At 40.1% G+C, this 57,671-nt stretch carries 55 protein-coding genes and 1 tRNA gene (1 of these 56 running past the window's edge); 39 read left to right on the top strand and 17 right to left on the bottom strand.

The features are described from left to right. The 9 genes from rsgA to rlmN form a co-directional block, all read left to right on the top strand. Positions 1–155, top strand: partial view of a ribosome small subunit-dependent GTPase A gene (rsgA, locus tag DWA30_RS04265; protein ID WP_114491303.1) — the final stretch only. Its footprint begins 796 nt before the window's first position; the window shows 155 of its 951 coding nt (coding positions 797–951); its start codon lies off the left edge, out of view; the stop codon is at positions 153–155. Continuing rightward, complete coding sequence (gene dtd, locus DWA30_RS04260; RefSeq protein WP_114491302.1) at positions 152–604, top strand: D-aminoacyl-tRNA deacylase; 453 nt, start codon at positions 152–154, stop codon at positions 602–604. The genes rsgA and dtd overlap by 4 nt, the downstream gene beginning before the upstream one ends. 51 nt (positions 605–655) lie before the next feature. Then, positions 656–2,554, top strand: a complete 1,899-nt coding sequence (locus tag DWA30_RS04255; protein WP_114491301.1) for a DUF3858 domain-containing protein — start codon at positions 656–658, stop codon at positions 2,552–2,554. After that, entirely contained in the window at positions 2,551–4,578 is a 2,028-nt protein-coding gene (locus DWA30_RS04250; RefSeq protein ID WP_114491300.1) for a DUF3858 domain-containing protein, read from the top strand. The genes DWA30_RS04255 and DWA30_RS04250 overlap by 4 nt, the downstream gene beginning before the upstream one ends. 4 nt (positions 4,579–4,582) lie before the next feature. Then, a complete protein-coding gene (locus DWA30_RS04245) occupies positions 4,583–4,909 on the top strand; it encodes a nucleotide pyrophosphohydrolase (RefSeq protein ID WP_114491299.1) in 327 nt (108 codons plus the stop codon). A 238-nt stretch (positions 4,910–5,147) separates the two neighbouring features. Continuing rightward, positions 5,148–6,380 carry a 3-phosphoshikimate 1-carboxyvinyltransferase gene (locus tag DWA30_RS04235; RefSeq protein ID WP_114491297.1) on the top strand — a complete coding sequence of 411 codons (1,233 nt, stop codon included), beginning with the start codon at positions 5,148–5,150 and terminating at the stop codon, positions 6,378–6,380. An 82-nt stretch (positions 6,381–6,462) separates the two neighbouring features. Further along, entirely contained in the window at positions 6,463–7,512 is a 1,050-nt protein-coding gene (queA, locus tag DWA30_RS04230) for a tRNA preQ1(34) S-adenosylmethionine ribosyltransferase-isomerase QueA (protein ID WP_114491312.1), read from the top strand. Between the two features lie 131 nt (positions 7,513–7,643). Beyond that, positions 7,644–9,311, top strand: coding sequence for a T9SS type A sorting domain-containing protein (locus DWA30_RS04225; protein ID WP_114491296.1), 1,668 nt, complete (start codon positions 7,644–7,646; stop codon positions 9,309–9,311). Between the two features lie 116 nt (positions 9,312–9,427). Continuing rightward, positions 9,428–10,468, top strand: coding sequence for a dual-specificity RNA methyltransferase RlmN (rlmN, locus tag DWA30_RS04220; protein WP_114491295.1), 1,041 nt, complete (start codon positions 9,428–9,430; stop codon positions 10,466–10,468). 50 nt (positions 10,469–10,518) lie between these two features. Here rlmN and DWA30_RS04215 read toward each other — a convergent pair whose 3' ends face one another. Next, complete coding sequence (locus DWA30_RS04215; RefSeq protein WP_114491294.1) at positions 10,519–11,334, bottom strand: T9SS type A sorting domain-containing protein; 816 nt, start codon at positions 11,332–11,334, stop codon at positions 10,519–10,521. Between the two features lie 97 nt (positions 11,335–11,431). Here DWA30_RS04215 and DWA30_RS13265 point away from each other — a divergent pair, with 97 nt between their 5' ends. From DWA30_RS13265 to dnaG, 7 genes are all read left to right on the top strand, one after another. After that, a complete protein-coding gene (locus tag DWA30_RS13265; protein ID WP_168421730.1) occupies positions 11,432–11,587 on the top strand; it encodes a hypothetical protein in 156 nt (51 codons plus the stop codon). Beyond that, positions 11,574–14,126, top strand: coding sequence for an alkaline phosphatase family protein (locus DWA30_RS04210; protein WP_114491293.1), 2,553 nt, complete (start codon positions 11,574–11,576; stop codon positions 14,124–14,126). The genes DWA30_RS13265 and DWA30_RS04210 overlap by 14 nt, the downstream gene beginning before the upstream one ends. A gap of 92 nt (positions 14,127–14,218) precedes the next feature. Continuing rightward, entirely contained in the window at positions 14,219–15,196 is a 978-nt protein-coding gene (locus DWA30_RS04205; protein WP_114491292.1) for a polyprenyl synthetase family protein, read from the top strand. 183 nt (positions 15,197–15,379) lie between these two features. After that, entirely contained in the window at positions 15,380–15,943 is a 564-nt protein-coding gene (locus DWA30_RS04200) for an RNA polymerase sigma factor (RefSeq protein WP_114491291.1), read from the top strand. Beyond that, on the top strand, positions 15,930–16,694 hold the full coding sequence (locus tag DWA30_RS04195) for a hypothetical protein (protein WP_114491290.1): 765 nt from the start codon (positions 15,930–15,932) through the stop codon (positions 16,692–16,694). Before DWA30_RS04200 ends, DWA30_RS04195 begins: the two co-directional genes overlap by 14 nt. Positions 16,695–16,747: 53 nt before the next feature. Next, positions 16,748–17,806 (top strand): hypothetical protein, encoded by a 1,059-nt coding sequence (locus tag DWA30_RS04190; protein WP_114491289.1) that lies wholly within the window; start codon positions 16,748–16,750, stop codon positions 17,804–17,806. 120 nt (positions 17,807–17,926) lie between these two features. Next, positions 17,927–19,888, top strand: coding sequence for a DNA primase (dnaG, locus tag DWA30_RS04185; RefSeq protein ID WP_114491288.1), 1,962 nt, complete (start codon positions 17,927–17,929; stop codon positions 19,886–19,888). A gap of 1 nt (position 19,889) precedes the next feature. Here the strand turns inward: dnaG and DWA30_RS04180 are convergent, their stop codons facing one another. Both DWA30_RS04180 and nadE read right to left on the bottom strand, forming a co-directional pair. Further along, a complete protein-coding gene (locus DWA30_RS04180) occupies positions 19,890–20,522 on the bottom strand; it encodes a response regulator (protein ID WP_114491287.1) in 633 nt (210 codons plus the stop codon). Positions 20,523–20,683: 161 nt separating this feature from the next. Further along, the gene (gene nadE, locus DWA30_RS04175; protein ID WP_114491286.1) at positions 20,684–21,472 is read right to left on the bottom strand and encodes an NAD(+) synthase; all 789 of its coding nucleotides are present in this window, start codon (positions 21,470–21,472) and stop codon (positions 20,684–20,686) included. 108 nt (positions 21,473–21,580) lie between these two features. Between nadE and gldB the strand changes: the two genes are divergently transcribed. The 3 genes from gldB to DWA30_RS04160 are packed head-to-tail and all read left to right on the top strand — an operon-like array spanning position 21,581 to position 23,237. Continuing rightward, positions 21,581–22,537: a gliding motility lipoprotein GldB gene (gene gldB, locus DWA30_RS04170; RefSeq protein WP_114491285.1), complete on the top strand. Its 957-nt coding sequence runs from the start codon at positions 21,581–21,583 to the stop codon at positions 22,535–22,537. Further along, entirely contained in the window at positions 22,534–22,872 is a 339-nt protein-coding gene (gene gldC / locus DWA30_RS04165; RefSeq protein WP_114491284.1) for a gliding motility protein GldC, read from the top strand. The genes gldB and gldC overlap by 4 nt, the downstream gene beginning before the upstream one ends. Continuing rightward, positions 22,872–23,237 (top strand): GTPase, encoded by a 366-nt coding sequence (locus DWA30_RS04160; RefSeq protein WP_114491283.1) that lies wholly within the window; start codon positions 22,872–22,874, stop codon positions 23,235–23,237. The genes gldC and DWA30_RS04160 overlap by 1 nt, the downstream gene beginning before the upstream one ends. Here the strand turns inward: DWA30_RS04160 and yihA are convergent. Together yihA and DWA30_RS04150 are read right to left on the bottom strand one after the other, a co-directional pair. After that, a complete protein-coding gene (gene yihA / locus DWA30_RS04155; RefSeq protein WP_114491282.1) occupies positions 23,212–23,817 on the bottom strand; it encodes a ribosome biogenesis GTP-binding protein YihA/YsxC in 606 nt (201 codons plus the stop codon). The two genes, DWA30_RS04160 and yihA, sit on opposite strands and share 26 nt — an antisense overlap. Before the next feature lie 9 nt (positions 23,818–23,826). Continuing rightward, positions 23,827–24,591: an alpha/beta fold hydrolase gene (locus tag DWA30_RS04150; protein WP_114491281.1), complete on the bottom strand. Its 765-nt coding sequence runs from the start codon at positions 24,589–24,591 to the stop codon at positions 23,827–23,829. Positions 24,592–24,792: 201 nt separating this feature from the next. On the opposite strand from DWA30_RS04150, the gene mraZ reads away from it, so the two are divergent. The 15 genes from mraZ to DWA30_RS04075 all read left to right on the top strand — a co-directional run bounded on the left by mraZ (position 24,793) and on the right by DWA30_RS04075 (position 41,088). Then, on the top strand, positions 24,793–25,263 hold the full coding sequence (mraZ, locus tag DWA30_RS04145; RefSeq protein ID WP_114491280.1) for a division/cell wall cluster transcriptional repressor MraZ: 471 nt from the start codon (positions 24,793–24,795) through the stop codon (positions 25,261–25,263). After that, positions 25,250–26,146, top strand: a complete 897-nt coding sequence (gene rsmH, locus DWA30_RS04140; RefSeq protein WP_114491311.1) for a 16S rRNA (cytosine(1402)-N(4))-methyltransferase RsmH — start codon at positions 25,250–25,252, stop codon at positions 26,144–26,146. Before mraZ ends, rsmH begins: the two co-directional genes overlap by 14 nt. 84 nt (positions 26,147–26,230) lie before the next feature. Beyond that, the gene (locus DWA30_RS04135; protein WP_114491279.1) at positions 26,231–26,548 is read left to right on the top strand and encodes an FtsL-like putative cell division protein; all 318 of its coding nucleotides are present in this window, start codon (positions 26,231–26,233) and stop codon (positions 26,546–26,548) included. A 4-nt stretch (positions 26,549–26,552) separates the two neighbouring features. Beyond that, entirely contained in the window at positions 26,553–28,553 is a 2,001-nt protein-coding gene (locus DWA30_RS04130; protein WP_114491278.1) for a PASTA domain-containing penicillin-binding protein, read from the top strand. Then, a complete protein-coding gene (locus tag DWA30_RS04125) occupies positions 28,550–30,013 on the top strand; it encodes a UDP-N-acetylmuramoyl-L-alanyl-D-glutamate--2,6-diaminopimelate ligase (RefSeq protein ID WP_114491277.1) in 1,464 nt (487 codons plus the stop codon). The genes DWA30_RS04130 and DWA30_RS04125 overlap by 4 nt, the downstream gene beginning before the upstream one ends. Before the next feature lies 1 nt (position 30,014). After that, a complete protein-coding gene (mraY, locus tag DWA30_RS04120) occupies positions 30,015–31,247 on the top strand; it encodes a phospho-N-acetylmuramoyl-pentapeptide-transferase (RefSeq protein WP_114491276.1) in 1,233 nt (410 codons plus the stop codon). Between the two features lies 1 nt (position 31,248). Further along, complete coding sequence (gene murD, locus DWA30_RS04115; protein WP_114491275.1) at positions 31,249–32,586, top strand: UDP-N-acetylmuramoyl-L-alanine--D-glutamate ligase; 1,338 nt, start codon at positions 31,249–31,251, stop codon at positions 32,584–32,586. A gap of 9 nt (positions 32,587–32,595) precedes the next feature. Further along, positions 32,596–33,786: an FtsW/RodA/SpoVE family cell cycle protein gene (locus DWA30_RS04110; RefSeq protein ID WP_114491274.1), complete on the top strand. Its 1,191-nt coding sequence runs from the start codon at positions 32,596–32,598 to the stop codon at positions 33,784–33,786. Continuing rightward, positions 33,773–34,867 (top strand): undecaprenyldiphospho-muramoylpentapeptide beta-N-acetylglucosaminyltransferase, encoded by a 1,095-nt coding sequence (gene murG / locus DWA30_RS04105; protein ID WP_114491273.1) that lies wholly within the window; start codon positions 33,773–33,775, stop codon positions 34,865–34,867. Before DWA30_RS04110 ends, murG begins: the two co-directional genes overlap by 14 nt. A gap of 22 nt (positions 34,868–34,889) precedes the next feature. Continuing rightward, entirely contained in the window at positions 34,890–36,242 is a 1,353-nt protein-coding gene (gene murC / locus DWA30_RS04100; RefSeq protein ID WP_168421732.1) for a UDP-N-acetylmuramate--L-alanine ligase, read from the top strand. Beyond that, a complete protein-coding gene (locus tag DWA30_RS04095) occupies positions 36,232–36,948 on the top strand; it encodes a cell division protein FtsQ/DivIB (RefSeq protein WP_114491271.1) in 717 nt (238 codons plus the stop codon). Before murC ends, DWA30_RS04095 begins: the two co-directional genes overlap by 11 nt. Before the next feature lie 4 nt (positions 36,949–36,952). Beyond that, a complete protein-coding gene (ftsA, locus tag DWA30_RS04090) occupies positions 36,953–38,281 on the top strand; it encodes a cell division protein FtsA (RefSeq protein WP_114491270.1) in 1,329 nt (442 codons plus the stop codon). Between the two features lie 94 nt (positions 38,282–38,375). Continuing rightward, the gene (ftsZ, locus tag DWA30_RS04085) at positions 38,376–40,403 is read left to right on the top strand and encodes a cell division protein FtsZ (RefSeq protein ID WP_114491269.1); all 2,028 of its coding nucleotides are present in this window, start codon (positions 38,376–38,378) and stop codon (positions 40,401–40,403) included. Between the two features lie 151 nt (positions 40,404–40,554). Continuing rightward, positions 40,555–41,007: a GatB/YqeY domain-containing protein gene (locus tag DWA30_RS04080; RefSeq protein WP_114491268.1), complete on the top strand. Its 453-nt coding sequence runs from the start codon at positions 40,555–40,557 to the stop codon at positions 41,005–41,007. A gap of 7 nt (positions 41,008–41,014) precedes the next feature. Next, positions 41,015–41,088, top strand: a tRNA-Arg gene (locus DWA30_RS04075). 254 nt (positions 41,089–41,342) lie between these two features. Here the strand turns inward: DWA30_RS04075 and DWA30_RS04070 are convergent. Next, positions 41,343–42,143, bottom strand: a complete 801-nt coding sequence (locus DWA30_RS04070) for a sulfite exporter TauE/SafE family protein (RefSeq protein WP_114491267.1) — start codon at positions 42,141–42,143, stop codon at positions 41,343–41,345. A gap of 253 nt (positions 42,144–42,396) precedes the next feature. Here DWA30_RS04070 and DWA30_RS04065 point away from each other — a divergent pair, with 253 nt between their 5' ends. Together DWA30_RS04065 and DWA30_RS04060 are read left to right on the top strand one after the other, a co-directional pair. After that, entirely contained in the window at positions 42,397–42,858 is a 462-nt protein-coding gene (locus DWA30_RS04065) for a Na(+)-translocating NADH-quinone reductase subunit F (protein WP_114491266.1), read from the top strand. A gap of 399 nt (positions 42,859–43,257) precedes the next feature. Next, entirely contained in the window at positions 43,258–43,431 is a 174-nt protein-coding gene (locus DWA30_RS04060; protein WP_114491265.1) for a lmo0937 family membrane protein, read from the top strand. A gap of 130 nt (positions 43,432–43,561) precedes the next feature. Here DWA30_RS04060 and DWA30_RS04055 read toward each other — a convergent pair whose 3' ends face one another. After that, complete coding sequence (locus tag DWA30_RS04055; RefSeq protein WP_114491264.1) at positions 43,562–44,611, bottom strand: helix-turn-helix domain-containing protein; 1,050 nt, start codon at positions 44,609–44,611, stop codon at positions 43,562–43,564. Positions 44,612–44,788: 177 nt separating this feature from the next. Between DWA30_RS04055 and DWA30_RS04050 the strand changes: the two genes are divergently transcribed. The 3 genes from DWA30_RS04050 (at position 44,789) to DWA30_RS04040 (ending at position 47,015) form a co-directional block, all read left to right on the top strand. Then, on the top strand, positions 44,789–45,322 hold the full coding sequence (locus DWA30_RS04050) for a DUF8685 domain-containing protein (protein ID WP_114491263.1): 534 nt from the start codon (positions 44,789–44,791) through the stop codon (positions 45,320–45,322). Between the two features lie 39 nt (positions 45,323–45,361). Continuing rightward, entirely contained in the window at positions 45,362–46,066 is a 705-nt protein-coding gene (locus tag DWA30_RS04045) for a Bax inhibitor-1/YccA family protein (protein ID WP_114491262.1), read from the top strand. 112 nt (positions 46,067–46,178) lie between these two features. Continuing rightward, positions 46,179–47,015 carry a zinc-dependent peptidase gene (locus DWA30_RS04040; RefSeq protein ID WP_114491261.1) on the top strand — a complete coding sequence of 279 codons (837 nt, stop codon included), beginning with the start codon at positions 46,179–46,181 and terminating at the stop codon, positions 47,013–47,015. Here the strand turns inward: DWA30_RS04040 and DWA30_RS04035 are convergent. The 10 genes from DWA30_RS04035 to DWA30_RS03990 all read right to left on the bottom strand — a co-directional run. Next, positions 47,012–47,977, bottom strand: coding sequence for a YpdA family putative bacillithiol disulfide reductase (locus tag DWA30_RS04035; RefSeq protein ID WP_168421731.1), 966 nt, complete (start codon positions 47,975–47,977; stop codon positions 47,012–47,014). The two genes, DWA30_RS04040 and DWA30_RS04035, sit on opposite strands and share 4 nt — an antisense overlap. 105 nt (positions 47,978–48,082) lie before the next feature. After that, positions 48,083–50,368, bottom strand: a complete 2,286-nt coding sequence (locus tag DWA30_RS04030) for a T9SS type A sorting domain-containing protein (RefSeq protein WP_114491259.1) — start codon at positions 50,366–50,368, stop codon at positions 48,083–48,085. A 210-nt stretch (positions 50,369–50,578) separates the two neighbouring features. Beyond that, on the bottom strand, positions 50,579–51,691 hold the full coding sequence (locus DWA30_RS04025) for a T9SS type A sorting domain-containing protein (RefSeq protein ID WP_114491258.1): 1,113 nt from the start codon (positions 51,689–51,691) through the stop codon (positions 50,579–50,581). 91 nt (positions 51,692–51,782) lie between these two features. Continuing rightward, positions 51,783–52,865: an AraC family transcriptional regulator gene (locus tag DWA30_RS04020; protein ID WP_114491257.1), complete on the bottom strand. Its 1,083-nt coding sequence runs from the start codon at positions 52,863–52,865 to the stop codon at positions 51,783–51,785. A gap of 78 nt (positions 52,866–52,943) precedes the next feature. Further along, the gene (gene rpe / locus DWA30_RS04015; RefSeq protein WP_114491256.1) at positions 52,944–53,606 is read right to left on the bottom strand and encodes a ribulose-phosphate 3-epimerase; all 663 of its coding nucleotides are present in this window, start codon (positions 53,604–53,606) and stop codon (positions 52,944–52,946) included. Positions 53,607–53,609: 3 nt separating this feature from the next. Then, on the bottom strand, positions 53,610–54,008 hold the full coding sequence (locus tag DWA30_RS04010; RefSeq protein WP_114491255.1) for a BLUF domain-containing protein: 399 nt from the start codon (positions 54,006–54,008) through the stop codon (positions 53,610–53,612). A gap of 114 nt (positions 54,009–54,122) precedes the next feature. After that, the gene (locus DWA30_RS04005) at positions 54,123–54,986 is read right to left on the bottom strand and encodes a sigma-70 family RNA polymerase sigma factor (protein ID WP_034261238.1); all 864 of its coding nucleotides are present in this window, start codon (positions 54,984–54,986) and stop codon (positions 54,123–54,125) included. Between the two features lie 87 nt (positions 54,987–55,073). Beyond that, a complete protein-coding gene (locus DWA30_RS04000; protein ID WP_114491254.1) occupies positions 55,074–56,552 on the bottom strand; it encodes an outer membrane beta-barrel protein in 1,479 nt (492 codons plus the stop codon). Beyond that, the gene (locus DWA30_RS03995; RefSeq protein WP_114491253.1) at positions 56,542–57,099 is read right to left on the bottom strand and encodes an RNA polymerase sigma factor; all 558 of its coding nucleotides are present in this window, start codon (positions 57,097–57,099) and stop codon (positions 56,542–56,544) included. Before DWA30_RS03995 ends, DWA30_RS04000 begins: the two co-directional genes overlap by 11 nt. A 22-nt stretch (positions 57,100–57,121) precedes the next feature. Continuing rightward, the coding region (locus DWA30_RS03990; RefSeq protein WP_136073151.1) for an Lcl C-terminal domain-containing protein at positions 57,122–57,671 on the bottom strand (550 nt) is incomplete at its 5' end.

The raw sequence follows: 57,671 nt of genomic DNA, 5'->3' as shown, positions 1-57,671 counted from the left end.
AATTTAATAATTGTTTACATTTAGAAGAACCGCAGTGTGCTGTAAAAGAAGCGTTGGAAGCCGATGAGATTGCGTGGTCTCGTTACAAAAGTTATCTTCAGATCTTGGAAGGAGAAGAAGAAAATTATAGAAAAGACATTTATTCAAGTTCATGAGAGTATTATTACAACGTGTTAAGGAAGCTTCAGTACGTGTGGAATCAAAGAAAGTAGCAGCGATTCAACACGGATTTCTTATACTGCTGGGGATTGAACATGAGGATAGTCAAGAAGACATTGATTGGTTATGCGGAAAAATTGCTCGCATACGGGTTTTTTCCGACGAACATCAGGCAATGAACAATTCGATCATCGATGTTAATGGTGATTGTATCGTGGTAAGTCAGTTTACCTTGCATGCTTCTACAAAAAAAGGGAATCGACCGTCATTTATTAAAGCGGCCAGACCCGAAATTGCCATTCCATTGTATGAGTCATTTGTGAAACAGCTTGAAAGTGAATTAGATAGAAAGGTGGGTACAGGGGTTTTTGGTGCAATGATGGATGTACACTTGGTTAACGACGGACCCGTTACTATTCAAATGGATTCAAAAAATAGAGAATAAAATTTTTTATTCTTCCATTTGAATTTTTATATTGCCTCGGGAGAATACTTTATGATTAGACTTTTTTTTCTACTTTTTTTTAGTAGTATTTCGGTAGTAGGGCAAACAGATTATTCTATACGATCGATACCGCCCGAACTTTTAAAAAATGTAAACAGCGTCTTGGTCGACGAGGAGGTTTTAATAGATCTCACCAAAGACGATCGCAAGATTTTTACAACCAAAACTGCAATTGCGGTCCTAAACGCTAATGGCGATTCTAGAGCACAACCCGTTGCTTACTACAACAATAATAAACGGATAAAACATATTGAAGCTACTGTTTACGATGCAGCAGGTAAAGAAATAGAACGTTTTAAAAAACGTGATTTTAACGATGTAAGTGCGACCGACGGAACCTTATATAGCGATTTTCGTGCGGTCTATCTGGATTATACCCCGACCACCTACCCGTACACAATGGTATTTGAATGTGAGACCGAAAGTGCCGATACCGCTTTTATTGAAGCTTGGTATCCTGTTGGAGGCTATGTAACTTCAACCTTAAAAAGTGAATTTACGGTAGCTTATAATCCTTTAAATAAGCCAAAATATCTTACTCAACAATTAGACGGTTATAACATTAGTATTACCGAAACACCAACCGAGATCGTATGTGTGGCCGAAAACATTGCAGGGATCAAATATGAAGAGCATGCGCCGCCTTTTCAAGCGTTGGCGCCAAAAGTATCTTTTGCATTAAATAAGTTCTATTTAAAAGGTACTAAAGGCTTCGGAAAGGATTGGAACGAATTTGGTCGTTGGATGAACTCACAATTATTAACAGGTGTAAGTGAATTGCCACCTGCGACCATCGCAGAAGTGAAAGGCTTGGTTCAAAACGAAACGACGAATGAAGGAAAAGCTCGCAAGATATATCAATACCTGCAAGATAAGGTGCGATACATTAGCGTTCAAATTGGAATTGGTGGTTGGAAGCCAATGCCCGCATCTGATGTCGATAAATTGAGCTACGGCGATTGTAAGGCTTTGACCAATTATACAAAAGCACTATTAGACGTGGTAGGGGTGCCTTCTTACTATACGGTCTTGTACTCCGGGTCGGATGAGGAAGATATTATTGAAGACTTCACTTCCATGCAGGGCAATCATGCTATTTTAGGAGTTCCAAATGGTGATGACATTACATGGTTAGAATGTACAAGTCAGGATTTGCCTTTTGGGTTTATAGGTAGTTCTAACGATGATCGCGATGTGCTAATTATCACACCCGAAGGAGGAAAGATCGTGCAGACCACTGCCTATGATGTAGAAGAGAACTTGCAACACACAACGGCTGAAGTAAACTTAAACAATGATGGGGGGTTAACAGCTAATTTTAATAGCGTTTCTGAAGGATTGCAATACGGTTGGAAATATGCTATAGAAAATAAGACAGCGCGCGAGCAAGAAAAATATTACAAGAATCGATGGGATTACATCAATGGCATTTCCTTTACTATTCGAGGCTTAGAGAATGATCGACTTGCTATAAAATTTACTGAAAAACTAGATATTGAGATCCCGAACTACGCTTCAAAAGTAGGAGAGGAGCTGCTGGTGCAATTAAACGTTTTTAATCAGTCGCAATACATTCCGCCAAGAATTAGCGATAGAAAACAGCAAGTCCATATTGATGAATCATATAAAGATGTGGATGTATATACCATAAACTTACCTTCAGAATATACCCTCGACGGCCTTCCCGAAGATAAGGTTGTAGAATCCGATTTTGGAACCTACCAAATAACCTTCAGAAAAGAAAATGAAGATACCATAATATATACGCGCGATATTCAAATAAATAAAGGGGTGTATCCGGCCGAAGCCTATAAAAAATACAGGTCGTTTAGACGAAGCATCGCCAAACTCGATAAAACAAAAATTCTATTAAAACCACAAGCTAAATGAAAATAGCCATACAACCATCGAAAGTAATTTTAGTGCTAACAGCCTTATTTATGGCTCAGTATTCTTTTTCACAGGATTATCGATTTGGAAAAGTTTCAAAAGAAGAAGTGCAACAAAAGGTGCATCCAACAGATTCAAGTGCAAATGCTGCAATCTTATATCGCGAGATGATTACCGAGTTTGATTACAATCAAACCGAGGGCTTCTATATTACCACCGAAGTTTTTGAACGTGTAAAGATCTACAATAAGGAAGGCTTCGATTGGGCTACGAAAAATGTGAATTTGTATCAAGGAAGTGGTGGCGCTAAGGAAGAGATCTCCAATCTAAAAGGGTATACCTACTATTTAGAGGATGGAAAAGTAAAGGACCAACGCTTAAAGAACGACGGTATCTTTGAAGAGGAGATGAGTAAGTTCTATGAGCAAACACGCTTTACCATGCCAAATCTTTCCGAAGGCTGTGTTATCGAATATCGCTATATGATAAAGTCTCCGTATGTGAGTAATATCGATGCGTATCGTTTTCAAGAAAGAATTCCTATCGAAAAGGTAAGTTTAAAGTTTACTGCCCCGGAGTACCTAAACTATAAAACGCATCAAAAAGGGTGGATCCCGTTTTCTATTGCAACCGATGGGAACGAACGTAGAATGAGTTTTAGAACGACACGGCAACCAAGAAGAGGTGAAGCCATTCCGGTTTCAGAAACGGCAGAGGTGACCTATAGACAAAATATTTACAAAGTAGATATTGAAGATGTACCGGCACTTAAACAAGAAGCGTTCGCAGGAAATATTGATAATTATGCTTCCTCGTTAAAATTTGAATTGGCCTACACAGACTATCCGGGTTCTACCATCACTACCTATTCAACGACTTGGGATGCAGTTTCTAAATCTATATACGATTCACAAGGCTTTGGTGCAGAGCTGGACAGGTCCAATTACTTCGATAAAGATATTGATGCGTTGCTTGCCGGTGTGACCAATGAGGACGAAAAGATGTTCCGTATCTTCGATTATGTAAAGAAAAAGATGAATTGGAACGGTTTCTTTGGTTATTATGCAGACGAAGGAACCAAAGACGCATATAAGAGTGGTGCCGGTAATATTGCCGATATTAATTTAATGCTTGTCGCTATGTTGCGATACGCCGGATTAAATGCAAATCCGATCTTGGTGAGTTCCAAATCGAATGGTATTCCGCTGTTTCCAACCAGAAATGGTTTTAATTATGTAATTGCAGGTGTCGAAAAGAATAATACTGTAATATTATTAGATGCTACCAATAAAAAAGGAAATATAAATATACTTGAGCCGGAGATCTTGAATTGGCAAGGACGTATGGTTCGCCCTAATGGAAGTTCGACATGGGTGTCTTTGTACCCGTCGGTACACGCCACGGAAAGCGCCATGATCAACGTCGACCTACACGATGACCTTAGTGCAAATGGTACCTTTAAAAGTAGGTATACCGGGCATTATGCCTTATCTTTCAGAAATAAGTTTACTGATGTTAATAAAGAGGAAACGCAAAAACTTTTAGAGAAGGACAAAGCTGAAGTAGAAATTAGTGCGATCGAATTCGAAAATCTAAAGAACGATTACGAACCGCTTAAGTTAACCTACGATTTCGAATCCTTTGATGCAGTTGAGGAAGTAGGAGGAAAGTTGTATTTTTCACCAATGATGTTTTTGGCGATTCAAGAGAATCCGTTTAAATTAGAACAGCGACAGTATCCTATCGATTTTAGTTTCCCTTTAAAAGATCGATATTTGATCTCGATCACTATCCCGGAAGGGTATCAAGTAGAGTCACTTCCCGAGGATATTGCCTTTGGTCTAGGACAAGATGCCGGAGAATTTAGATATGTGATTTCAAATACCGGAAATAAAATTCAACTTTCAGTAGAATTTGCGATAAATCAGCCGTTTCTGTCGGCAGAATTCTATCCAAACCTTAAAAAATTCTACCAATTATTGATCGAAAAAGAAACAGAGAAAGTAGTACTCACAAAAGCTTAGCACGATGGATTTAAAAGACGCACAATTAGCAGTAGATAACTGGATCAAGGAACACGGAGTGCGTTATTTTAATGAGCTAACCAATATGGCGCAGCTAACAGAGGAAGTTGGTGAGGTCGCACGTATAATTGCTCGCCGTTATGGTGAACAAAGTGAGAAAGAAAGTGATAAGCACAAAGACCTTGGCGAAGAACTAGCCGATGTGGTCTTTGTCGTTCTCTGCCTGGCCAATCAAACCAATGTCGACCTGCAAAAAGCTTTTAATGACAAACTAGCGACAAAGACCAAACGAGATCACGACCGGCATCACAGCAACCAAAAACTTAAATAATGTTTAAACGTGTTGTAAATCATAAAGGGTTTTGGCGCTCGGTACTAGTTTTGTCTGTAGGCTATGTTATCATCTTATTGCTTGTGCAATGGGTAGGTGCCAATTTTTCGGCAGACTTTATCTATCACTATTCTGCGTCCACCGTTCTAATGTTAATCGGCGCAGCATTTTTTTGTGGTTTTATGGTTAGCTACGGAAAGTTTTGGGGAAAACTTAAAAGTGAAGACTACAAGGGCAAATGATAGCGTCACTTTCATATGTCCCAAAAGGAACACGATCGGTACCACTGAAAATATCCGGTTCAAAGAGTGAGTCTAACCGACTGCTTATTTTGCAAGCATATTACCCTACCATCTCCATCGACAACTTGTCTGGCAGTGACGATACGCAATATTTGAAAAAAGCACTGCGATCTAAGGCATCCACAATAGATATTCATCATGCAGGTACTGCAATGCGCTTTTTAACAGCCTATTTTGCAGCCATGCCGGAAAGGCACGTTCTATTAACAGGCAGTGAACGTATGCAACAACGCCCCATTAAAATTTTGGTCGATGCATTGCGTGATCTAGGTGCCGTTATAGAATACACGAACAAAGATGGGTACCCGCCCTTACAAATTAAAGGTACGACATTGCTAAAGGACAAGGTGCGACTATCTGCCACGGTTAGTAGTCAGTATATTTCGGCATTACTCCTAATAGCACCTTCTTTGCCCAATGGACTAACCATTGTATTAGACGGGACCATCACTTCTGCACCTTATTTAAAAATGACCCTTTCGCTTTTAGAAGAAATTGGTGCGCAGTATACATTCTTAGAGAACACCATTACTGTGCGACCCCTAAAAGCTGCTATCGCTAAAAAACATGTGGTAGAGTCGGATTGGAGCTCGGCTTCTTATTTCTACAGTTTGGTCGCATTAGATGAACAATTAACCGTAACCCTTCAGAGTTATCGAAAAAATAGTCTGCAAGGTGATATGGCATTAGCGACTATCTACCGGCAGTTGGGCGTAAAGACCACCTTTAACCCTTCCGAAGACAGCATTACACTTACGCATCAATCGATTCCGCATGGTAGCACTCTTGAACTTAATTTGTCGGATACGCCGGATATAGCACAAACGATAGCGGTAAGCTGTTTTGCAAAGCAGCTTGGGTGTAAATTAACGGGGCTACATACCTTGAAGATTAAAGAAACCGATCGACTTCTGGCATTAAAGGTCGAGTTAGAGAAATTAGGAGCCAAAGTAACGATTACCGATAATTCACTTACGATGGAAGCTTCCGAAGCAATTAATAAAGACATACAGATCGCCACCTATAACGATCATCGAATGGCCATGGCTTTTGCACCCTTAGCGAGTAAGGTTCCAATTACGATTCAAGATGCGAAAGTGGTGACAAAATCCTATCCCGATTTCTGGAAAGACCTTGAAAGGGTAGGGATTTCGGTACAATTAAAATAATAAATAGGCATTTACTTGACAACCGCTATGTTGAGGTTGTATATTTGCCACTTTTTAAAGTAAATACGCGCGTACTATGGGAATGAAACTTTCAAATTTCAATTTTGACTTACCAGAAGAATTACTAGCAGACTATCCGGCTGTAAACAGAGATGAGGCTCGATTAATGGTCTTAAATCGAAAAGAGAAGACCTTTGAGCATAAAATGTTTAAAGATTTGATCGATTATTTCGATGAAGACGATGTGCTGGTGTTAAATAACACTAAGGTTTTTCCGGCTCGTTTGTTTGGAAACAAAGAGAAGACAGGTGCGCGAATTGAAGTATTCTTATTGCGTGAGCTAAATCCGGAAACAAGACTTTGGGACGTACTCGTAGATCCTGCTAGAAAAATTAGAATTGGAAACAAACTGTATTTTGGAGAAGATGAATCTCTAGTAGCCGAAGTGATCGATAATACGACCTCTAGAGGTAGAACGTTACGATTCCTTTTCGACGGATCTTACGAAGAATTTAGAGCAAAATTAACCGAATTGGGTGAAACACCTCTTCCTAAATATATTAAGCGTGATGTAGAACCTGAAGATGCCGAGCGCTACCAAACTATCTTTGCGAAACAAGAAGGTGCCGTAGCGGCTCCAACTGCAGGACTGCACTTCTCTAAGCATTTGCTAAAGCGGTTAGAGATCAAAGGAATTAATTTTGCCGAGGTTACCTTGCACGTAGGACTTGGGACCTTTAGTCCGGTAGAGGTAGAGGATCTGTCCAAACACAAGATGGATTCTGAAGAAATGATCATCAACGAACAAGCAGCTCGTACAATTAATAAGGGATTAAAAGACAAGCGCAGAATTTGTGCCGTTGGAACTACCGCCATGCGAGCGCTCGAAAGTTCTGTTTCATCGAACAGCACGTTGAACGCCTATTCCGGATGGACGAATAAATTTATTTTTCCACCCTACGATTTTAGTATCGCAAATGCAATGGTTACAAATTTTCATACACCAAAATCTACGCTGTTAATGATGGTGTCGGCTTTTGCAGGACATGAGTTTATAAAAGAGGCCTACGCCGAAGCAGTTAAAGAAAAGTATCGTTTTTATACCTATGGCGATGCCATGTTGATCATTTAATTTGTCAACATTCGATATACATTAAAATCCTGATCTCCGATCAGGATTTTTTTTTGTAACCTTTTGGTTTTCAATTGTGAGAATAATAATGTATTTTAGTAAGTCATTAGGTGTACAATTGTATAAGGCGAATGAAAAGAACACTACGTTTACTATTCTTACTTTTGTTTTTTGTCTCAATTTCTGAAGCTCAAGAAAATGAAGATATGCTATTGCCTTTTAGCTGGACGCATTCTGTAGAAATGCGAACACCACCTATCGAGCTTCCTCCAATAAACATTGAAGCCTTACAAGCAGAAGATCAAATCAACGACCGCGATAAAAGCCTTCCTTGGCGCTACGGAGTAAAACGCGAATTACAAATAGATCTGTTAGAAAATGCAATTTGGACGATCTTGCCAAATGGAGATAGATTATTGCAGGTAGCGATCTATTCGCCTAATGCCGTAAATCTAAGTCTTAATTTCGATAACTTTTTTATCCCTAAAGGGGGACGAATGCATCTTTTTAACGAAACGCAAACCGATGTGTCTCGCGCTTTTACCAACGATCAGAACAGATCAAGTAATGTGCTGGGGTCATGGTTTATTACCGGTGAAGTGATTATCGTTGAATATTATGAGCCTGCCTATGTAAGCGATGAAGTGAGATTGTCGATAGAGAGTGTTATTCATGGCTACCGAATGGGTGCAGTAGAACGATATGCCGAGGGCATGATGCGTGGATTGAACGATTCCGGTTCCTGCAATTACGATGTAAACTGTTCCGTTGGTGAAGATTTCGACACAAAGAAAGATATTTTGAAAAAATCGGTTGCTCTGTTGAATTTAGGTAATGGATATTTATGCTCTGCATCATTATTAAATAATTCGGTTGGAGACAAAACGCCTTATTTGTTAAGTGGTAATCACTGTTTAGACAATAGTGACCCTGCCTTGTGGTCGGTTCGTTTCAACTGGATGAGCCCGAATCCCGTATGCGCCACAGAAGAGGAGAGCGATGATCTGCAAACCAATTTTACCATGAGCGGGACCGTGCTAAGAGCAAACAACGAACTAAGCGATTTTGCACTAGTAGAACTGGTAAATCCAATACCCGATTCGTGGGATATAACCTTTGCCGGTTGGGATAGGACCGATACCGATCCAGAATATCAAGTGGGTATCCATCATCCAAATGGCGATATCATGAAGATCTGTCGAGATGATGATCCTGCCGTTAAGGAGAACGCCGGAGGCACCGAAGTTTGGCTTATTGGAGGCGTTTCGGCAGGAAATGGTGATGGTTGGGACCTAGGAACCACCGAAAGCGGGTCCTCCGGATCCCCATTGTTCGATCAAAACGGACGCATCATAGGGCAGTTATACGCCGGACAAGCATTCTGTGACGGTTTAGATGATAACGACGAGTATGATATTTATGGTAGATTTGCTGTGTCTTGGGATAGTGGGACAACGCCGGAATCACGTCTAAAAGATTGGCTTGATCCTAACAATTCTGGTATGGCAGTGACAGAAGCACTTCAGAATATATTAAGTACGCCCGATATAAATTATATTGGAAATTTAGAGATTTACCCGAATCCGGCGACCACAGAGATCTTTATAACAAATAATCGCTATCCGAATCTTAGCTATCGATTCTTTAATGTGATGGGGCAAGAATTAAAAGCCGGCTCTTTGTCGAACACGTATAATAGTATCTCGCTGGAAACTTTTGTTAAAGGAGTGTATTTTCTTCAGCTAACTGATGAGGACAGTGATGAGCACATTACTAAGAAGATATTGGTGAATAGGTAATCGTAGCGCCCAATTCTATTCCTTACACTATATTCCCGATACTTTGAATTGCTTCGGAAGCATTCTGCTTACCATTCTGCTGTATACCAAATCCTTTTACCTATTTTTGCAGTCTGATGCAAACACAGAAAAAAGACATACGAGCCCTTTCGAAAGAAGAACTGCGAGAGTTCTTTGTTAATATAGGTGATAAGGCCTTTCGTGGCGATCAAGTGTACGAATGGCTCTGGAAAAAAGGGATACATGATTTTGAAGGAATGACCAACCTTTCAAAGGAAACTCGTGCACAATTAGAATCACATTTTGTGATAAACCACATTCAAGTTGATAGTTTGCAAAAAAGCAATGATGGTACGATCAAAAATGCGGTCAAGTTACATGACGGTCTCATTGTAGAATCGGTGTTGATCCCAACTAAGAGCCGAACCACAGCCTGCGTGTCTTCTCAAGTAGGATGTAGTTTAGATTGCAAATTTTGTGCAACTGCCCGGCTAAAACGAATGCGAAACTTAAACCCTGATGAGATCTACGATCAAGTAGTTGCTATCGATAAAGAAAGCAGGCTCTATCATGACCGCCCATTATCAAATATCGTTTTTATGGGTATGGGAGAACCGTTAATGAATTACAAGAATGTGTTAGCATCTATCGATAAGATTACTAATGAAGAAGGGTTGGGGATGTCGCCCAAACGAATCACTGTATCGACCTCGGGCGTTCCCAAAATGATAAAAAAAATGGCTGACGATGAAGTTAAGTTTAAGTTGGCTGTTTCATTACATTCTGCGATTCAAGAGACACGTGAAACCATAATGCCATTCGCTAAGAATTTTACATTGCCTGCGCTACGAGAGTCATTAGAATATTGGTATGCCAAAACCAAAAGCAAGATCACCTATGAATACGTGGTTTGGAAGGGCATTAACGATAGAAAAGAAGATATTGAAGCCTTGGTGCAATTCTGCAAATATGTGCCTTGTAAGGTCAATTTAATTGAATACAATCCTATCGATGATGGAGATTTTCAACAAGCCGAAGATGATGCGGTCGATAATTATATAAGCCGCTTAGAAGCGAATAGGATCCCGGTCACGGTACGAAGAAGTCGAGGCAAGGATATTGATGCTGCCTGTGGGCAGCTCGCAAATAAGCAATAAAAAAAAGCGACTCGATAGAGTCGCTTTTTGCTTTTAGAAATAAGCTATTTTTATTTCTTTACGATTTTGAATGACTTTGCAGTCCCTTCAATAGCAACAGTAGCGATATACACGCCCGACTTTAAGCTAGAAAGGTCAAGACTTTCATTTGTATTAGATAATTTCTGAGAAATTACTTGTTGTCCTAATACATTATGCATAACGATTTTTTCCATTGCTACGGGAGCAGATAGGTTCAATCTGTTAGCGTTGTCCACAAAGTATTCGAATCCTTCAAATACTTGATCGTCTACACCTAATTGTCCATCACCGGCAGCGATAGCAGTATCTGGAGTAGCGTCAAATGCAAAATCTTTAACAGTAATTAAGTTCGATCCGTTAACATCTGTGTCCATACGAACCCAACCGTAGTGAGTGTTTCCGTTAAACTGGAAAGTAACTCCTAGGTAACCGTCTACAACAGTATTACACCACTGGCTATTAGAGTATGCACATCCGTAGTAGTTCAAGTCACCACGTTCTCCAACTGAAGTATATCCAGCACCTGCATCGATCACATCACCGGCTGCTAAAAGTGAAGGGTATTGGAATCCACCTGATGCAAATCCAACAAAGGCTCCTCCTGAACTTGGAAATACGATAGCTGCATTTCCACCAGCAAGACCATCAGGGTTACTAATAGTAAATTCTGTACCCATTGCTGTAAAGTCAACAATAAATTCATCACCTACATTCAGTACCTGGTCTGGATCAACATCTGTATAAACGACTTGACCGCTTGCATCGGCAACGCCTAGTGCTGCAGCAGAAAGTGCGCCATACTGTACTAGTCTTTTAGATAATTTTTTAGAAGTAATTTTTTTCATAATGAATAGGATTTAATGCAAAACTTTCGCAGTTTTACCGTGTTATTAGCTGTAAATATAAAAAACTATTCTAATAATTAAGGAAAAAAAGTTAATTATGAGTGAGAATAAAATTGAAAGAGAGCGTTTTGATCCCGATAAAGTGCCAGTTTTAGGGTCTCTAGGCGTATTGGCCTTAGGAGACATTGGGTTCGAGGCATGGAGAGCAGTAAAAAAGAAGAACAATATAAATTCAGTAGATGAAAAAGAATAAACTGTTATTAATAGGATGGGATGCTGCAGATTGGGATATTATTTGGCCGTTAATTGCTCAAGGCAAAATGCCAGCCTTAAAAAAAGTAATTGAAAATGGAGTGTATGGAAACATGAGTACGATGAATCCACCGTACTCCCCAATGCTTTGGACTACCGTTGCTACTGGAAAAACACCCGACAAACATGGAATTCTTGGGTTTATTGAAGTAACTCCCGATGCAAAGAACGTAAGGCCCGTAACCACGACCTCACGAAAAACAAGAGCCTTATGGAATATTTTTCATAATCAAGGAATGAAAAGTAATCTGGTTGGTTGGTGGCCAAGCTTTCCTGCTGAACCAATAAATGGTACGGTGATCTCAGACCGCTTTCAGAAGACACATAGAGATCCGAAAAAACAAACCCCAATGAGTGAATTTTCAATTCATCCTTGGGAAAAAAAGGACGACTTCAAGAATTTACGAATGTTTCCGTTCGAAATTACCGAAGCTCATTTATATCCGTTCGTTCCTCGAGCGCATGATGTAGATCAAGAAAATCATAAAGGGCTCACTGCAATTGCAAAAATTGTTTCTGAAAATACCTCACTACACAACGCTGCAACTCGTTTACTACGTACATCCGATTGGGATTTTATGGCGGTATATTACGACCTTATAGATCATTTCTGCCATAGTTTTATGAAATACCATCCGCCCAAATTACCGTCTGTGAATCAAGATAATTTCGACATCTTCAAGCATGCGGTCACCGGGGCCTATATATTTCAAGATATGATGTTAGAGCGAAAATTGAAATTGATCGATGACGATACTACTGTAATTATCATGTCGGACCATGGCTTTGAATCGGGAAATAAACGAATACTTGAAATGCCCAAGGTTCAAGCTGCGCCATCATTAGAACATCGGCAGTTTGGTATGTTCGTCGCATCAGGTCCAAACATCAAGAAAAATCAGAAGGTCTTCGGAATGGGATTAATAGATGTGGCACCTACTATCTTGCACCATTATGGTCTACCAATAGGAAAAGACATGGATGGTAAAGTAATCCTGGATATTTTTGAAGATCCTGGAACTCCTAAATACATTGAAAGTTGGGAAAATGAAAGGGGAGATTTTGCCGAATTAGACAGCAATCAAAAATCTGATGTACTGTCCGATGAAGAAACTATGCAACAGCTTATAGATTTAGGTTATGTTGAGAAATTAGACGAAAAATTTGAAGTAGCGATTAAAAAAACCCGAGTTGACCTAAAACATAACTTAGCTCGAGTGTATATGGGTAAAAAAGATTTTTCTCCTGCGAAGAAGTTATTGTTAGAGTTGTTGGAAGAGGAACCGCCTAACAAAGAGGAAGATCCGTTTGATCTGGCTCCATTTTACATGGATTTAATAACGATCGCGCTACAAGAAAAGGAATTTAAACTGGCTAAACAGTATTTAGACAAAGTTAGGGCTTCAAATACTGAAGTTAAATATAATTTAGATCTTGCCGAATCTCAAATCTTGTCGGAAATGGATAGGCCACGTGAAGCACTTGCGCTATTAGAAAAGTATCGAAAGAAAGAAGAAACTGGACAGGTTTTGTATCAAATAGGTAGGTTGAAATATCGTTTAGGTGACTTTGAAGAGGCTCGGGATTTGATTGACCTCGCAATTGAAAAAGAACCACAGAAAGCAAACTTTCATGCTACCATGGCCGAAACCCTTATTCAACTAAACGAATATGAAGAAGCTGCCGATTATGCCTTGACTAGTATCGAACTCGTAAAGTATTTTCCAAAAGCTCACTTTTTATTAGGGCAGGCACTAGAAGCTTTGGGGGATCTCGAAAACGCAAAATTGGCATTCGAAATGGCAACACGTTTAAAGCCGAAAGAATTTCATCAAGCTGAACACTCGCTAGAAAACGTAAAAGAAAAGATTGAATTAGAAATAGACCTGAAGGATAAAGCCAGCAACACATATCGCAAGAATCAAATTACGGTGGTTTCCGGTTTACCGCGATCAGGGACATCTTTAATGATGCAGATGTTAGATAAAGGTGGTGTGGATATTTTACAAGATGATAAAAGGGAGGCCGATATCTCGAATCCAAAAGGATATTATGAATACGAGCCGGTAATGTCGTTATATAAAGATAATTCTTGGTTGAAAAAAGGTCAAGACAAAGCTGTAAAGATCGTAGCACCGTTACTAAAATATTTAGATGCTAAACATCGCTACAAGATCATTTTTATGAAACGCGATCTAAACGAAGTAATTCAGTCGCAACAAAAAATGCTGGGCAAAAATGAAGAGGAATTTCCGGTAAAACTTTACAATCAGTTTCAAAAACTGTTAGCAAATGTTGGTGTCTGGAATAAAAAAGAGCCTGGGGTAGAAATCTTGTATGTAGATTATACAGAAGTCCTTGATGATCCCGAATCTCAATTAGATAGAATTGAAAAATTCTTAGGCGTTTCACTCGACAAAGAAAAAATGAAGGGCTGTATAGATAAATCACTTTATCGAAACAGAGCTACGGTTAAATAAGCTGTACCTACTTGTAAAGGAAGAAGCAAATGCATATTCATTTTGCTTCTTTCTTTATTTATAAAGGGTTTTAATTTATTTTTGAAACACCTATGAAGATCGTCTCGCAAATAAAAGAACCTATCGAGTTCGAAATGGATCTCTTTGAACGAAAGTTCTTGGTCTCGATGTCTTCCAAAGTCTCCTTACTCAATAGAATTACCCATTATGTAGTAAACCGAAAAGGAAAACAAATGCGCCCCATGTTTGTATTCCTTATCGCCAAAATGACGAACAATGGTGAAGTGAACGATCGCACCTATCGCGGTGCTTCAGTGATCGAGCTCATACATACGGCTACGCTGGTTCATGACGATGTCGTAGACGATAGCAATCGACGACGTGGTTTTTTTAGCATTAATGCCCTTTGGAAAAATAAGATCGCGGTGCTGGTAGGGGATTATCTGCTTTCAAAAGGCTTGCTACTCTCTATAGATAATAACGACTTCGATCTGTTAAAGATCATATCAGTGGCGGTACGTGAAATGAGCGAAGGCGAATTGCTTCAAATTGAAAAGGCGAGAAAACTCGATATAACCGAAGAAGTCTATTTTCAAATCATTCGTCAAAAAACAGCCACACTTATTGCCGCTTGTTGCGCAATGGGCGCTCAATCGGTCAATGCGCCTTCTAAAGAAGTACAGCACATGCGCGAATTTGGAGAACTCATCGGGATCGCTTTTCAAATTAAAGATGACCTGTTCGATTATGGCGAAGATAAAATTGGGAAACCAACCGGCATCGATATCAAAGAACAGAAGATGACCTTGCCACTTATTTACGCCTTGAATACTGCTTCAGAAAAAGAAAAACGCTGGTTGATCAATTCAGTAAAGAATCACAATCGCGATAAAACACGTGTACGAGAAGTGATCGCCTTTGTAAAAGATATTGGAGGCCTCGAATATGCTGTTTCTAAAATGAAAGAATACCAATCCAAAGCACTAGCCATCTTACAACAGTATCCCGAATCGCCATATAAAAGGTCTTTAGAACAAATGGTGAATTATGTGATCGATCGAAAAAAATAGGTAGCTCTGCTATTAACTCCAATTTTTTTTATCCTCAGGCAACTATTTTACTTTAGGTTGCGTCTATATATATAGAAGCCCTTGCGAAGCAATTGTTGTCGTAAGAAACTTTTAAAATCAAAGCGTAAAAATGCGAATCTCTAAGTATCTAAATTACTGTTGTGCTAAATCCATTTATGTAAAATGAAATTAGTTTCACTGCATAAGAATTATAAAAGCCTTATCGTTAAAGCAAATAAGGGCAATAGAAAAGCACAACATGAGCTTTTTGAAATGTTTGCTGCTAAGATGATGAGTGTATGCAGACAGTATATGAAGAATTCGCAGCTGGCCGAAGAAGTAATGTTAAGTGGTTTTCTAAAAGTTTTTACTCACCTAAGCACTTTTACAGCCGAAGGGAGCTTCGAAGGCTGGATACGACGCATTATGGTTAATGAATCTATTTCTAGGCTTCGGAAAGAGAAGAAGTTGGTGTTCACGAACGAAACTGAACTTGAAAATTCTCTCGAACATGTGGCTTATATAGAAACGGCATTAGCGGTAGATGAGATACAACAACTTATAGATGCTATGCCCGATGGCTATAGAACGGTCTTTGTACTGTACGCGGTAGAAGGTTATAAGCATAGCGAAATTGCCGAGCTGTTACATATTAGTGAAAGCACTTCTAAGTCGCAGCTGTACAAGGCGCGTAAATTATTACAATCAAAAATTAAGAAAAACAACATTCATTATGGCACCCATTAAATTAGAAGAAAATATTAGGGAACAGCTTCAAGAGCGCGAAATACAGCCTTCCGCTAATGCCTGGAATGACTTGGAAGCAAAACTGTCCAAACAAGACGAGAGAAGACCTTCCTACCTTTGGTGGGGAGTTGCCGCCAGCATCGCTGCTGTTTTAATAGTTGGAAGTTTGCTCTTTACTGCTTCGGAAAATCCTTCGAATGAACTCATAGTAGAAGAATCCATTCCCAAGAACAGCGAAGTAGAGCAAAATATCCAAGACATGCCAGTACAACGAACCGCGCAAGAATTAGCAAGCGAAGAAACTGTTTCCGAAGCACCACAAAAAGAACTTATAGCTGTGGATACACCAACACGGGAAATAGCAAAAAACAACGAACAGAAGGGTGACACCACTAAGTCAGGCTCTAATGCTATACAAAAACTGCCTAAGAAAGAAGCACGGGTTGCTGCGATTGACAAAAATAGAAATGCTGAAGATGCTAAAGTAGCAGAGGTGGTAGCACAGGTAAAGGCGCTTCAAGAATCAAACAGGATTGTTTCGGCCGAAGAGGTCGATATGTTATTGGCAACAGCACAAAAAGAACTTCAAACGGCTCGTATTCTAGACGAAAATACACAGAAAGTAGATGCTACGGCGTTATTGCAAGAGGTCGAATTTTCACTCGAGCGTAGTTTTAGGGATAAGGTCTTTGATGCGCTGGGCAACGGATTTGAAAAAATACGCACCGCAGTGGCCGAACGAAATAATTAATACCAATTTATTCATCAATCACGCTTTTAAGAAAGCACAAAATTTCGAACATTATGAAAACCATTATTTTTTATGCCGCATTAGCGGTATGCATCCTAGCCATGTCTAGTTTGTATGGACAGGAGAACAACAACGCTACTATAACGCTATTAAAACAGTCTAGGGAACAGGTGATAGCTGAAGAGAAAGAGGCCTTGACCAAAGAGGTCGAAACGGTCAATCAGCGATTAATGAACAACGAGATCTCGCAAGAAGAGGCCGATACGCTAAAACAAGAGGCTGCCGAAAAGCGAGCGTTGAATATCGAGAATCGGTTGGCGATCATCGATAATAAAATTGCCTTGTTAGAACGCAATGCCTCCCAAACCGGCGAGGACGAAGATTCGGGCTTTGTATTTAGTATTGGTAGAGCCGGAGAAGACGGCCGATCCACTTTTTACATCGGGCCAAAAAATAAACCCGTACAATATGATCGTCGCACCTACAGTGATCTCGTATTTGCAGTGGGACTAAACAATGTTATCACCGAAGGGGAATCACTCGACGATTCCGATTTTAAAATTGGAAGCAGTCGATTCGCAGAATTAGGATGGGCTTGGAAAACCCGTGTATTTAAAGAGAGCAATTGGCTGCGAATAAAATACGGATTCTCGTTTCAGTTCAACGGATTAAAGCCTACAGATAATCGATATTTTGTGGATACCGGAGATCAAACCGAGTTGCAAGAATTTCCGATGGATCTGGATAAATCAAAATTTAGAATGGACAACCTCGTGTTCCCGGTGCATTTTGAAATTGGACCTTCTAAAAAGATCGAGAAAGAGAATTATTTTCGTTATGATACTCACAATCAAATAAAATTAGGACTGGGCGGATATGCCGGTTTTAATCTTGGGACTCGGCAAAAGCTCAAATTCGAAGATGACGGTGAGGATGTAAAACAAAAGCTAAAAGGAAATTACAACACCAATAATTTTGTATACGGTCTTAGTGCTTATCTGGGTTGGAGAGATACTGCCCTCTACATTAAATACGACCTCAATACGATCTTTAAGGATAACCCTTTAGAACAGCGAAATGTCTCACTTGGTTTACGCTTCGATATGGATTAGTCACCCGAAACCTTGTAATTTGAAAAAGGCTTCTACGAAACTAGAAGCCTTTTTTATTGAAATTACTTGATCGCTTGGCCTGTTTTTTCTGAATAAATTCACATCTTTGAAACAGTAAATATGATTGCAAAAACCACCATAGATAGTGTTTTCGAAGCTGCTCGCGTAGAGGAGGTGATCGGCGATTTTGTACATTTAAAGAAGTCGGGTAGCAACTTCAAGGGATTAAGTCCGTTTAGCGATGAGCGCACTCCAAGTTTTATGGTATCCCCTGTAAAACAAATTTGGAAAGATTTTTCGAGTGGTAAAGGTGGAAATGTGGTTGCATTTTTAATGGAACACGAACATTTTACGTATCCTGAAGCCATCAAGTACCTCGCAAAAAAGTACGGGATCGAAATAGAGGAGACCCAACAATCCAGTGAGCAAAAAGCACAGGCGAACGAGCGTGAAAGCTTGTATCTAGTAAGCGAATTTGCAAAGAAATATTTTCATGCCACCCTTTTAAAATCGGAAGAAGGCAAGGCCATTGGGTTATCGTACTTTAAAGAACGCGGCTTTACACAGGAGACTATTGAAACCTTCGAGTTGGGATATTCGCCCGATTCGTGGGACGCTTTTACAAGTCATGCCCTAAAAAAGGGGTATAAATTAGAATATCTTGAAAAGACAGGTTTAACGATCGTAAAGGAGGAAAAACAGTTTGACCGTTTTAAAGGCCGAGTGCTATTTCCGATTTTAAGTATGAGCGGTCGGACACTCGGGTTCGGAGGGCGTATTCTTCGGAATGATAAAAAAGCTGCAAAATATCTGAATTCACCCGAAAGCGACATTTATCACAAAAGTAAGGTCTTGTACGGTATATATCACGCCAAGCAAAGCATTGCTAAAGAGGATCGATGTTACCTGGTTGAAGGATACACCGATGTCATTCAATTTTACCAGCGTGGAATAAAGAATGTGGTGTCTTCATCGGGTACCGCACTTACCCCGGAACAAATTAGATTGATCAATAGGCTCACCCAAAACATTACAGTGCTGTTTGATGGCGATGCTGCGGGACTTCGAGCATCCCTTCGAGGGGTAGATCTTATCTTGGAACAGGGAATGAATGTCAAGATCTGTACCTTCCCGGAAGGAGAAGACCCCGATAGTTTTGCAAGATCAAATTCGCTCGAAGAGCTTACTTTGTTCCTAGAGGAAAATTCGAGGGATTTCATCAATTTTAAAGCGTCTTTGTTGGCTTCGGAAGCCAAAGATGATCCCATTAAAAAGGCCGATACCATACGAGATATGGTGGTAAGTATTGCGAAGATTCCCGATGTTATAAAACGAGAGGTTTATATTAAAGAATGCTCTCGTATTATGGACATTAGTGAAGCGGTTTTGTTCGATACCCTAGCGCAATTACTTCAGAAGGAAAAAAGAGATGCAGCTAAAAAGCAGAAGAAAGACTATAAACCAATGGGTGTGGTTCCTGCTGATAAGAAACCCGTAAAAAAGGTCGATGTACAGTATGAACTCGAACGAAAGATCATTGAGATCTTATTGCTGTACGGTAATAGTGAAGAAGAGTTCGAAGACTTGATCCTTGAAGCGGATGAAGCAGGCAATATTACCTTTAAACCCGAAACGGTTACCGCTCGAGTTTTTGAAAAGATCTATTTAGATCTTCAAGACGATGAGATCGAATTTGCGAATGAAGATTTTAAATCATTGTACTTTGAGATCATCAATCGTTTAAATCAGGAGCAGCAACTTCAGGTAGATGCGTTTGTAAATGAATTGCAACCTGAAAAAGCATCGGCCATTACCGATATTTTGATGGAAGAAGAAAAGTATCAATTGCATCAGTGGGAGACCAAAGAGATCTATGTAAAACAAAAGCAACATTCGATTTCACAAATGGTTAGCGAAACGATCTTGAACTTACGAAGAGAGTTGTTGGCACAAAAAATAAGTGAACTTTCCGAAGCAATGAAAGAAGGAGCGAGCGAAAACACTCAAGATCATCTACAGGATATCGTTGATTATATATCCCTTAAAAAAGTACTTTCCGAAAAATTGAGGAGGGTGCTATAAATTACCCAAACTGGAACATACGCGACTGGTGGATCAAATCTGCCAAATTATCCACCTTTAATTTTTTAAGTAAGCGAGTTTTATAAGTGCTTACCGTTTTTTCATTGATGTTAAGTGCATTGGCGATGTCCTTGTTGCGTTTTCCGCTTGACAGTAAATTAAGTACTTCGATCTCACGTGAGGACAATTTCTTGTATCTGCTAATGGCACTGGTTTCGCCAACATTTCGACTTGTAAAGGTAGAAGTAAGTTCTTCGTTAAGAAAGATACCGCCTTTGGCAATCTGTTTTAATGCTTTAAGAAATACCTTGGTCGAAGCGGTCTTAGGTACGTATCCGGCTGCACCCGATTTGATTGAACGCAGCGCGTAAATTTCTTCGGGATGGGTTGAGAATATCAATACACGCATGTTAGGGAATTCATTCTTGATTCCGCGCAACGCATTAATGCCGTTAATTTGTGGCATGTCTATTTCCATAACCAGAATATCTGGTTGGTGTTCGTGAAGGCTTTTGTATAGTTCAGATCCGTTATTGGCTTTTGCTACGATAGAAAAATCGTTGTTCTTCTTAAGCATGCAGCTAATGCCTTTTCTTGTTACCGGATGATGATCTGCAATGATTATTTTTTTCATCTTTTGTGCTTGGTCTTAGTATTAAAAACTTAAAACGCGAGGGGATGTTTTAAGCGAGAGGTTTTTTGTAATACTTATACTACAAATCAAAACTAAAAAAAAGATAAAAGAGTACGTCGTAAATTCGTTCAACTTCAAGAAAACTCGTTGAAAAACGAATATTATTTTAAAATTAACGGGATTTCGCAGACAGGTATCGGTTTCATCTTATGTTGATTGGCAGAATTGAGTCGTTTGTAGATCTCAAAAACGGTTTTTTCCCTACCGGAAAAGTCATCAATTTGTTTACCTTCATCCATCATTTTCATCGCCCATTCGAGTTCATCGTAGCTTGCGCCAATTTGATCCTCATCGGTACGGCTGTCTCCAAATAATCCGTCGGTGGGTGCTGCTTTAATGATCGAACTTGGCACTTCCAAGGCACGCCCAATTTCGTACACTTCACTTTTAAGAAGATCGGCTATTGGACTAAGATCTACCCCGCCGTCTCCGTATTTTGTAAAGAATCCAACACCAAAATCTTCCACCTTATTCCCTGTGCCCGCAACCAAATAGCGATGTAGTCCAGCAAAATAATACAATGTCGTCATGCGTAGTCTTGCACGAGTATTTGCTAAACTTAGATCGAGATAAGCGTCGTTCTGGCTAGCCGGGAGCTGCGATTTAAAACCTTCAAAAACAGGAGTTAGATCTACCCGCACATCGCTTACATTAGCGAACCGCTTTTTTAATTGTGAAATATGCTCTTGAGCACGAGTAACCTGACTTGGTGCTTGGTGTATGGGCATTTCTACGCAAAGGGTGCGCAATCCTGTTTTAGCACAAAGAGAGGAGGTGACCGCCGAATCGATCCCGCCGCTAATGCCCAATACAAATCCTTCCATTTTTGCGTTAGTAGCATATTCTTTTAGCCAATTTACAATGTGATCTATAACTTTTTCGGTCTGCATTTAATGGGTTTTTGTGCTTTATAATAATACCTTTGCACAACAAAAATAAGCCAAAAGTAAAATTTATAAAAGCGAATGACGTTAAACACTTGCCAAATAAAAGCAACTATGAAATATTTCTCCTTACTGCTTACAATACTGCTTCTTTTTGCATGTGATTCGAAAAGTAAGGTCGAACAAGAGATCGAAGAGATTCCTGTCGAATTCGATATTATGCGATTCGATAAAGAATTCGATGCGACCACTCCGGAGACACTTGCTTCTATTAAGCAGAAATATCCGGTGTTCTTTCCAAGACAATTCCACGATAGTGTTTGGATAGCTCGTATAAACGATACCTTACAACAGCAACTAAACGATGAGGTACAGGCTATATTTCCTTCCGAAGAAAAACTAGAAGACGTCTTACATCCTTTGTTCCAACATATTAAGTACTACATACCTCAATTTGAAGTGCCCACAGTGGTCACTACCACCTCCGATGTCGATTACCAGAACAAGGTGATTGTGGCCGATACCTTATTGGTTCTCGGGCTAGATACATATTTAGGGTCAGAGCATCCATTTTATGTGGATATAAACCGCTACATCGCAAAGAATTTAAAAGAGGAGCAGCTAGGACCCGATGTTGCTTCTGCCTATGCGCGTCAACTAATAGCAAAACCCAGACAGCGATCTTTCTTGGCGCAAATTATTTACTTCGGAAAAGAACTTTACTTAAAAGATCTTTGGTTGCCGGAGGCCACCGATGCAGCCAAGATTGGCTATAATGAAGAAGAAATGCAATGGGCACAGGACAATGAGACCGAGATTTGGCGTAATTTTGTTGAAAACGAAATTCTTTACAGTACGAACCCCAAATTAGGGGCGCGATTTATAGCGCCGGCTCCGTTCTCAAAATTTTATTTGGAGATCGACAACGAATCACCCGGAATGATAGGTCGATTCGTAGGTTGGCAGATCGTACGCGCCTATATGGAGAATAACGATACTTCGGTAGAAGAATTATTGCGAACTCCGGCCGATGTAATCTTTAAACAGTCAAAATATAAACCCAAACGATAATGGCAGCACATACTTCAGAAATTAAAATTAAAGTAGCTCTAGACGAGAATAAAGTTCCTGAAAAACTACATTGGACCGCTCCCGATGGTGGTGTAAATAATGAAGAAGCAAAGGCGATATTCCTTTCGGTTTGGGACCATAAAACACAAGAGTCGCTCCGTATCGACCTTTGGACAAAAGACATGCCTTTAGACGAGATGAAAGTGTTTTTTCATCAAACCTTAAGTGCCATGGCAGACACCTTTCAACGAGCTACAAACGATGAGAAGATGAGTGCAACAATGCGGGATTTTTGCGATTATTTTGCAGAAAAACTAGAATTAAAGCGCGAATAATGCGCCTTATATTCGTGTACAATGCGACTTCGGGCAAACACAACGCTGTGTTAGACTCACTTCGGAAAATTGCCAATCCAACGAATTACGATTGTTCCTTATGCACACTTACCTATGGTGTTTTTTCAGAAAAGAAAACGTGGAAGCGCTTTCGAAAGCGTTTCGATCTTGAAATGGAATTTTTACACAAGGATGAGTTTTTGAAACAATTTAGGTCTAAATGGTTGCCGAAATATACATTTTCCGTGGTGCTTTCAGAAAAGAATAATGAATTACAACTCTTTATTTCTTCGGAAGAGTTAACAACTTTTGAAGATGTTTCAGAATTAATTGAAACAATTAAATTGAGGGCAGGTCAGTATTAATTTGATCGATATACTGAAGCAGTTCGTCACGTCCCATAGCACTACTCGAAGAAGTGATAAAATAGGGCGGCATTATTTCCCAGCTTTCTAACATTTTTTGTTCGTATGCCTTGATGTTTCGTTCAAGTGCTTTTGGTTTTAGCTTATCGGCTTTGGTAAAGACAATGCTAAACGGAATCTGATTCTCGCCCAAATACTGCATAAACTCCAAATCGATAGGTTGTGGCTCATGACGGCAGTCTACTAACACAAAGGCGAGTACTAATTGTTGCCTTTTTTCAAAGTATTGGGTTATAAATTTTTGAAAGGTCTTTTTTGCCTTTTTAGACACGCGTGCGTACCCATACCCCGGCAGATCGACCAAGTACCACTGTTTGTTGATGATAAAGTGGTTAATGAGTTGTGTCTTTCCCGGGCGTCCCGAGGTCTTTGCCAAGCTCTTGCGTTGCATGAGCATATTGATGAGTGAAGATTTCCCCACATTCGACCGACCAATAAAGGCGTATTCGGGCAAACGGTCTTTAGGACATTTAGCAACATCACTGTTGCTCATAACGAATTCGGCTGATTTGATCTGCATATCGTGCGCTTAATACCCTCGTTCTTCTAACCAAGCATAAAGCAGCTTGTTAAAAGTGTGTGGGTGTTCCATCATGGCAGCATGACCACATTTGTCGATCCAGAACAGAGAGGAATCGGGAAGAAGCTCATGAAATTCATCGGCTACTTGGGGTGGTGTAACATTGTCGTTCTTTCCCCAAATAATGCACGTTGGTGTCTCCATATTAGGAAGGTCCTTTGCCATGTTGTGACGAATGGCACTCTTTGCGATAGCAAGCGTTCTAATAAGCTTGTTGCGGTCGTTTACAGTTTCGTACACATCGTCAACGATCTCTTTAGTTGCCACTTTTGGATCGTAAAAAACATTTTCTGCCTTCTTTTGAATATAGTCACGGTCACCCCTTTTTGGATAACTTTCTCCCATGGCACTTTCGTATAGGCCGGAGCTCCCGGTGATGACCAAGGCTTTAATTTTCTCGGGATAGAGTTTTGTGCATAAAAGTCCAATATGTCCTCCAAGGGAATTTCCTAACAAGATCACCTCGTTATAACCCTTGTGGTCGATAAAATCTTTTACATACTTGGCGAAGTTCTTCACATTCGTCTTAAGTACCGACATTTTGTAAATAGGTAGTTCCGGAATGAGCACCTTGTATCCTTTTGCGGGGAAAAAATCGGTAACACCATCAAAATTACTAAGCCCGCCCATAAGACCGTGGAGTATAATTATTGGGGTGCCTTCGCCTACTTCTAAGTAATTAAATTTTCCTTCTTTCTTGAGTTGATTAGCCATTGAGTTAACTGCAATTAACAAAAGCAAAAGTACACAAATTTATTTCATGGTTCTAAAATGATTTAGAGTCCTTGCTTAATTCAAAACCTCAGAATGAGTCGTACGGTGGTAAAACTTATCAACAATGTGGTAAAAAGTGGGAAAAAGTGGTAAAACTTATTTATATTTGGTTTTATAATTTTTGGAATCGGCAAATTCATAATGCTCAATTTAATAGGTACATACGAGTGTAAGGCAGACGCAAAAGGGCGTGTTATGGTGCCTGCTCCGCTTAAAAAACAACTCACTCCGGTAATGACCGACGGATTTGTAATTAAGCGCGCAGTGTTCCAGCCTTGCTTAGAGGTCTACCCAATGCAAGAATGGAATTCGTTAATGCAAAAGATGGGGCAATTAAACCGATTCAATAGAAAGAACAACGACTTTATCCGTCGTTTTACTGCAGGTGTGCGAACTGTAGAATTAGATGCTACCGGCCGCATCAACATACCTAAGGACCTGGCTTCCTTTGCCGGAATAACAAAAGAAATTGTGATCTCTTCTGCGATTAATATCGTAGAGATTTGGGATAAAGATAAATATGAACAAGCCATTAATGACGCTGCCAACGATTTTGCAGATCTGGCTGAAGATGTAATGGGAGATGCGAATGATACTAATGGAATATCATAATCCGGTATTATTAAACGAAACAGTTGACGGACTCAACATTAAACCCGACGGTGTATATGTAGATGTTACGTTTGGCGGTGGCGGCCACTCCCGAGAAATACTTGAACGTCTTGGTGACGATGGAAAGCTTATCGCTTTCGATCAAGACAAGGATGCGCTTGAGAATGCTATCGATGACCCTAGATTTTTGTTGCTTCACGAAAATTTTAGGTTTCTCAAGCGCTTCTTACGTTTTAATGGCTATAAAGAAGTTGATGGGGTTTTGGGCGACTTCGGGGTTTCTTCACATCAATTCGACGAGGCAGATCGAGGCTTTTCAACTCGATTTGAAGCCGATCTCGACATGCGTATGAACCAAGGCAGCAGTTTTTCTGCCTACGATGTTGTTAATAAGTACGAGGAGTCCAAATTGCGATCGGTATTATTTCAGTATGGCGAATTGCGAGCTGCAGCCGGAATGGCACGTGTTATAACCGAAGCGCGCCAACAAAATGAAATTAAGTCGAGCGCACAACTCAAGAAAGCACTGGGACGATTTTTACCCAAACATCGAGAAAATAAAATACTGGCGCAGGTATATCAGGCAATTCGCATTGAAGTTAATCAGGAATTGGATGCCCTTAAAGAATTTTTGATGCAAACCCAAGAAGTTATTAAGCCTGGTGGACGCCTAAGTCTTATAAGCTACCATTCGTTGGAAGACCGATTGGTAAAACGATATATGCGTAACGGACTGTTTGAAGGAGAGCCCGAAAAGGATGTCTTCGGAAGAGTAGAAGTTCCCTTTAAGCCGGTTGGAAAATTCATTATTCCTTCCGAAGAAGAAATAGAACAAAACAATAGAGCGCGCAGTGCAAAATTGCGAATTGCTCAAAAATTATAAGTAAAATCCTTCCGGAAGCGATCGAATAAACGGGAGGTAGATAACTTGAAGCGTTAGTGCTTTCAAATATCAAAGTGTATCGAAATGAAGAAGAATATTTACAACATCATTAAAGGTAAGTTTCTGGTTAGCGACGATGCGCTAAAGAATTGGAGGTTCATCATTTTTCTTTCGCTTTTGGCTTTAGTCATGATTGCAAGTTCGCATACAGCCGATCGAAAGGTGCATCGTATAGCCAAGTTGAGTAACGATGTGAAGGAATTAAAAAGTGAATATCTAGATGTGAGGAAGCGACTCATGCAAAGCAAAATGGAAAGCAAGATAACGGCAGCCATGGCAAAAAGAGGATTAGCGCCTTCAGTCACGCCGCCGCAAATTATAAAGATTAAAACAAAAAAGTGATACGGTGCCAATAGAAGAAAAGAACATATTAAACCGTTTGTACTTTATCGCCGGATGTATGTTCATCTTCGCGATCCTCATTGCATTGAAATTGGGCGATATTCAATTTATACAGGGGGAGGACTACCGCGCTCTTGCCGAAAAGAACACCACTAAGAACTTTACCATACCTGCCAACCGTGGCAATGTGTATGCCGATGACGGCAGTCTTATTGCCAGTTCGGTCCCAAAATACGACATACGTTTTGACGCAGTTACAGTGGCAGCTAGCGATTTCAAAGAACAGTTAGTGCCATTGTCGAACGAATTATCCAAGTTATTTGGAAAGCCATCTTCGTATTATCAAAATGTGTTTAGAAAAGCACGGGCTAATAAGAATAGGTACTTGCTAGTGGCAAAGAACTTAGGATACTCAGATTATATTCGAGTAAAAAAGATGCCTTTGTTCAATAAAGGACCTTACAAAGGAGGGATCATCGTAGAACAACGTACCGTTCGAGAGCATCCTATGGGTAAAATTGGCGAACGCTTGGTGGGGAATGAAGACCGAAACAATCCGGGGTACTACGCTGTAGGATTAGAAGGGGCATTTCATAAATATTTAAGCGGTAAAGAAGGAAAGCGTTTAAAACAAAAGATCGCAAAAGGGCAGTGGAAGCCAGTTTACGATGAGAACGAAGTGGAACCACAGGACGGTTATGACGTGATCTCCACCATCAATGTCAACATACAAGATATCGCACATCACGCTTTATTAAAACAGCTGGAATACTACGAGGCCGATCACGGTTGTGTAATTGTGATGGATGTAGCTACTGGAGCGATCAAGGCAGTGTCTAACTTGGGGAAAAGTAGAAATGGGAATTACTACGAACGCTTTAACTACGCTATTTGGGAATCTATTGAACCCGGATCCACTTTTAAGACCGTTGCTATGACCGTGGCTTTAGAAGATAAGGTAATAGATACGGCGACAGTGGTCGATACCAAAACCGGGCGTGACCGTTTTTACGGTCGGTATATTTCAGATTCGAAGCGTGGTGGCTTCGGAAAGATCTCGGCAGCGAGAGCGTTAGAGGTCTCGTCAAACATTGGGCTAGCAAGATTGATCGACGATGCCTATAAGGACAATCCGAAGCGATTTACCGATAAGATAAAATCTTGGAATTTACACAAGCCAATAGGGATTCCTATTAAAGGCGAGGGACATCCTGTTATTCCCGAACAAGGGGATGCTCGTTGGAGCAGAAATGCGTTGCCTTCTATGGCCTATGGCTATAACTTGCAAATGACGCCGCTTCAAATATTGACATTCTATAATGCCATAGCCAACGACGGCCGAATGGTCAAACCGCAATTCATAAAAGAAATACGTGCCTGGAACAAGCAAATAGAATCCTTCGACACCGAAGTGATCCATGAACAGATCGCTTCCGAAGAAACCATTAAGAAGATACAGGCCATCTTAGAGAACATTGTAAAGCGGGGTACAGGAAAGACGTTGTATTCAGAATATTTTTCAATGGCAGGGAAAACAGGAACGGCAAGAACCGAATATGCCGAAGCCGATTGGGAAGAAAACCCGCGTTATGTGTCGTCGTTCGCAGGTTATTTTCCGGCAAATAACCCAAAATATTCTTGTATTGTAGTCATACATAAGCCAAGTACAAAGAAAGGGTATTACGGTGCCGACGTGACCGGTCCGGTATTTAAGCGTATAGCACAAAAGATCTTTACCGATTCGCCACGTATTGCAGAGATCGATGAAGTAAATGCGGCCGATCCAACCATTGAAAAAGACTACGAAACCTATTTCAAAAAAGCACAGACGCGATATCAAAAGATTCCTGATGTAATCGGAATGGCAGGCATGGATGCTGTGTCTATACTCGAGAATTTAGGCTTACGCGTAAAAATAGTTGGAAACGGCACAGTAGATAGTCAGTCGATCCCTTCTGGCGCCAAGATAGAACAAGGAACACAGATCGTACTAAATTTATCATGATCGTATTAAAAGACATATTGTACAAGGTAACCCTCGAAAAAGTTGTGGGGAACACCTCTGTGGCGATTCGGAATATTGAGTTCGATTCACGAAAGGTTGGATTGAACGATGTGTTCGTGGCCATTCGTGGAACGGTTTCAGACGGACACGATTACATTAAAAAGGCTTCAGAAAAAGGTGCAATTGCAATTATTTGTGAAGCACTTCCGGAGTTGATCATTAACGGAATCACCTACGTGCAGGTTAATGATACCCAACAGGCACTTGCGATGATGGCGGCCAATTTTTACGATAACCCTTCCGAAGAAATCAAGGTAATAGGGATAACCGGGACCAACGGAAAGACCACCATTTCTACCTTGCTTTACGATCTGTTTACGAAGGCCGGCTATGAAGTAGGGTTGTTGTCTACGGTAAAGATAAAAGTAGGTGCCACAAGTTTTAAGGCCACGCATACCACACCCGATTCGCTCACAATTAACAAGTATTTGCGCGACATGGTAGATGCGGGTGTTACCTTTTGTTTTATGGAGGTGAGTTCGCACGGCATTCACCAAAAAAGAACAGAGGGAATCCATTTCGCCGGTGGCATCTTTACCAATCTGTCGCATGACCATTTAGATTATCATACCGATTTTAAAGAATACCGAGATGTAAAAAAGGCATTTTTCGATCAGTTGCCAAAATCGGCCTTTGCACTTGTAAATACCGATGACAAGAATGGGCGTGTCATGATACAGAACACCGATGCCAAGCCTTATGCGTATGCGTTAAAATCGATAGCCGATTACAAAGCTCAAATTCTAGAGAACCAGTTTAGTGGACTGCTTCTGAAAATCAATAACAATGAACTTTGGGTAAAACTCATAGGAAGCTTTAACGCCTATAACCTACTTGCGATTTATGCCACTGCCGATCTTTTGGGCTTAGAAACCATGGAAACGCTACAGTTAATGAGTACGTTGGAAAGTGTAGACGGTCGTTTTCAGTATGTGGTTTCTCCTTCGGAAATAACCGCAATTGTAGATTACGCTCATACACCCGATGCACTCAAGAATGTATTGGAAACCATAAACAATATTCGAAGTGGTAATGAAGAACTAATTACGGTGGTAGGTTGTGGCGGTGATCGGGATGCAACGAAACGTCCAAAGATGGGGGCTATTTCGGCCGCCTTAAGCACGAAAGTGATCTTTACAAGCGATAATCCGCGAACAGAAGACCCCGAAGCGATCATTGAGGCGATTGAGAAAGGTGTTCCCGCAGAGCATTATAAGAAAGTAGTATCGATTACAAATCGCAAGCAAGCGATCAAAACGGCCTGCCAAATGGCAACGTCTAAAGATATAATCTTGATCGCCGGTAAGGGTCATGAGACCTACCAAGAGATCAACGGCGAGCGATTCGATTTCGATGATTTTGCGATAGTAAACCAAATGCTAACTGCGCTAAATAAATAATATGCTGTACTATTTGTTCGAATATTTAGAGAAAGAATATCAGATGCCAGGGGCTAGTTTGTTTGGTTTTATAACCTTCCGTGCAGCCTTATCGGTTATACTTTCCCTATTTATTGCGACCGTTTACGGTAAAAAGATCATTGACTATCTGCGCAAACAGCAAATAGGAGAAACGGTTCGGGATCTGGGCTTAGAAGGACAGAACGAAAAAGCAGGGACCCCGACTATGGGTGGACTAATAATTATAATCGCAACACTAATTCCAGTATTGCTATTCGCTAAACTGGATAACATCTATGTTATCATGTTGGTGGTGACAACGATCTGGATGGGTATGATAGGCTTTATCGACGATTATATAAAGAAATTCAAGAACGATAAAGAAGGATTGGCCGGCCGGTATAAAATTGTCGGGCAGGTCGCACTCGGAATCTTTGTGGGAGCAACCATGTATTTGCATCCCGACATCACCGTTAAACGAGAAGTCGTGAATCCGGTGAGCAGTACGGAGGCAATTACACAAAATTCTCCACGTGAGTTCCTTCCTGAAGAAAAGACCTTGTTAACGACGATCCCATTTGTTAAAAAGAACGAGTTTAATTACGAAAGTTTGATCACTTGGGCCGGCGAAAACTACAAAGGCTATATCTGGATCATTTTTATTCCTATCGTAATATTTATAATAACCGCAGTTTCTAATGGGGCCAACCTCACCGATGGAATCGATGGACTCGCCGCTGGGTCTAGCGCTATCATCGGGCTCACATTAGCACTGTTCGCATGGGTATCGGGTAACGTGGTGTTTTCCGATTACCTGAATATCATGTATATCCCCAACACCGGTGAGATGACCATTTTTATTACAGCTTTTGTTGGGTCACTCATCGGTTTTTTATGGTACAACACCTATCCGGCGCAAGTCTTTATGGGCGATACAGGAAGCTTGACCATTGGTGGGATCATTGCCGTAATTGCGATCGCGGTTCGGAAAGAATTATTAATCCCTATTCTCTGCGGAATCTTCTTAATGGAAAATCTCTCTGTTGTCATGCAGGTAAGTTGGTTTAAATATACCAAGAAGAAATTCGGAGAAGGCAGGCGGATATTTAGAATGTCGCCTTTACATCACCACTACCAAGTAAAAGGATTTCACGAAAGCAAGATCGTTACGCGGTTTTGGATCGTTGGGATCTTCTTGGCCATCCTTACCATTGTAACCTTAAAAATTAGATAAGGTGGCAAAGCGGTTGGTGATATTGGGCGGTGGTGAAAGCGGAGTAGGTACCGCGATCTTGGGCAAGAAAAAACAATATGAAGTCTTTGTTTCCGACTTCAATAAAATAAAGGAAACCTATAAACAAGTTCTTATACATCATGAGATTGAATGGGAAGAAGGAGGACACGATGAAGAGCGAATTCTCTCGGCAGATGTCGTTATGAAGAGCCCGGGCATACCCGATACGGCACCGATCGTAAAGAAATTGATCGATGGGAAAGTTGCTGTAGTTTCTGAGATAGAGTTTGCGTCCCGATTTACCGATGCCAACCTTATTGGAATTACAGGAAGCAATGGCAAAACAACTACCGCGACGCTAACCTACCAATTGCTAAAAGACGGTGGGTTGAATGTTGCTCTAGGAGGTAATATTGGGAAAAGTTTTGCCGAGTTGGTAGCTGTAGAAACATACGAGCATTTCGTATTGGAGCTAAGTAGCTTTCAGTTGGACGGGATTGTCGATTTTGCTCCGCATATTGCAGTCCTTACCAATCTAAGCCCCGATCATTTAGATCGCTACGACAACGATTTTCAGAAATACATCGCATCAAAGTTCCGTATAACGAAAAATCAAACGGCGGCAGATTATTTTATTTACGACGCCGATGATGCAGAAATCGTAAAGTGGCTTAAAGATCATCCCATTACAGCTCAACAATTGCCTTTTTCAGTAACAAAAGAACTGAAACAAGGCGCTTATATAAAAGAAAAAGAATTAATACTAACAGTTAATAACACAAAAATCACTATGCCAATCGCAACACTAGGATTACAAGGACAGCACAACCAGAAGAACGCCATGGCGGCATCTACCATTGCGACCTTACTTAAAATTAGAAAAGCAACCATACGCGAATCCTTATCAAGCTTTCAAGGCGTTGAACACCGACTCGAAAAGGTGTTGAAGATCAACAATGTGATGTATATCAACGATTCCAAAGCGACCAATGTAAATGCAACTTTTTATGCTTTAGATAGCATGGAAGCACCTACCGTTTGGATAGTAGGAGGAGTGGATAAAGGAAATGATTATACAGAGTTGTTGCCCTTGGTCAACGAAAAAGTGAAAGCGATTATCTGCTTGGGAGTCGATAATGAGAAGATCACACAGGCCTTTGGAAATGTCGTAGACCTAATGATCGAAACCCAATCGATGGAACACGCCATTCAAGTAGCCTATCGAATTGCCGAAAGAGGGGATAACGTTTTATTGTCACCTGCTTGTGCCAGTTTCGATCTTTTTGAGAACTACGAAGATCGTGGTCGTCAATTTAAAGAAGCAATAAGAAAGTTATAATATAAACGCATGCGAAGTATATTTAGCAACATAAAAGGAGACAGAGCTATTTGGGCGGTTGCGGGCCTATTGGCATTATTCTCATTCTTACCTGTGTATAGTGCCAGTAGTAATTTGGCCTATCTGTACGGTGATGGGAGTACGTTTCAATACTTGCTAAAACACTTTGCGCATCTGCTACTAGGGTTTGCCATTTTGTACGGGATACACAAGATTCCATTTCATTATTTTAAGGGGCTCTCAATTATTGCCCTTCCCATTGTGGTCATACTGTTGCTGTTAACGATGGCAGAAGGGACCACTATCGAGGGTGCCAATGCAAGTAGATGGATACGGGTGCCTTTTGTTGGTGTTACGTTTCAAACTTCTACCTTGGCAGCAGTGGTATTATTGGCCTATGTGGCGCGCTACTTGTCAAGAATTAAAGATAAAACGGTAACATTTAAAGAAACCTTACTCCCACTTTGGGTGCCGGTTTTTATCATATTAGGACTCATACTGCCTGCCAATTTTTCTACCACTGCCATAATTTTTGCCATGGTGGTCGCCTTGGTGTTCGTTGGTGGTTATCCATTGCGGTATCTAGGTATCGTGTTAGGCGCAGGATTGGTGTTATTTACCTTGTTTGTTCTTACGGCTAAAGCATTTCCCGAAATGTTTCCTAATAGAGTTGATACCTGGACAAGTCGAATAGAGAGCTTTACCGACAAAGAAGATACGGAAGCCGATTACCAAATTGAAAAAGCTAAGATTGCGATCGCTTCAGGAGGTATTACCGGTCTAGGCCCCGGTAAAAGTGTTCAAAAGAACTTCTTGCCACAATCGTCATCCGATTTTATTTATGCCATAATTGTAGAAGAATTTGGCTTATTAGGCGCTTTGTTTTTACTGTTTTTGTACATGTTGCTATTATTCCGAATTGTAATTGTTGCGCATAAATCAAGTTCGCTCTTCGGAAAGTTACTCGTTATTGGAGTTGGACTGCCCATTGTGTTTCAAGCCTTGATTAATATGGCAGTTGCGGTCGAATTATTTCCGGTAACAGGACAAACATTGCCCCTTATTAGTAGTGGTGGAACCTCCATTTGGATGACCTGTCTCGCCTTGGGAATGGTATTAAGTGTGAGCGCAAAACGAGAGATCGTAAAGAAAGAACAAGAAGAAGAGAACCCCTTAGATATTTTAAGTGAAGCACTATAAATTCATAATAAGTGGCGGAGGAACCGGCGGGCATATTTACCCGGCGATCGCGATTGCGAACGAATTAAAAACGCGTTATCCGCAATCGGAATTTCTATTTGTGGGTGCCAAAGACCGTATGGAAATGGAAAAAGTACCCCAGGCAGGATATAATATCGAGGGACTGTGGATCTCGGGGCTGCAGCGTACGTTGAGTTTTAAGAATCTCATTTTTCCATTTAAGCTCGTCTCAAGCTTGTTGAAGTCGCGTAGTATACTTAAAAAATTTAAGCCGGATGCTGCAATTGGGACAGGTGGTTACGCAAGTGCACCACTGTTACGAGTCGCTGCCTCCAAGAACATTCCATGTCTTATTCAAGAACAAAACAGTCACGCCGGTATAACGAATAAATGGTTGGGAGGGAAGGTAGACCGTATCTGTGTTGCATATACTGGAATGGAAGCTTTCTTTCCTTCGGAAAAAATAGTATTAACAGGAAACCCGGTACGCCAAGACTTGCTCGATATTTCACAGAAAAGAACAGAGGCACAAGTATTCTATAAACTAGATACCAATAAAAAGACAGTGTTGGTGCTTGGCGGAAGCCTGGGTGCGCGTCGTATAAATCAGTTGATCGATGCATCCTTGTCTTTTTTCAAGAAAGAACAAGTACAACTCATCTGGCAATGCGGCAAGTTGTACGAGGCAGACTATATGCCCAGAAATGGAGGTTGTAGCCAGGTACATCCTTTTTTAAATAGAATGGACCTGGCCTATGCTGCTGCCGATATTATTATTTCAAGGGCCGGAGCCTTATCGGTTTCTGAGCTGTGTTTGGTAGGAAAACCGGTAGTGTTTATTCCCTCACCAAATGTAGCAGAAGATCATCAAACCAAGAATGCTATGGCAATTGCAGCAAAGAATGCTGCGTTATTAATAAAAGAGAGCGAATTGGAAGAACGGTTCGTTCCCGAATTTTCAGAATTAATACGTTCCGAAGAACAACAAAAACAATTGGGGGCGAACATTAAAAAGTTGGCCAAACCCAATGCGGCTCGAGATATTGTGAATCAAATTGAAGCAATTATAAATAAAAAATAAAATCGCCTTTTATAAGTAAGTGATCGATCTAAAAAACATACAAACTTTTTACTTTGTCGGTATAGGAGGTATTGGCATGAGCGCTTTGGCTCGCTATTGTAAGAGCTTGGGTAAGACGGTCTATGGGTACGACAAAACACCAACCGAACTTACCGAAACACTTATAGCAGAGGGGCTTCCCATCACTTTTTTAGATGTGATCTCTGAAATACCAGAAACAGTAGTAAACAATAAAAATACCTTGGTTGTATACACCCCGGCAATTCCAAAGGCGAATGTCATTTTAAATTATTTTATTTCTGAAGGTTTTTCCGTAGTAAAAAGAGCTGCCTTACTTGGTTCTATTACAAAGCATTCACGCTGCTTGGCCGTGGCAGGAACTCATGGCAAAACAACAACTTCTGCTATTCTAGGGCATTTGCTGGCTACTTGCGACATGCCTGTTACTGCTTTTCTGGGTGGCATCGCAGAGAACTACAATTCGAATTTTATTAGTAATGGCACCGAGATCACGGTGGTCGAAGCAGACGAATTCGATCGTTCCTTCTTACAACTATCTCCAGATATTGCGTGTATCACTTCTATGGACGCAGATCATTTGGATATTTATGGCGATGTTGATGAAATAGGGTCGGCTTTTCGCGAATTTGCGCACCTAGTCAAAAACTCAAATTCACTACTCATAAAAAAAGGGCTGCCACTTGAAGGAAGTACTGTTGCGATTGCTTCGGAAGCCGACTATCAGGCTAAGAACATTAGAATTGAAGATGGTGGGTATTGCTTCGATCTAAAAACACCGAGCCTCACTATAAATGATTTAACGTTCTATCTGCCCGGTCATCATAATCTTTTTAATGCAGTAACCGCGATGGGTATGGCCTTGCTAGTTGGTGCACCGGTTGAACAATTACCTAAAGCGCTTGCCTCTTTTAAAGGGGTGAAACGAAGGTTTTCGTATAAGATAAAGCAGGATGATCTTGTGCTAATAGACGATTATGCGCATCATCCTTCTGAGATTGATGCGCTGTACCAAGCAGTTTCGGAAATGTATCCTGAAGACCAAAAGCTTATCGTCTTCCAACCGCATTTATTTAGTCGTACCAGGGATTTTGCAGATGATTTCGCAAAGAGCTTAGCAAAATTCGATGAAATTTTGTTGTTAGATATTTATCCGGCGCGCGAACTCCCTTTAGACGGAGTTACATCGCAATGGTTGTTGGAAAAGATACCTTCGGAAAACGTACAACTGCTAACGAAAGAAGAATTGGTATCTCACATGTCCAAATCAGGTTGTAGAATACAGCTTATGGTAGGAGCCGGAGATATTGGTGCAGAGGTTTCAGAAGTAACTAAAAAATTGAGTCATGCGAGTTAATTGGGACCTCATAAAATTTGTGATCGTAGGTGGGCTCGTTGTGTTCTTATACAGCTTCACCAAGCAACGAAACCAAGCGCGAAATTTAACAAAGATAGAGATTGATTTTCTTGATGATAATCCGCCGTTTATCACTAGAAATACGGTTAATAAATTGTTAATACAAAATAACGATAGCGTTACGAGCATCGGCAAAGAAACTTTAGTTTTGAATGAGATGGAATCCCGCTTGTTGGAAAACCCCATGATTCGTGATGCTGAGGTGTTTATAACCGTCGATGGAGTCTTGGGAGCTACTATCGAGCAACGCAAGCCGATAGCTAGAGTTGCGGCATCGCCGAATTATTACCTAGATGCCGATGGAAAGAAGATGCCGTTGTCATCGGTGTACACGGCAAGAGTGCCATTGATCACTGCAGCTTCCACATTACAATTTGATCGCATTACCCCAATGCTTTTGAAGTTGCATGAAGATGAGTTTATGAAAAGCAGTGTGATCGGGTTGCATGTAAAAAGGGATGGGAATATCGTATTGCGATTAAGAAAACACGATTTGAAAGTGTTCTTCGGAAAGCCTAGCGCCATCGATAAGAAGTTTCAAAACTTTAAGGCTTTCTATAAAAAAACTAAAATGGATAAAATGCTGTCGGAATACGCCTCGGTTAATTTAGAATTTGGAAATCAGGTAGTAGCCACAAAAAAATAGGGCAATGGAAAAAGAGAACATCGCTGTAGGATTAGATATAGGAACCACTAAGATCGTTGCCATGGTCGGTAAGCAAAACGAGTATGGTAAAATGGAGATCTTGGGCATTGGCAAATCGAAGAGCTTAGGAGTACACAGAGGCGTGGTGAATAACATTACACAAACCATTCAATCGATTCAACAGGCTGTGCAAGATGCAGAAACGGCGAGTGGAATGAAGATCGAAGAAGTGGTTGTGGGAATCGCCGGACAGCACATTCGTAGTTTGCAGCATAGTGATTACATCACGAGAAGTAATAGTGACGAAGTGATCGATGAAGCCGATATTGATAGGTTGTGCAATCAAGTGCATAAGCTGGTTATGTTGCCGGGAGAGGAAATAATACATGTGTTGCCACAAGATTTTAAAGTAGACGGACAAGCCGAGATCAAAGAGCCCATTGGGATGTACGGGGGACGATTGGAGGCGAATTTTCACGTGGTAGTAGGGCAAGTAGCCTCTATCAAGAATATAGGACGCTGCGTAAAGAGCTCCGATCTCGAATTATCTGGGATTACGTTAGAACCGCTTGCATCGGCAAACGCAGTATTGAGCAGAGAAGAAAAAGAGGCGGGAGTCGCTTTAATCGATATTGGTGGAGGGACAACCGATCTGGCCATTTTTAAAGATGGGATCATTCGCCATACGGCGGTTATCCCATTTGGAGGCAATGTGATCACAGAAGACATCAAAGAAGGATGTAGCATAATTGAGAAACAAGCCGAATTATTAAAAATAAAATTTGGTTCTGCTTGGCCCGGTGAGAATAAGGACAACGAGATTGTCTCCATACCGGGATTACGAGGACGAGAGCCTAAAGAGATCACACTGAAAAACCTGTCTAAGATTATTCATGCTCGTGTGGTCGAGATCATAGAACAAGTGTATTTAGAGATCAAGAATTATGGTCACGAAGAACAAAAGAAAAAACTTATTGCCGGTATCGTGTTGACAGGAGGCGGTTCTCAATTGCAACATTTAAAGCAATTGGTAGAGTATATCACCGGAATGGATACCCGTATTGGCTATCCAAACGAACACTTAGCAGGCGATAGTGACAGCGAAACTACCAGTCCGATGTACGCTACTGCGGTTGGCTTGGTTCTTAATAGTTTGGAAACTAGAGAACGTGCTAAGTCTAAGCATAAGGCCTATGAAGCAGCAGAATCTGAAGCAACTCCTCAGGAGATGGAAGCTAGTGAAAATGAAGAAGCACAAGCGCCTAAAGAGCGAAAACGCTTTTTTGATAAATGGGCTGAAAAGTTCAAAGAATTTTTAGACAATGCCGAATAACAGAACGCAATTGCAGCAAACGTGCAATTAGACAAATAATAAAACGAATATTTTCCGAAGCAATAACGGATAAAACCTCACAAAAATAAAACCTATGAGCAGCAACACAGAATTTGATAACATTTCGTTCGATCTGCCAAAAAACCAATCCAATGTCATAAAGGTCATCGGTGTAGGAGGTGGCGGAAGTAACGCCATTAATCACATGTTTAGCCAAGGCATCAAGGGCGTTGATTTTGTAATTTGTAATACCGATGCTCAAGCGTTGGAGAACAGCCCGGTTCCCATTAAGATTCAACTGGGTGTTTCTTTGACCGAAGGATTGGGAGCAGGAGCGAACCCTATGATTGGTGAGCAATCTGCCGTAGAAAGCATGGAGGAAATTAAGAACATGCTTACTACCAACACGAAAATGATCTTTATTACTGCAGGAATGGGCGGAGGTACCGGAACTGGAGCAGCGCCTATAATTGCTAAAATGGCGAAGGAACTCGATATACTTACAGTAGGTATTGTGACCATTCCTTTTCAATTTGAAGGCAAGATGCGAAACGATCAAGCGCAAATTGGAGTTGAAAACCTACGTCAAAATGTAGATTCGCTTATTGTTATCAATAATAATAAATTACGCGAAGTGTATGGAAATCTCGGATTCAAGGCTGGATTTTCTAAAGCCGATGAGGTCTTAGCTACGGCTGCTCGCGGTATTGCAGAGGTAATAACCCATCACTATACACAAAACATTGACTTGCGTGATGCAAAAACTGTGTTGGCCAATAGTGGAACTGCGATCATGGGTAGTTCGAGTGCTACTGGTGCAAACCGTGCGAAAGAGGCTATTTCTAAATCTTTGGATTCTCCATTGTTGAACGACAATAAGATTCGGGGTGCTAAGAATGTGTTGTTACTTATCGTGTCGGGTTCTGAAGAAATTACAATCGATGAAATTGGTGAGATTAGTGACCATATTCAGGATGAAGCAGGGCACAGCGCTAACATTATTATGGGAGTTGGTGAAGATGAAAACCTTGAGGGTGCAATTTCTATCACCGTTATAGCGACCGGCTTTGATGTAGAGCAACAAAACGAGATCGTAAATACAGAAGCGAAGAAGATCATTCATACTTTGGAAGAAGAGCAACGCGCTGAACAAGATCTTTCGGTAAAATCGGCGCCATCGGGTAAAGCATTTTCTAGTCCGTCGACTCAAAACCCACCTAAGGCTGAAGAGAAGGTAATACGTCATACGTTGTTCGAAGAGGAGACGCCGGCGCCTAAAAAGCAGAGTCCCGAGCCAAAATCACAGCAAGAGGAGTTGCCTTTTGAAGGGTATATCGCTTCTTCAGAATTAATAAAGAATATCGATGTGGCTTACGAAACGATCGATATTCATCATATCGCCGAGTTTGAGCAAATCCTTATCAATGAGATCGATGTTAACGATTTTGTGATCATTGATCCAAAAAAGCCTAAGAAGGACGTGACTATTACTTCGGAAACTTCAGAGGTTTCAGAGAATGAGGATCAAATGCTAATGTTCGATCTTCCTGTGAATCCTTCCGAAGCAAAAAAAGATAAAACGACAGAAAGTAAGGAGAAAGAAGAAGAATCGGAAACACTTACTGCAGGCGTAGAAGATATTGAAGTACAAGACCACATTGAGGTGGTTCCTGTCACCGAGCTTTCTGGAGAAGGTGTGAAGCGTTATAGCTTAGACGACTATCAAGAGGTGGAAACCAAATTGAATGAGGCCAAACCAAAGCGCAAAGAAGTAGCTGAAGAAGAGATCGTTTTTGAGAAAAAGACGGTGGCTGCTCCGGAAACTTCAGAAACAGAAGAAGAAACGGCAGAGGTTGATCCAATGAATGCGCCTATTTCTAAGCTGTTGCGAGATCGTGCAGAAGAGCGCAAAAAGAAAATGAAAGACTTTAATTACAAGTTTAGAAACAGTGCTTCTAAGATCGAAGATATTGAAAAGCAACCTGCATATAAACGAATGGGGATAGAATTAGACGATACAAAGAAGAGTGATACTAATTTATCACGCACTTCGGTAAATACCGATGATGATGATGTGGACCTTCGATCGAACAATTCTTTTCTGCATGATAATGTAGATTAAGAATACTGTTTAAGAAACAAAAGCCGGAGCAAATTTATTGCTTCGGTTTTTTTATGAATTATAACTTGATTGGAGACGTTTAGTAACACAAAAATTCTTTTCTAGGACAAACTTTATTGATTATCTTCGCAATCCGTAAAAACATAGGATAATGAGTTTACAGACCAAAGTAATGGAGGCCATGAAAGTCGCAATGAAAGCTAAAGATGCTCAATCTTTACAAGCATTGCGTGCGGTAAAATCGGCGTTGTTACTAGCGCAGACTGAGAGTGGTGCAGGAGCTAATTTAAGTGAAGATGACGAAATTAAACTGTTGCAAAAACTTGTAAAACAACGTAAGGACAGTGCTGCTATCTACACCGAACAAGGTAGAGAAGATCTAGCAGCTCCAGAATTGGCTGAAGCGGCTGCTATCGAGCAATTCTTGCCCGAACAACTAAGCGAGGAAGAAGTTGCCAAAGTGGTGGATGCCGTTATCGAAGATTTGAATGCTTCTTCTATGAAAGACATGGGGCAGGTGATGGGAGCGGCCAATAAGCGATTGGCAGGCAAGGCAGACGGTAAAACGATTTCGACCATCGTAAAAGCACGGTTGTCGAGTTAACATATTAGGCCGCGTGGCGCAACTGAATAGCGCATCAGATTTCGGCTCTGAGGGTTGGGGGTTTGAATCCCTCCGCGGTCACGAATAAATAAAACACCCGAGTGTAAAATCAAGTTTGCTTGAATTTTTAAGCTCGGGTGTTTTATTTTCAAAGCGGAGCTTTGAGGGATCACCGAGAGTAACGAGGTAATCTTTTATTTTCAAAGCGGAGCTTTGAGGGATCACCGAGAGTAACGAGGTACTCTTTTATTTTCAAAGCGGAGCTTTGAGGGATCACCGAGAGGATTAATTGGAATGCGATAAAAGTCTTTCCGAAGAAAAAGGAAATGACCGTGCTAAGGTGTTAGTTCTTTATACATGATATAGAATCCCATGAGTAAAACAAACCATCCAAAAGCTTTCTTTAATCTTTTACCATCTATAAATTTATTCAGCCAAATTCCTATAAATATTCCAACGATAGAAATAGAGGTAAATAACAGGAGAAAGGACCAATCGATGTCTAGATTCTCAATATCACCCACAAATCCAATAAGTGACTTGATAGCGATTATAAATAAAGACGTAGCCACTGCCTTTTTCATGGGTAGTTTGGCCAATAGCACTAAGGCCGGAATAATAAGGAATCCACCGCCTGCACCAACAATACCGGTGATGACACCAACTAAAAAGCCTTCGATGATTATTAAGGGATAATTAAATTTTCTAGGACCCGAGATCTGTTTTTTATCCTTTCTGTCCTTAATCATTGAGATCGCTGCTATTAACATAATCAATGCGAAGAACAACATAAGCGCTAGCTCCTTGGTAAGAATAAAATTGCCAACCGAAAACAATTCAGAAGGGATTGCTGGGATTAAGAACTTTCGTGTAAGATACACCGCTATAAAGGCGGGGATGGCAAAGATTATTGCCGTCTTAAAGTCCACTTTACCTTTCGTCATGTTTTGAATAGCACCAACAAGAGAAGTAGCGCCAACTACAAAGAGCGAATACCCTGTGGCGACAACCGGATTAAGGGACAATGCGTACACCAAGATAGGCACTGTAAGTATAGAGCCGCCTCCACCAATTAAGCCTAAGATAATCCCAATGCCAAGAGCGCCCAAATAACCTAATAGCTCTACGAATTCCATAGTAGCATAGGTTTGTATAAATGATTACAGGGCGAATATTTCATGCTTATAGCAGAAATTTATATGCTGATTGGTTGTGTTTTGGTTGCTTATTTTTACTGACAAAAGTCGAGTAAGCTTGGTGTAAGATACACAGATTACAGCAGTTTAGAAACTTCGATCTTCTAAAAGTTAAAGTGGATGTTATTGCATTCCATAACATCCACTTGATATTTTCTGTGTTTTTTCTTAATTTAAGCTAATAAACTTTATTATGAATCTTCCAACTCGACTCGATAGTGCCATCAAGAAGCTTTACGCTGCGTTTCATGAGGGTAGATTGCACCCAGAATGTTGCACCCAATGTGCTGTGGGAACTATTTGCGATAATTCTGATGCTTGGCGCCATTTGTCTGACGCGCATGGCTCGCCTCATGTTAACTATGTAGGACTTGTGCATCAGCGGTTGGGTAGAACGATAAACGGATATACCCCTTTAGAGCTATTAAAGATAGAAGCCGTTTTTTTAGCTGCGTGCGGATACGGAGTTCCATTGTCTCGCGATTCTGTTAGACCGGTAGACCCGTCCAACAAAGATATTTTATTTAAAGGCTTGTGCGCTGTTGTAGCACATTTATGTTTGTTAGACGGTGTAAAGGATGTCATGGATTATAGTCAGCTCTTTCAATATACCCCTCGCAGAACCAGCTGTAATAATGAGGGGGCTACGGTTTGATTTTACGCATCAATTCACCATTTTTAAAGTAAGGAACTATTCTAATCTATTGCTGTTGAACCAAAAACGTTACTTTTAGTTTGAATTACGACAATGCATTACCCTGCTATTGAGTATTTTCGAAGTATTGGTTTTAGTGCATCGTACGATGCAAATTTTAGATCAAAATTCTATGAAAAGGAAAATTAACATGAACAATTCAGGATAAACGGATAGACTATTGTTTTGAGTTTAGACCTGTTTGTTTTGTTTCATTGGTCTATTGTAGGAAACCCTCTTGTTTTGCAAGAGGGTTTCTGATTATATGAGTTAGAAATTGGAGGAATTGTGTTAGTGTTTTTTTTGTTTTTTTTTTAAATTAGTAGCAGTAATGTTTTATTTATAAGCAATTTACTTGTTATGTCTCGGTTATTTTTAATAGCAATCGTTGCAGTTTTAATCCTATGGGGTGTCGGATTCTTTTACTACGACCTTGGATTTGGAATACACGCCCTGCTCATTTTGGCAGGTATTTTGATTGTATTCAAACTGTTTCAAGAAGAGATGATTCGTTTCCGAAGAAGAAATAAATAAATGGGTAAAAACAGCCAACCAAACGATCGTATAATATGATACAATTCGTTAGCTGTTACAGCCATATATAAAGTAAATCGTAATCTCACAAGCGAATTACCATTAAAAAACCAATCTTAGATTGGTTTTTTTAGTTTACAATCTTAGTGGCATACTTCTTTAGTGCATCCTTGTTCTTTTTTCTGAAATCGGAAGGGGATATTAAATAATTTTCTTTGAATATCTTAGAGAAGTAGCTTTTGCTTGAGAGCCCTACGCGGGTTACAATCTCTGAAATATTTAGATCGGTACTCAACAGTAAGGTCTTTGCTAATTCTAGCCTTGTTTTTTGAACATACCCATTTACGGTAAGGTTATAAAGATGTTTAAATCCTTCTTGAAGTTTATTTACGTTTAAACCTACTCTTTCGGCAATGGTTTCTATTGTGTCGATATCAGATATCTCATCTTCAATAATCCTAGCCGCTTTATCGATAAGGGTTAACTCAGAACTTCTAAAAAGCGACCTGCTGTGCGCATCTTTTTGGTCGTCTTGATATTGAATGATTTGATGCGTTAAGATCTTGTAGGCCTTACCTTCTAAGAAGATGCGCTTAATAAAATTGTTGTGTTCAAAGCTTTCAATTTCTCTAAAAATATCTGCAGCGTGAAGGCTAAAGAATCCGTTGTAATAGAACGGTTCCTTGGCTGTTTTGTCTCTGAATAATTTCTGAAGATTAGGAGTGAGGTCACGAAGCTCGCAATCCATTTTATGCTGAAAATCTTCCCTGTTAATTTCTAAGCTACCTATGTTAGTTCTAATATTAGCCATAAACTTTAATATATGACCATCGTAATTTTTGCTCGCTACAATCGTATTTTGATACTGACTTAAGGTATTGAGGTCTGTTTCATTTTCAAAGCCGTGCAACAAATTTCCTTCTAAACAGTATAAAAATTTTAGAGGGTGGATGTCATTTACAATAAATTTGATTTCGAGTTCTTCTAAAAATTTACAATCGTAAATTAGAATACCCAATCCACCATCAAAGTTGATCCCTTTTATAGTGCCTTCTCCAATTTTTTCAGGGATTTTCAAAAAATAAATGCCACAACTTTCGTCGTATGTTGTGTTAAAGGCCTTTGCGAGATCTCTAATTACCTCCATAAGAGGCAGCGAGCTTACTTTTATCGTGTTCAATTGCTAGTATTTATTCCTCTAAGTTACGACTTTTGTAATTAATCTGTGCTCCAATATATTAGTCTATTGTTTGTTATTTGACCGTAGCACTTGTGTTTTATTGATATACAAAGAGTGCGTTACTTTTTTTTGGGAGTTGCTAAAAAAGTGTATTTTCACTCGCATTAAATAAATACGATGAAATCAATTTTAGGTATAGGCTCGCGAATAGACCATCCCGAACATGGCAAGGGTGTAGTTACCAATGTCACGGCAGACATGTACTGGGTTACATTTCTCGATAAAGGTTTAGAAACCATCGATGTCGATTCGAGTTTTGAGGTGATAGACGCAGTACAAGATGAAGTTGACACAGTAAGCTTTTACGAAGTGGAGCAAAGCCTTAAGGCTATTTTAAAGAAATGGAGCGATGTGACTGAAATAGTCCCAATTGCCGATAAATACAAAGGAGGCACACTGCTGCTTCAGCCAAAAGATAAAACCCTATCGTCTAAAGAGATTCCAATAGATACCTTTTTTCGTAAAGTAGTGCTGCTACGTGACCGCCTTCGAGTATTAGAGCAAAAGATAAACAGTTCTAGTGCGCTCGATGATCAAGACAAAGTAGATATTCAACAATATATCACACGTTGTTATGGTAGTCTTACGACCTTTAATGTCTTATTTAAGAACAATTCTCAACAATTTAAGGGCGAAAGTGCTAAGAAATAACGAATCGCCTTCAGAAACAAAAAAATAATACCACAATTTATGGAACAAATTCAATCGCAATATCCAACAGTAGGTAGTTTGACTAACGACAAAAGAGTAGCTTTTTATCGCAAAACCTATACGCATTTAGCTTTAGCAGTACTGCTTTTTATACTCGTCGAGATGATATTCTTTCAAATTCCAGCCTTGCTGGAGTTTGCACTGTCTTTAACACAGGGCTGGTTGTGGTTGCTTATGTTGGGAGGCTTTATGTTAGTTACCAATTATGCCGAGAAAATGGCGCTAAATTCACATGATATGAACAAACAGTACCTAGCATTGCTGATATATGTGGTAGCCGAAGCCTTTATTTTTATACCTCTTATCCTAATGGGAATGATGTATGCCGGTGATGGCGGACTCGAAATTTTAAATCAAGCTGCAGTAATTACCCTTTCCTTGTTCGTAGGTCTGTCGGCAGTAGTATTGTTATCTAAAAAAGACTTTTCTTTTTTGCGATCTATACTTACTATTGGCTTTTTTATAGCGCTAGGACTTATTGTAACAGGCGTTTTATTTGGGTTCGACCTTGGATTGTGGTTTAGTGTTGGAATGGTCGTTTTGGCGGCCGGCGCAATATTGTACCAAACCTCGAACATGGTTCATAAATACAGTGAAGATCAATATGTGGCTGCTTCCTTAGGATTATTCGCATCATTGATGTTACTTTTTTGGTATATACTTAGCATCCTATCGCGTGAGTAAGGCAGGTCGAAAAGCGGCAGGCACATACTAATTTTAAAAATAAGTCGTTTGTTTACAGTAGTTAACAAACGAAACGAGGTGGTTTGAGTTATCGCCTTTACCCCAATTCTATATGATGCTACTTTTACCACCCGATGAAAACGCTGCTTGGCTGGCTCCGTATGCCTACGGAATCGTCTTGCTAGGATTTGCATTTGTGCTATTCAGGGTTTTCGAAAATTGGTACGCAGAGCGTTTTAATAAGCCGTTGTTTAGACATTACATTGTCTATAAAAAACTCACCAAAGAACAACAGGAAATTCTTGAGAAAGAATTTACTTTTTACAATAAACTTTCCGACAGACACAAACGACAATTTCAACATAGGGTCGCCAATTTCATCGCACAAAAACGATTTATAGGACGAGATGGTCTTGAGATCACCGAACGAATGAAGGTTTTGCTGGCCGCGATGGGTTGTATGCTTAGCTTCGGAAGAAAAAATTACACCTATCCACTCATAGAATTCGTTTTATTGTACCCAACTAAATTTTACAGCAAAGCCAATGAGGCGTACCATATTGGCGAATTTAATCCACGGGAAAAAGCATTGGTGCTTTCGTGGGAAGATTTTGAAAAGGGATACAAAATAACAGACGACAACCTTAACCTTGGCATTCATGAATTTATGCATGCAATGCAGCTTGAAGCCAAGCAAGGACGTGATAGCGATTCTACTCGATTTACCCGACAGTTTCAGAATATCTTACGACAATTGACCCAACAAGAAGTGAAGGATAAACTAGATGAAACTCGATATTTTAGAGCGTATGCCTTTACGAATCAGTATGAATTTATGGCCGTAATGGCCGAGTACTTTTTTGAATCACCTCAAGAATTTAAGACCAATTTCCCGCTATTATACAACTACACTCAAAAATTACTGAATTTTAAGTTTGCAGGCTATTAAAGGTTATCACTTATGTGCTTAACTATAATATCTGCATGTACCCTAGAGTTTTCAATAAACCATTTGTGTGTTTCCATGCCCCCACAAATAACACCGGCAAGATAGAGGCCCGAAACATTGGTTTCCATTGTTTTTTCATCGTATTCTGGAAAACGATTAGCATCCTGTGTTAATCGTACTCCCATTTTTTCTAAGAAATCGAAATCGGGGCGATAACCGGTAAGTGCCAATACAAAATCGTTCGGAATTGTGGCAGTGCCTTCTGAAGTCTTAATTATAACTTCGTTTTCTTTTATTTCTGAAAGTTGGGCGTTAAAAAAAGCCTTAATGCTTCCTTCCTTAATTCGGTTTTCGATGTCCGGCTTCACCCAATATTTTACTCGATCGCCAATAGTAGCACCTCTAACGACCATCGTCACTTCGCCACCTTTTCGCCAAATTTCCAGAGCGGCATCCACGGCCGAATTGCTGGCGCCAACCACAATTACTTTTTGCAACACATACGGATGGGCTTCTTTAAAATAATGAGTGACCTTGGCTAGCTCTTCTCCGGGAATGTCTAACTTCTTAGGGATGTCGTAAAACCCTGTACCCACAATAACATTTTTAACCCGGTATCTGTTTTTCTCTGAAGTAACCATAAAGTAGTTTTCCACTTTTTCTACCGCAATCACTTCTTCATATAAGTTGATGTTTAAATTGTTTGATGTTACAACCCGCCTGTAATATTCTAAAGCCTCATCACGGTTGGGTTTAGGCTGATTGCTTATAAAAGGGATTCCACCGATCTCTAATTTTTCCGAAGTAGAAAAAAAAGTCATATTTAGTGGGTATTGGTATAACGAATTCGTCAACGGACCTTTTTCGACCACGACATAATCGAGCGCTCTTTTTTTACATTCCAATGCACAGGCAATTCCAATAGGTCCTGCGCCAATAATTAACACTTCTTTTTCGATAATCACGCGCTAGTTTTTGGTAAAGATAGAAAAGGACGACTCTAAATTAAATTTAAAATCGTCCTTTTAAGGAAATAAGTAGCTAAATAACAACTACAAGCTAGCGCTTTACTTTTTTAATAATTTTACCGTTGCAGTAATATCGTTTACTGTAATCTTACCAAAATAGATTCCACTTTCTTGCCCGGTTAGGTCCACTGTAGTTGTGTTTTTTCCGGGAACTACATCTGTGATAGTCGAGGAGGTAATTAATCTGCCTAACAAGTCGTAAACTTCAAGTGAAACAGGGGCAGCGTTGGCGATCTCGAAACTGATCGAAGTCTTATGATCAAACGGATTTGGATGACTAATAATTTGAAAATTGGAAGTCGTTTCAAATTCGTCGACAGCTAGAATTCGTTGCAATGACCTGTCGATACATTCGAAACCTGCGATCCCATTGGGGTTGTACAAACTAAATCCTTCACTTTGTGTAAGTGCCCAAATATTTCCGAAGGAATCCAACGCTATATCTTCCACTTGTTTATGGGCTAAAGGAGAGCTGCCATCAAGGAATGTAGTAAAGGTGTTACCTGTACCATCAAAATACGAGATACCTCCATAATACGGGGCTATTTGAGTGTTGTGGGCACTTAGGTAGATGGTATTGCTCGAATAATCAATATCTATGGCCGTTACGTTATCTGCCGCAATATTACTGTTAGTTTCATTCCAATTGGTCCAAGTGGTTCCGTCATATTTCCAAAGCCCATCGGTTGTAGCTAGCCACATATGTTCATTGCTGTCGAATTGAATATCTCTTATGTGTTCAATTCCTTGACCCGATAGGTCCATGTTGTTCCATGTGCCATTGTCGTAAATGTCTATGTTTTGATAACCGCCTATATACATGCTACCATTAGGATGTGCTGTTAAACAGTATGGGGGCGATGTTAAGCCATTGGAAAGGTTCCAAAGGGTCCAAGAGTCATTGTTCTTATCGTACATAAATGTGTTTCCATTGTAAGCGCGAATAAAGACTTCACCGTTTTCGGTGGCTTCAACTTCTTCGGGGAACTGAAGTCCGGGATGTGAATTCGTATTATCCCAGATCACCCAGGAGGCGTAATCTTGGTAATCGCCGTTTGGGATTTGAATGGCATACCCTGAAGTACCATCGAAGGTAAACCAGATGTCGCCATCGGCATCTTCAGAAATAGACGAGCCTATGGTCGTTTGATATAATGGTTGGGGGTTTGGAAACAGACCTTCATTGTTAGGACCATATACTTCCCAATTGGGGCAGTCAAAAACTTGAATTCCACCACTCCCGTTAGCAAACCATTTTCTTCCTTGGCTGTCTATAAAGATATCGTTGTTAAAATTATCTGGCAATCCGGTGTTGTATCGTGTATATCTCGTCCAATCGGTTCCATCAAATTTTCCTACAACGCCATAACCCGAAACCCAATAATTTCCACTATTGTCAATATAGCAATCGTAGATCGAAAAGTTTACAGTTTCCAGTTGCCACGTAGTGCCATCGTACATAAGGATTCTTCCATTACTACTTTCAGCGATCATAACAGCATCGCCTTTAAGATGCATAGAGCGACCGTTAAAATTAGTAACAGGCCATTCGTTACTGTTTATTTGAGTCCAATTGCTGCCATCAAAAATATCGATGGCATTTCCTACCAACGCCCAAACCCGATCCTGATCATCGATAGCGACTTTGGCTATATCGTTTGAAGACAATTCACTATTTGAAGTGTTGTAAACTGTAAATGCAGCTCCGTCGTAGGAAATAAGTCCATTGTCTGATGCGATCCATTTCACATTGTTGACATCAACTGCGATATCACGAAATTGTGTGGCAGCAGGAAGTTCAGAATTAGCACTTGTAAAGTACTGCCATGCTGTGCCATCGAAGTATCCAATTCCTGCAAGTGAAAGGTCTGAGTTGGTTGCAACCACCCACGGGTCGTCGTTGCTATCGATGGCAATGCTTTCTATTTGATCGGATAGTAAGGTTGTGTTGGTAGTGTCGAAATGCTCCCAAACCAATCCGTCTTCCGAAGTTGTTAACCCAGATTCGGTGGCCACCCAAATGATTCCTGTGCTATCGAATGCAATATCGAATATAAGTCCATTTGGTAAATAGTTTTCAGAATAGGTGCCCCAATTGGTATAAACGGTGTCGTTGGTCGCGATACGAACTAAGCTGCCATGATCGGAGGATGAAGTATAGCCGCCAGTCCAAATATTATCGAAAGCATCGCCTTGAATTGTAAAATGTGACTGTCCGCCAATTCCTGTATTATCGGTTCTAACATAAGCCCAATTAGGATCTTGAGCAAAAAGTGGTAAAGAAATGAAGCATAGAATAAGTATGCAGAGTAGTGTTTTTTTCATGATTTCCCTTTTATATAACAACAGCTAAATCCTGTTTTACCCTACGTTCAAAAAAGAGTGTTCTTAAAAATAGCATAAATGAAGGTCGCCAACATTAAGATACAAAAAATTTAAAAAATCTTCAAATAGCTTATGATCAAGTAAAAGTCTGCTTAATTGAATTTTTAAGCAGACTTATTTAGTGATTAGGGAGTAGTAATCTATCTTAATTTACTTTTTTTTTACGACTATTTTTTGAGTAACTTTTTTGTTTGGATTACTTGCTAGGAGGAAATAAATTCCTTCTTTTAAATTGCTTGCACTCCACATGTTGGTTGAAGTTAGATCGATAATCGCAATCTTTTTTCCGCTAATATCAAACACCTGAAGAGAACGGAAAGTGTCTAAAGTGGCCGGTTCGATTAAAAATTGATCCCCTATGGTGGGGGTGACCAAAATGTTGTCTTTGTCGTAATCAGGTATGTTCAATGTGGCATCTCTTAGTACGACTGCATTAGGCTGCAATAGGTTTCCGTCGCCGGCAGTGACAATGTCTTCTATAAACATCCCTTCACTATCAAAAAGTTTTACGGCTCCGGTTCCACCATCTCCAATAAGAATGTTTCCGTTGGGATAAAAATCTACTCCTTCCGGCTGACTTAGACCATCGATAAAAATTTCCATAAAAGTACCGTTACTGTCAAACTTCTTCACGTTTCCTGCGGTCCAGTCTAGGACATACAAGTTGTCGTTGTCATCGAAAAAAATGTTTGTAGGACCTTGCAAGTTGGAGTCAATAAACAATCCTTGGTCAGCTCCAGTAGTGTCAAATTTTCTAACCGAGGCTCCACCAAAGGAGGAAACGTATAAATTACCATTGCTGTCCCAATCCAGACCAATGCTTTGGTTTACACCCACCGTGGTAAATTCACCGGCAAAAGTGCCATCCTGTTCGTAAGTAAATACAGTGCCATTGCCTTGCCATTGTAACACATAAATTAGGTTGTCCGGTCCAATTTTCATTCGAGTCGGGCCGCCAATCCCAGAGGCAAAGTTGGATTGAAAATCACCACTGTTGGCATCGTACTTTGTAATTTCTCCGGTGTTTAGATTAGAAACAAGCATGGCATCTTGATCTTCTAAAAACAAGATGTCTTGTGGCCAGGCTAAGTTTTCGGTTGTAATTTGCTGTGGGTTGTCACCGTTCTCATCAAACATTAAAAGTTGCCATGGCGGATTGTTGAAATTGCCGGCATCGGACACATAGATCTTAAAATCTTGAGCAGATCCAGATACGAAAGCCAAGAATAGGCTTAGTAACAAAAGGTAGTTCGTTTTTTTCATGATGTTGAATTTTATAATTTCCGAAGAATAAATTCTGAAAAATCTACCGTAAAGGAGTATGTATTTATAAAATGAAACTTAAAATGTAGGGTTAGGCTTTTAAAAGTCGGTGTCTATACTCTGAAGGCGTGCAATTATGTTTTTCTTTAAAGGCCTTATAAAATGTGGCCTTATTATTAAACCCCACGTCGAAATAGATCATCTTTACAGACATGGTTGGCTGCGTTAGTAACAGTTCTTCTGAAGCTCTTAAACGATATTCGTTTACAAAGGTGTTAAAATTTACCCCGGATTTATTATTAATTACTTTGGAAAGTAGGTGTGTAGAAAAACCCACTTGATCGGCTAAATTTACGAGTCTTAGCTCATTATCGGTGTAAGGTTTTTCAGATTCCATATAGTGAACTACATGATCGTAAAACTCATTGAGCAATTCTGATTCTAGGGTGTCTCCTTGGTTGGGACTAGGCAGAAATAATTCTGCGTATAATTCGCCGTCAAATATACTTGGTTGTTTAATTACAAAATATCCAATCGCGTAAATAGATACACTCATCGAGATTGAGATCATATAATCCCATTGCGGATTAAAAAAAGCAAAGTTTACCAGTGTGTAATAGGAGATATAGGCAAGAATAAAAACACCGAACAAGAACAATAACGTATTCGCCCAACGCCGTCTTAGAGCACTATATTGACTCGAAGCCACTCTTTTTTTTCTTGTGATCTGAAAAATGATAAAAAAGTATAAAACTAAATGTACGGCGATCACCCATCCGTTCAACATAAAGAGAACGGGTGTGACTGTCTCACGAATTCCGGCATACGCCAACCAAAGCCATATATTTGGCGTTAGAGCGATCAAGGCAGGCAGAAAATGAACATAGGCAGGAATCGTGCTTTCTACGCGGAACAACCCCTTAAAATAGAGATATAACAGTGGTCCAATACAATAATAACAAACGGCAGGAAAGTAGGACAAATAGGGAAACAGTTGTTGGTATCCCGTCCAGTAAAGTACATATTGAAAAAGGATCAAGCTAAATGCCAATAGCACGAAAGCAATTGGAAGGTTTTTTCTATTTCGGGTAGCGATTAAAATGAAAAACAGAAATAACCCCATTGCAACGGCAATAAGAAAAGCGGAGGTCCAAGTATCGAAACTAGGTTTCATGCAGTACAATTCTCCTTAAATGTACTAAAAAGAAGGAGGAGATTGTCTATAATTATAATTTTGAACTAAGCTCTAGGGTTATTCAGACACCAACGACCTAAGATCATCTATGGTCTGTTTAGGATTTGCAGATCCAAAAACGTAGCTTCCCGCAACGAGTACATCTGCCCCTGCGCCTACCAATTGTTTGGCATTTGCATTGGTAACCCCTCCATCGATTTCTATCTTGGTAGTGGCACCTCTATCGCTAATAATAGCTTTTAAGTCGGTTACTTTTTTATAGGTGTTTTCTATAAAGCTTTGTCCACCAAAGCCTGGATTTACACTCATCATACAAACCAGATCTATATCTTGAATGGTGTCTTCTAATAGATTAACAGATGTATGCGGATTGAGTGCTACACCGGCTTGCATTCCTTCAGCTTTAATCGCTTGAAGGGTGCGGTGTAAGTGAGTGCATGCTTCGTAATGAACCGTTAAGGTGTTTGCTCCAAGATCTGCAAAAGTTTTAATATAGCGATCGGGATCTACGATCATTAAATGGACATCCAATGGTTTTTTTGCATAGGTTGCGATACTTTTTAAGACCGGCATTCCGAAGGAAATATTCGGCACAAAGACGCCGTCCATAATATCTATGTGAAACCAATCGGCATCACTTTCGTTTATCATTTCAATATCGCGTTGAAGATTGGCAAAATCGGCTGCAAGTATGGAAGGGGCAAGTAGTGTGTTACTCATAATTTATAGTAAAAATGGTTCTAAGACTCCTGCAATATTTTTAGATCGAGGAATCGTGGCATCGGCATCGGTTAAATATTGTTTTAGGTTTTCAAGATCACTTTTGTTCTTAAGAATACTAAAGCCCGATCTGTAATTTTCAAAAATACGATCTTCGATCTTCTTATCGAGTATGATAAATATATTTTTATGTCGAGGATCTTGACGAATTGTTTTAAAAAGGGTTTCTAAGATAGTGCTATCTCCTTCTAACACTTGAAGAAAATTACGTTCGAAATGCAGAAGGACACCTGTGATGCCGTTTTCGGAATTATTAGACTGCGTACTATTAAATATAGCATCTAAACCTGCTTTGGTCAAGTCTTCGGACGTATTACTAATATACAAAATGGTGTGTAGCACGCAAGTTGATTTGAGTTATAAAGATAGAAAAAACCTCCGGTAATCAGCCGGAGGTCATTCATCAATCAAAAAACGAACAGTATGTTTAATACTGTTTGTTGCTGTTATTGGGTTTTAACCCAAATAGGTCTTTAAAATCTTGCTTCTTGAAGTGTGCTTTAGTCGGCGGATCGCTTTCTCCTTAATTTGCCGAACACGCTCTCGTGTAAGGTCGAAAGTTTCTCCAATCTCCTCAAGGGTCATAGGGTGTTGATCGCCCAATCCAAAATAAAGTCGGATCACATCGGCTTCTCTTGGTGTTAATGTCTCTAGAGCACGTTCGATTTCGGTACGCAACGATTCGTGTAATAATGAACGGTCCGGGTTAGGAGATTCTCCACTTCGCAGTACATCATACAAGTTAGAATCTTCTCCTTCTACCAGTGGCGCATCCATGGATACGTGACGTCCAGAATTCTTCATGGATTCTTTTACGTCATTGATTGTCATGTCTAATTCTTTCGCAATTTCTTCTGCGGAAGGGGGTCGTTCATGCGCTTGCTCTAAAAAGGCAAATGTCTTATTTATTTTATTGATGCTTCCAATCTTATTAAGTGGAAGTCGTACAATACGAGATTGCTCTGCTAATGCTTGTAAAATGGATTGGCGAATCCACCAAACAGCATAGGATATAAATTTAAAACCACGCGTTTCATCAAAACGTTGCGCTGCTTTTATGAGACCTAAGTTTCCTTCGTTAATTAGGTCGGGTAGTGTAAGCCCTTGATTTTGGTATTGCTTTGCTACCGAAACAACGAATCGCAAGTTAGCTTTTGTAAGCTTTTCTAGTGCGCGTTGGTCACCCGCTTTTATGCGTTGTGCCAATTCTACTTCTTCGTCTGCGGTAATTAAGTCAACTTTTCCAATTTCCTGAAGGTACTTGTCTAAAGAGGCAGTTTCCCTGTTGGTAACCTGCTTGGTGATTTTAAGTTGTCTCATTAAGTTGTCTCCTGTATTACTAGGTTAAATTTGTGTGTCTATTAGGTTATACGTAAAATAGCCAAAAAGGTTACAAACTTATTCAAATTATTTGAGGTTTAGGTTGTACCTTATTCCTGTATAAACTCCTAGCAGGTATGTTTTACCATCGAATGAAATATTTTCTAAGGTGTTAATTTGATATTTAAAGGTAGGATCGAGAGTAATCGTTAGGCGGTTCGAAAGGTTATAATATAATCCAACACCGGCATTAAGACTAAAGTTACCTTTAGAAAGATTATTTGAAGATCCGATGCGATAACGATCTCCTGCTTGATTCTCTAAATACAGATCATTATTGATTAAAAAATAGGTGCTAATTCCGCCGTAAACATGAACTCCGAATCTATTTTCAGAAAATCGGTACGAGACCTGTAATGGCATTTCAATGTATTCGATTTCTTGTAACAAACGAGTGGTAGATGCACCATTTATAAATTCGGCTACAGATGCAGTTGAAACTCCGTTGGCTACTTGTAAATTGGTGTAACTTAAAATGGCCGTAGAATCTGCGGGAAACCCTGTCTGAATATCATTCGTTGTATAACCAAGCTTCGTTTTAATTACATGGTAGTTCAATGAAAATTTATCAGTCAGCGCAAAATGAACACCAAGCCCATACGCAAAATTAATACGAGCAGATTTATCTTTTCCAACCAATTCTTGATCGATAGTCGAACCATTCCGCGAAGCTTCAAAAAGAACAGGAGCGGCTATAGCTGAAACACTCCACGGATTTTTTCTTTGATTTTCGATGGAATCCGATTTCGCAGTTTCTTCCATCGAAATACTCCTTTTTTTTGTAATACGTTCTGCTAGTTTTCTATCTCTATCGGCCTTGAGGCTGTCTAATACCTTTTTAGCCTGTTGTCTTTCTGAAATTGCAGTTTCTTTTGTGCTAGTAACATCTTCAGACTTATTAAAATCTCCTATTAACTTCTTTTCGCTGTCTTGGTTTCGATCATTGCTTGACACAGAAGTAATGGTGTTATCCACATTCTTAGTATTTGTAGTTGTAGGAGCTGTTGTCTTCTCTTGAACATTATTATTTTGAGCTTGGGTAATTGCTTTGTCAATCGTATTAGGCAAATCATCAGCGGTTATTTGGTAGGTAATTGGTCGTTTATCTTGGTTGGTTGATTGATTTAGCTGAAGTAGATTAGTAGTGTCGTTTCTTTTTTCTGAAGTAATCGCTGTAGGAATCTGTAATGGCTTCAACTGAATTGAATCGATAGGGATCGTTTCGTTATTTATATCCTCGTTATTGCCTTCTGTGGTGGTTACAGGTGGGTTCGATCTAAGTGACGGCTGTTCGTGGTACGGCAGCAACCAATTCACACTAAAAATAACTAAAATGGCTAATCCTAATCCGCCTGTAATATACCACCAAAGATGTAATTTGCGTCTTTGTTGTTCTTCTTCGTCAAGATAGGTGTTAATACGTTCCCAGACTCGTTCGCTAGGCGCTTTTTGTGTGCCGGTTAACCGCTGTTCTATTTTAGATCCAATATCTTGTTTACGCTCCATAATTCGATGTCTTTTTATTAGTGGACATTTGTTCTTTGGCTAAGCTTTTCCGAAGTAAAGCTTTGGCGCGATGGTAATTCGATTTAGAAGTACCCTCATGTATGGCTAGCATGGAAGCAATTTCTTTATGTGTGAATCCATCCAACTGATATAAGTTGAAAACTATTCTATATTGGTCGGGTAATTGTTGAATCGCCAATAGTATAACATCGATAGAAACACGTCCTAAATCTAGTTCGGTCGAAGGTTCGGTTAGTTGGTTCTCCTGTATTTCCATCGGAATCTCTTTTCTAGATTTATAATGGTCTATCGATTTAAATATGGCAATACGTTTCATCCATCCTTCGAAGGATCCTTTGCCTTTATACGTCTTAATTTTATCTAATATGGTAATGAACACGTCATGAAATACATCTTCAGCTTCCGTGTCATTCCTACTGTATTTGCAGCAGGTCATAAAGAGTGAGTCCTTATACGATTCGTATAAGATTCGCTGTGCCTTTCGGTCACGTTTACAACAGGCTTGTATAAGTTGTTTTTCTGTCAACAAATGTGGTGTTACATAGTACTTAAAACGATCTAACTGGTCGTGCTTTTAATGAGTTGTTACCTTTACTTGTGTTTACTTTCCTCGTGGCCGCTAGCAGGAGAGTGGCACTAAAATCAGATACATAACATTTGTAATACCCTTCATCTCCATCTGGTAGCGATTCCGAAGAAGACATATAGATACTGTTTTCGGGATCAGATTGCTCAAAATTAACTATCGCATTTTTGTGTATATACATTACTTCCAATTCATTAATAGACGGTAAATACCAGTTGTTAAAACCATTCAACTCTAATTCGGCACACCATTTAGAAGCCGTATTCTCATCTGGGCAGTTTGATACAATCGAACGGGTATTTGTCGTTGCTGTTGCAATTGCAACTTGCTGTGCTGTTGAGCTCATTGAGGCAACACAGCCCCAAATGTCTGGAAATCTGTCTAGGTCTTCCGTAGCAGCAATGAGTCCATGTTCGCCAGTTTCATCAATAAAAAAATCCATACCACCCTCATACATATCACCAATCTTTAAGGGTGTCGGTGTGTTTTCTTCGGAAGGTGTTCTCTCGTCA

The organism is Candidatus Ulvibacter alkanivorans, assembly GCF_003333325.1.
Lineage (GTDB): Bacteria > Bacteroidota > Bacteroidia > Flavobacteriales > Flavobacteriaceae > Ulvibacter_A > Ulvibacter_A alkanivorans.
The sequence above is the reverse complement of the archived record's forward strand: the minus strand, read 5'-3'. Positions and strand labels throughout refer to the sequence as shown.

Excerpts from the sequence above, each read along its gene's own strand:
- DWA30_RS04225 (WP_114491296.1), top strand. The coding sequence starts at position 7,644 with ATGAAAAGAACACTACGTTTACTATTCTTACTTTTGTTTTTTGTCTCA.
- DWA30_RS04070 (WP_114491267.1), bottom strand. The coding sequence starts at position 42,143 with ATGGAATTCGTAGAGCTATTAGGTTATTTGGGCGCTCTTGGCATTGGG.
- DWA30_RS04160 (WP_114491283.1), top strand. The coding sequence starts at position 22,872 with ATGCGCCTTATATTCGTGTACAATGCGACTTCGGGCAAACACAACGCT.
- DWA30_RS04060 (WP_114491265.1), top strand. The coding sequence starts at position 43,258 with ATGTCTCGGTTATTTTTAATAGCAATCGTTGCAGTTTTAATCCTATGG.
- rpe (WP_114491256.1), bottom strand. The coding sequence starts at position 53,606 with ATGAGTAACACACTACTTGCCCCTTCCATACTTGCAGCCGATTTTGCC.
- DWA30_RS04150 (WP_114491281.1), bottom strand. The coding sequence starts at position 24,591 with ATGGCTAATCAACTCAAGAAAGAAGGAAAATTTAATTACTTAGAAGTA.
- DWA30_RS13265 (WP_168421730.1), top strand. The coding sequence starts at position 11,432 with ATGAGTGAGAATAAAATTGAAAGAGAGCGTTTTGATCCCGATAAAGTG.
- DWA30_RS04050 (WP_114491263.1), top strand. The coding sequence starts at position 44,789 with ATGAAATCAATTTTAGGTATAGGCTCGCGAATAGACCATCCCGAACAT.
- DWA30_RS04080 (WP_114491268.1), top strand. The coding sequence starts at position 40,555 with ATGAGTTTACAGACCAAAGTAATGGAGGCCATGAAAGTCGCAATGAAA.
- DWA30_RS04135 (WP_114491279.1), top strand. The coding sequence starts at position 26,231 with ATGAAGAAGAATATTTACAACATCATTAAAGGTAAGTTTCTGGTTAGC.
- DWA30_RS04250 (WP_114491300.1), top strand. The coding sequence starts at position 2,551 with ATGAAAATAGCCATACAACCATCGAAAGTAATTTTAGTGCTAACAGCC.
- rsmH (WP_114491311.1), top strand. The coding sequence starts at position 25,250 with ATGGAATATCATAATCCGGTATTATTAAACGAAACAGTTGACGGACTC.
- DWA30_RS04245 (WP_114491299.1), top strand. The coding sequence starts at position 4,583 with ATGGATTTAAAAGACGCACAATTAGCAGTAGATAACTGGATCAAGGAA.
- DWA30_RS04200 (WP_114491291.1), top strand. The coding sequence starts at position 15,380 with ATGAAATTAGTTTCACTGCATAAGAATTATAAAAGCCTTATCGTTAAA.
- DWA30_RS04045 (WP_114491262.1), top strand. The coding sequence starts at position 45,362 with ATGGAACAAATTCAATCGCAATATCCAACAGTAGGTAGTTTGACTAAC.
- DWA30_RS04005 (WP_034261238.1), bottom strand. The coding sequence starts at position 54,986 with ATGAGACAACTTAAAATCACCAAGCAGGTTACCAACAGGGAAACTGCC.
- dnaG (WP_114491288.1), top strand. The coding sequence starts at position 17,927 with ATGATTGCAAAAACCACCATAGATAGTGTTTTCGAAGCTGCTCGCGTA.
- DWA30_RS04020 (WP_114491257.1), bottom strand. The coding sequence starts at position 52,865 with ATGAAACCTAGTTTCGATACTTGGACCTCCGCTTTTCTTATTGCCGTT.
- DWA30_RS04180 (WP_114491287.1), bottom strand. The coding sequence starts at position 20,522 with ATGAAAAAAATAATCATTGCAGATCATCATCCGGTAACAAGAAAAGGC.
- DWA30_RS04000 (WP_114491254.1), bottom strand. The coding sequence starts at position 56,552 with ATGGAGCGTAAACAAGATATTGGATCTAAAATAGAACAGCGGTTAACC.
- dtd (WP_114491302.1), top strand. The coding sequence starts at position 152 with ATGAGAGTATTATTACAACGTGTTAAGGAAGCTTCAGTACGTGTGGAA.
- DWA30_RS04205 (WP_114491292.1), top strand. The coding sequence starts at position 14,219 with ATGAAGATCGTCTCGCAAATAAAAGAACCTATCGAGTTCGAAATGGAT.
- ftsZ (WP_114491269.1), top strand. The coding sequence starts at position 38,376 with ATGAGCAGCAACACAGAATTTGATAACATTTCGTTCGATCTGCCAAAA.
- DWA30_RS04095 (WP_114491271.1), top strand. The coding sequence starts at position 36,232 with ATGCGAGTTAATTGGGACCTCATAAAATTTGTGATCGTAGGTGGGCTC.
- DWA30_RS04190 (WP_114491289.1), top strand. The coding sequence starts at position 16,748 with ATGAAAACCATTATTTTTTATGCCGCATTAGCGGTATGCATCCTAGCC.
- DWA30_RS04030 (WP_114491259.1), bottom strand. The coding sequence starts at position 50,368 with ATGAAAAAAACACTACTCTGCATACTTATTCTATGCTTCATTTCTTTA.
- gldB (WP_114491285.1), top strand. The coding sequence starts at position 21,581 with ATGAAATATTTCTCCTTACTGCTTACAATACTGCTTCTTTTTGCATGT.
- DWA30_RS04040 (WP_114491261.1), top strand. The coding sequence starts at position 46,179 with ATGATGCTACTTTTACCACCCGATGAAAACGCTGCTTGGCTGGCTCCG.
- queA (WP_114491312.1), top strand. The coding sequence starts at position 6,463 with ATGAAACTTTCAAATTTCAATTTTGACTTACCAGAAGAATTACTAGCA.
- DWA30_RS04235 (WP_114491297.1), top strand. The coding sequence starts at position 5,148 with ATGATAGCGTCACTTTCATATGTCCCAAAAGGAACACGATCGGTACCA.
- DWA30_RS04195 (WP_114491290.1), top strand. The coding sequence starts at position 15,930 with ATGGCACCCATTAAATTAGAAGAAAATATTAGGGAACAGCTTCAAGAG.
- DWA30_RS04215 (WP_114491294.1), bottom strand. The coding sequence starts at position 11,334 with ATGAAAAAAATTACTTCTAAAAAATTATCTAAAAGACTAGTACAGTAT.
- nadE (WP_114491286.1), bottom strand. The coding sequence starts at position 21,472 with ATGCAGACCGAAAAAGTTATAGATCACATTGTAAATTGGCTAAAAGAA.
- DWA30_RS04025 (WP_114491258.1), bottom strand. The coding sequence starts at position 51,691 with ATGAAAAAAACGAACTACCTTTTGTTACTAAGCCTATTCTTGGCTTTC.
- DWA30_RS04210 (WP_114491293.1), top strand. The coding sequence starts at position 11,574 with ATGAAAAAGAATAAACTGTTATTAATAGGATGGGATGCTGCAGATTGG.
- mraY (WP_114491276.1), top strand. The coding sequence starts at position 30,015 with ATGCTGTACTATTTGTTCGAATATTTAGAGAAAGAATATCAGATGCCA.
- rlmN (WP_114491295.1), top strand. The coding sequence starts at position 9,428 with ATGCAAACACAGAAAAAAGACATACGAGCCCTTTCGAAAGAAGAACTG.
- yihA (WP_114491282.1), bottom strand. The coding sequence starts at position 23,817 with ATGCAGATCAAATCAGCCGAATTCGTTATGAGCAACAGTGATGTTGCT.
- DWA30_RS04255 (WP_114491301.1), top strand. The coding sequence starts at position 656 with ATGATTAGACTTTTTTTTCTACTTTTTTTTAGTAGTATTTCGGTAGTA.
- mraZ (WP_114491280.1), top strand. The coding sequence starts at position 24,793 with ATGCTCAATTTAATAGGTACATACGAGTGTAAGGCAGACGCAAAAGGG.
- DWA30_RS04125 (WP_114491277.1), top strand. The coding sequence starts at position 28,550 with ATGATCGTATTAAAAGACATATTGTACAAGGTAACCCTCGAAAAAGTT.
- DWA30_RS04110 (WP_114491274.1), top strand. The coding sequence starts at position 32,596 with ATGCGAAGTATATTTAGCAACATAAAAGGAGACAGAGCTATTTGGGCG.
- ftsA (WP_114491270.1), top strand. The coding sequence starts at position 36,953 with ATGGAAAAAGAGAACATCGCTGTAGGATTAGATATAGGAACCACTAAG.
- DWA30_RS04065 (WP_114491266.1), top strand. The coding sequence starts at position 42,397 with ATGAATCTTCCAACTCGACTCGATAGTGCCATCAAGAAGCTTTACGCT.